The organism is Brevibacillus soli (genome assembly GCF_044759095.2).
Taxonomy (GTDB): domain Bacteria; phylum Bacillota; class Bacilli; order Brevibacillales; family Brevibacillaceae; genus JBIYSM02.
The window spans coordinates 1-56,284 of sequence record NZ_JBIYSM020000015.1 but is presented as its reverse complement, the minus strand read 5'-3'; the positions used below and the strand labels follow the sequence as shown (position 1 = coordinate 56,284).

Sequence of the window (56,284 nt, the reverse complement as noted above, 5' to 3'; positions counted from 1 at the left end):
TCATCACCGGGCTGCACCAGTTTGTCGTGGATCCAAGTGACGCGCTGTCAGAAGGCTTTTTGCTCCGTTAAACCAGGCAATCCCCCCAGTTACGGAGGCTGTAACGCGTCAAAACACCAATCACTGTATAAAAGCCGATGCAGATGCAGGCATTTGTCCTGATTTCTGCTCGGCTTTCTTGCTGATTGGAAGCCGAAATCCCTTGCAGAACAAGGGGGGAGGGTTGATTGACCACTCCCCTTCCGCAAAAGTTTAAAACGGCAACGTTTGAAATAGCTTTTCCACATCTACCGTATCAGCGCTATTGTCAAACTGTACGATATCAATACCTTCCCATAAACACTGCTTTTCTTGAATACTTTGCACAAACGTATCCCAATTGCGGAATTTCCAGGCGTCTCGATCAAGCGCGCGGGCGGACAATCTTTCTTTCAATACGGAAAAATCAACCGTGACTTGCAGAACGAACGGTTTGACGTTTTGCCAGCCATATTTTTCCTGTAGCTCTTGAATATAGTTCCGGTTTGAAAAGTAGCCAAGGAAAGGCGCATCCAATATGACGGACGTGCCGAGCTTGAGGTTGTCATTGGCGATATCCAGCAAGGTTTGGTATTCAAGATCCATAATGACATCGCTGTAAAACGTGCAACCATCCCGCTCATGAGGGGAATACCCGTTTGATTCCAGTAAGAGACCGGTAAATTTGTTGCAAACCATATCTTTGTCGAGGTAACAAAAATGATACTTGGAAGCGATCAGTTTCCCGATCGTAGATTTTCCCGATCCAGCGGGACCAATCAAAAAAATGACGACAGGCTTCATGTTGCGTTCCCCCTAGAATGAAGCGGTGCCAATAAGTGCCGTTTCTTTTTTTGTTCGCATATGTGAACTGTATTCATATTTACGAATTTTCTTTATCTAGCGTATAACGATTCCAAAAGTATTTCAATCCTGTTTTTACAAATAGCGTTTATACAAAATGTGCATGATTTGCCAGAAGAAATATTTTAAAAATTTTATCTGAGGGATATTGAATTTGAGCGGCATTTATTTTTATAATGATTTTGAAATTCTAAATAGCGAAATTAGTTCGCATATGTGAACTTCAGTTGAGGGTGAATTTGAAAAGGAGATTTTATGGAAAAATTTCGTATGAATAAATCGGCCGAGAGGGTCGTAGATCTTTTGTTTTTACTTGCCAAGAGCAGTTCTTCCTTAACACTGAATGAGATCTGTACCGGGTTAGGCCTCCCGAAAAGCAGTGGTTTTGAATTGGTGCAGACCTTGCTCCATAAAGGTTTTATCGAGATGGATGACGCTCGATTAAAAACGTATCGGATCGGATTGGGTGTCTTTGAAGTAGGCAGTGCGTATCTTTCCAACTTGGGAATTCCGCAGCTGGCAAGGCCTTATCTGGAAGATCTAAATAGACAGACCGGCAGTACAGCTTTTCTGGGGATCGAAGACAAAGGCAAAATTGTTTACTTGGATAAAGCGGAGAATTACTCTGTCATGCGCCCGACAGCCAAACTGGGCTCTCGAAGATTTATGCATACCACCGGTCTTGGGAAAGCATTGTTGGCAGCGTTTCCAACGGACAAGATCCTGCACATCTTAGGTGACGGTGAAATTGTAGGGAAAACACCTTATTCCAAAGTAACTTTGCCAGATATCTTGCAGGATATGAAGGAAATACGCGAACGGGGTTACTCGATTGATAATCGCGAAGATAATGTGGAGATGTATTGTATCGGTTCCGCAATATTTGACCAGTCGAATCATCCGGTTGCCTCGATTAGTGTTGCCAGCATGTATTCCAGTATGACACCCGAGCGCGAAGAGCTAATCGTCAAATTAGTCAAAGAAGCGGCGTTGAAGCTTTCTCGTCAACTCGGATACAGTGGCGACCGGTTATATATGGATCATAAGTAATGTCAATGGTGGTGAACGGCAAGTCTTTACCAGAGAGAAAACAGCGTGGAGGACTTACTATGTGGAGAAAACTGGAGAATCTTAACAAAATTTATGAAAGCGGAATCGTTCTCATTATTCGTTCCGACAGCGAGCAGGAAGCCCTGGCGGTTGCGGAAGCTGCGATAGAGGGCGGAATTAACGTACTGGAGATCACGATGAGCGTCCCGAATGCTCTACAGGTGATCCATACATTAGCTCAAAAATATCGCGATGTTTTAATTGGCGCAGGTACGATTTTGGATGGTGAAACCGCCAGAGCGGCTATTTTGGCCGGTGCCGAACTTTTGGTAAGTCCGCAGCTAAATCCGGACATGATTAAGATGGCGAACCGCTACCAAGCCATTACCATAAGCGGTGCTTTCACTCCAAAAGAGATTATCGAAAGTTTGGAAGCGGGTGCAGACATTGTGAAGTTGTTCCCGGCTGAAGTGGTGGGACCGCAGTATGTAAAAGCCATCAACGCTCCCATATCACAAGCCCCGATTGCACCTACAGGCGGAGTTACCCCCCAGAATGTTCATGAATGGCTGCAAGCCGGGTGTGTAGCCGTTGGGGTAGGCAGCTATATTAGTAAAGCGGCGCAAAAGGATGGCGATTATCGAAAGGTTACGGATGCTGCAAAAGAGTTTGTTCAGGCGGTTGCCGCAGCACGCTAGTCTCCCGACGCGACATCCATCCTGTATGAGCTTGAGAACAACAAGAAGCGGGTGAATTACGTGGATAACGGTAAAGGACGCGATTTGGCAAGAAATGCCGGTTTATGGGCTGGAATTGCGCTGCTTATTTACGCTTCGGTCATTTTTTGGCAGTCCTTCTCTTTGAAATATTACACGGCTTTTGGCCCCGGTCCCGGCATGTTTCCCAGATGGCTGAGTGCCATTCTCATGATGATTTCTGTCATATATATTTGGCAGTCGGTTACAAAAGAGGTTTTCCAAGTTGAAGACATTTTCCCCAAGGGGCGAGAATTCGGAAATATTTTGTCTGTTCTGGTGTCGGTGATTGTGTTCATGCTCATTGTGAATGTTACCGGCTTTACGATCGCAAGCACCGTACTGCTCTTTATCCTGCTTGTCCGGGAATATACATGGTATTCGGGGCTGGCCATCTCTGCAGCAACATCCATCGTCTTGTTTGTGGTGTTCAAAGTATTTTTTGATATTCCGCTTCCAGTGAACGGGTTTGGATGGTAATAGGAGGTAGGAAATGGAATCTCTTGCACAACTAGTTTCAGGCTTCGAGACAGCGCTTACATGGTGGAATTTGCTGTATTGTTTGATTGGCGTTACGGTAGGGATGTTTGTAGGCGTATTGCCCGGTCTTGGTCCTACAACGGCTACTGCCCTGCTGATTCCGGTAACTTTTGGAATGGAACCGGTTTCCGCTATTATTATGCTGGCCGGGATTTATTACGGAGGCATGTATGGAGGAACCGTCACTTCCGTTTTAATCAACACGCCCGGCGAGGCAGCATCCGTTATTACTTGCCTGGACGGCCATCCTTTGGCCAAGCAGGGAAGGGCAGGCGTAGCCCTGGGTGTGGCGGGGATCGGATCCTTCATCGGGGGGACCCTATCCATCATCGGTCTGGCATTAATCGGTCCTGTCCTGGCGGAATTTGCATTGCGGTTCGGTCCGCCGGAATTTTTCGCCCTGATGGTATTCGGGCTCGTCATGGTCATCGGTTTAATGGGCAAGTCGCTCGTACGGGGCATGATTGCCGCTTTCATCGGGTTAACGTTATCTCTGGTCGGGATGGACCCTGTTTCCGGAGCGGTTCGATTCACTTTCGGCGAACCGTATTTAATGAACGGATTTGATTTGGTCACCATTGCGATGGGGTTGTTCGGACTCTCGGAAATCCTGATCGGCATGGAGAACCTGTCAAAATCGGAGAAACCGGCCAAAGTGAAAGGTCTTTTGCCAAGACGCGAGGAATGGAAACCGACGATGAACGCCATAGGCCGAGGAACCGTGCTTGGATTTCTAACAGGTTTGATACCCGGCACGAACTCTGTCATTCCAGCTCTTCTTTCCTACTCATTGGAAAAGAAGATTGCCAAGGATCCTTCGCGCTTCGGGAAAGGCGCGATCGAAGGCGTCGCCGGACCTGAGACAGCCAACAACGCGTATTGCGGAGCAGCGCTTATTCCATTGTTCACGCTCGGAATTCCGAGTTCCCCGACGATTGCGATACTTTTGGGGGCGTTCATCATGCATGGACTGACTCCGGGGCCGGTGCTGTTCCAAAATAACCCTGATTTCGTCTGGGCGATTATTGCAAGTATGTTTATCGGCAATCTCTTTTTGCTGATTATGAATTTGCCGTTGGCGGGTATGTGGGCCAAAATTACAATGGTTCCTGCCAAGCTCCTGTATCCGATTATCCTGATCATTTCTGTATTAGGGGCGTATACCGTCAATAACAGCCTCTGGGATGTCGGCGTCATGTTTGTTTTCGGGATCATCGGCTACGTCATGAAAAAAATCGACATTCCCATGGCGCCCATCGTCCTGACGTTTGTATTAAGCAGGATGATGGAAAGCTCCTTGCTGCAGTCGTATAAAATGTTTCAGGGCAACCTGCTGGAGTTGTTTCAGCGGCCGCTATCCGGTTCCTTGTTAGGAATGGCTCTTATTGTACTGGTTTTTAGCGTCATCGCTGAAATCAAGAAAAAGAAAACGGGTTTTGCCGCGGATATCGAGATGTAACAATTTTAAAACCATAAAAAATTCATCATGGAGGTACAATCACAATGAAAAAAGTTGCTGTAGTTGTAAGCTTGTTAATGGGACTGCTGGTTGGTTGCGGCTCACAAGGCACACAGGGAACACAGGGTGGACAAGCCCCGAAAGCAGCGTTCCCGGAAAAAGAAATTACGTTAGTCGTTCCATTCGCTGCAGGCGGCGCATCAGATGCGACTTCCCGCATCATTGCCAAGGGCATGGAGGAGAAATTGAAGAAGCCTGTTGTGGTCGTGAATAAACCAGGCGGAACAGGCGGCGTAGGGATGTCCTTTGTTCAGGCCAGCCCGAATGACGGATACACAATGGGATATGTTCCTGCGGAATTCGCCATGCATAAAGCATTGGGACTCTCCGATTTGGAGCCAAGCAAGTTTGATCTCATTGGGCAAGCAACGATGGTTCCTGCAGCCGTTACGGTTGCAGCAAACGCTCCATATAACACAATTGAAGAGTTTATTGAATTCGCCAAGAAAAATCCGGGGAAAGTCAAAGTGGGCAACTCCGGATCAGGATCCATCTGGCACGTGGCCGCCAGCGCATTTGCCAATAAAGTGGGCGTTACCTTCACCGATATTCCTTTTGAAGGCGCTGCTCCGGCAGTAACCGCATTGATGGGAGGCCATGTCGATGCAGTTATGGTCGGCATCGGGGAAGTGAAAAGCGGGGTAGAGGCCAAGAAACTGAAGGTTCTCGCCGTTATGACTGCTGAACGGGATAAAAACTTCCCGGATGTCCCAACGCTGAAGGAAAAAGGGATTGATGTTCAGTTTGCAGGCTGGGGCGGCTTCGTCGTGCCAAAAGGTACTCCGAATGAAGTGAAAACCGTACTGGCCGACGCTTTGAAACATGCCGTGAATTCGGATTCATTTAAAAAGTTTGCGGACGAACGGAGTATGATCGCTGCTTACAAAGGTCCTGAAGATTTTGCCGCGTTTGCAGATGAACAATTCAAGTATTTTAACGAATTGATTCCTACGATGAAGCTCAAGTAATTTTCCTGAACCCCCTTTCCATTCAATTGGAAGGGGGTTCTTTACGTTTTCCCAGTAGGTTGCCCGAGCCGTCGTAAACAAGTATGGTTCACTCTCAGGTAACCGTTCACTGCAGTCTTAATCTGTCTCTGTGAAGTGGCATCATTTTACCCAGCAAGAGTGGTATTTTGCCGATTGTGGCTGCTTTGACCTAATTGAAAAAATGGGTAGGCGAAAAAGGTGAGGCACATCAGGATTCCAAAAATGAGTGGTCCTTGTCCCAGGCCAAAAGAGCTTAACAGGTACCCGCCTATCCATGCTCCAAAGCTTTGACCAAGAAATGAAAACCCACTGGCTCCATAATAGGTGCCGCGTAATTGTTCTGGGGCTATTTCACCAATCACCACGTCTCCGATCACCATGCAAAGGATTTCACCGATCGTGAAGATAACCATAGAAACGATGAGACCTGGCAGCTCAGTAAAGTATCCAAAGCCAAATAAGCCAAGACCGAACAAAATGCTTCCAATCTTGAGAGCAGTTAGGGCGGTTACCCGCTTAGCCAATGCAATAATCGGATACTGAAGGAGCAGAACGGAAGCTGCGTTTATGAAAAACAAGTACGAATACGTGCCGATTCGGTTCCCTCCCAGATACTGAGAGAGTGTGGTCTCAAGGTGAGAAAAACCTGCCATAACAAACAGGTTGCCGATAAGAAAATATCGAAAAACTTTATCAGAAAAGATAACCTTCATGGAGCTTTTTAAGTCAACGCTTGTTTTGGAACCTGCTCTTGAATTTCTTCCGTAACGAAGCATCAGTGCTATAATGGCCACCCCATATAGAGCGTATATAGACGCACAGATATGAAACGGCAATTCTGAGACAGAACTCCCCAGCTGTAAACCTAGTAGCGGCCCCGCAGCTCCCCCAATGTTGATCGCGAAGTAACGTGCGTTAAAAACGGAAACACGTTCTTCTTCACGTGTGACATCTGTCAGCAAGGCACGGGCAGTGGGCTCAAATACATTGCGACAGAATCCGTTTACAGCATTTAGGATCAGAAATGACCAAGCAGAGTCTGCTAGTGTAAACGCCAGAAACACGAGACTCCATAAAAATATGGAGAAGATCATTACCGGATACCGACCAATCCGGTCAGACAATGCCCCTCCAAAAAAACTGCTAAAGGTCCCGACTAAGAAGCTGACACCCAAGATGGCTCCGATTGTGGTCGGGTCAAGTCCTTTCACCTCACCAAGGTATATTCCCAAAAAAGGAATCGTCATGAAAAAGCCCGTTCGCGAAAGTAATGTCCCCATAATGACTCCCCACGACACGGGGTGAAATGGAGGAAGCCATTTGCGATGAATCACACTTGTTTTCAACATGTCCTGTTCCCTTTCTTTCATGGCTTGTGTTTCGAAAAATTTGATTGTTAAAGAAAAGGATAACGAAACGATCGCAAAATACTTTTCACTTATTGCCACAAACTCAGGTCAATTTATGAAAAGTCACCCAATATTCGTGAGGTTCTACATTTTTTTCTGTATTCAGCCGGATTTATTCCAAATTTCTTTTTAAACAGTCGCTCAAACGTGTTTAAGCTGCCAAAACCGACTTCAAAGGCGATATCCGTTACGTCATAGGAGGAGCTCCGCAGGAATTGCTCCGCTTTTTTTAGCCGAATCTCTTGGACATAATGACTTGGTGTCTGTCCCATATACTCCCGAAAAAGCCTGATCAGATAGTATTTACTCATTCCCGAAACCTGGGCCAATGTATCCAAGTTAAGTTCAGTGGAGGTATCGTCATGAATGTAATCAAGGGCTTTTTTCAGAGAAGGATGGACTTTTTTAGGCGAAAGACCAAGCCAGGCTTCAGAATGTGCTCCCTTGCTCTGTGCAAATAGCAGAGAGGCCATTTCATATTCAAGCTCTTGCAGTTCAATGAAATCGAGGGAACTCTCGATGGATTGTTTCATAACACGATCGGCAATTTTTTTGAAACCTTCCGTGGACCCTTCCACCCAAGGGTTGATGTCCAGCATGATTTTCTCCTGAAGACGCTCCATTAATACCTTTTCAAGGAATGTCTGATTGAAATTGATCAGCAGCAATCTTGAACCGTTTTCATTGGAATAGTGATAATGCTGCTCTCCTGGAGCAGTAATACACCATTCCTTATCGTGAAATCTCCTGGTCTGGTGATTGAATTGGATATACGGGGAACCGATCAGCGGGATACTCAACTGGTAATCCATTCCGTGACCATGGCGTTTGGGGTCAGCGGTTTTCGGGGCAAATTGAACCATCATCAGCTTACTATTTTCTAAATTCAGTTCAAAGAACTTCATACGGCTTACCCCTTTCACACCCGGTACGTACAACGTTTTCCTATATGCCTATAGAAAAATCCGGCGCCCCCTCAATTGTTGCGAATGAACGACATGCAATTATCGGCGAGTCTTATAACCGAAAGCAATATATTTTCATTTTAACAAAGAAATGGAGGGGGTTCCATGTTTACCCTGAAAAGACTTGATCGTTGGCTACATTCACATTAAAAGGACAACCGTTCATGTGCATCGATAATACAAATGGGGATCATCATGCCTTTACTCCTGCCATGTCACTGTTTGTAACATGTGATACTGCAGAGGAAATTGATAGAGTTTTCGAGAAGTTATCTCAAGATGGCAAAGTTTTAATGCCGCTGGCTCCTTCTCCATTTAGCGAAAAGTTCGGTTGGGTTGAAGATAAATAGGGTGTTTCGTGGCAGCTGAATTTGTAGCAGGCAAACCGTTCACACAACAAGGATTTTTTCTTTGGAGGAATTTGGCAGGGCATTATAGAAGGTTTTTCATGGAAATGAAGAAAAGAGGTCGATCAATATGAAAAAAAGAACGTTAGGCAGCGGTTTAGAGGTTTCTGCATTGGGGCTGGGCTGTATGGGAATGTCCGATTTTTATAGTGGAAGGAATGAGGAGGAATCCATCCAAACGATTCAAAGTGCGATTGAATTAGGCGTGAATTTTTTGGATACGGCAGACATGTATGGGGTTGGAGAAAATGAAAGACTCATCGGTCGAGCCATTAAGGGAAGGCGAGACCAAGTCGTTCTGGCCACCAAATTCGGGAATGTCAGGGGAGAGAACGGGGAATTTCTTGGAGTGAACGGACGTCCAGAGTATGTGAGAGCAGCATGTGAAGCAAGCTTACGCCGGTTAGGTGTCGATCATATTGATCTATATTACCAACATCGGGTAGACCCCAAGACTCCCATCGAAGAAACAATCGGGGCCATGGCGGATCTGGTCCGTGAAGGGAAGGTACGCTATATCGGGATGTCTGAAGCAGCGCCTGATACCATACGCCGAGCTCATGCCGTTCATCCGATTACCGCATTACAGACGGAGTATTCTCTTTGGAGTCGGGATGTCGAGGATCAAATTCTTCCCACCTGCCGTGAGCTGGGGATTGGTTTTGTACCGTACAGTCCGCTTGGAAGGGGCTTCCTAACAGGGCAGATTCGGCGGTTTGAAGATCTGGCAGAAGATGATTATCGGCGGTTCTCCCCTCGATTCCAAGGTGAAAACTTTCAAAAAAATCTTGACCTTGTTCAGAAGATTCAGGAAATCGCAAAAGAAAAAGGCTGTCAACCATCCCAATTGGCATTGGCTTGGCTGCTTGCTCAAGGAGAAGATATTGTACCCATTCCGGGAACAAAGAGAAAAACGTATCTGGAAGAGAATCTGGGAGCGTTACAGGTCGAACTGTCAGATTCCGACCTGGCACGTATTCATGAAGTAGCACCAAAAGGAATTGCCGCAGGCGCCCGTTATCCGGAAGCAGGCATGAAAGCCGTTAATTTGTAGGCGGAGACGGAATGCCTTATGAGCGAGGAATGCAAGAGACCGACAGTTTTCCTTTACAGGGAAGCGGTTGGTTTTTTTGTTCCTTGACTCTGGCATTGGCGATACGCGGTAGGTGAACATCCCGTTTCTTTGTGAAAGACAGCGGAAAAATGGGAACTGCTTTGAAAACCTACTTGCAAAGCAATCGTCGTAATGCTTTCCTGCGTGTTTCCCAGCAGGTGTTGCGCGGCTTTCAATCGTTTGCGCAGCAGGAACTTTGCCGGGGATACTCCCATTACTTTCTGAAAGCACCGCTGCAGATGATACGGGCTGACGAACAGCTCGGCAGCGATCTGTTGCAGCGAAAGCGGCTGATGGCAATGTTGTGTGAGAAAGGCAGCCGCTTTTTGGGCCAGTTCTTCTTCAGAGGTAAGCCGGAACGGTTCCTCAGGCCGACACCGTTTGCATGGACGGAGCCCGGCTTTTTTGGCATCGCCTGTTGTCAAAAAGATTCTCACGTTTTCGGGGTTGGGCGTTTTGGACCTGCAGGACGGCTTGCAGAAGATCCCGGTGGTTTGTAGACCGTAATAGAACTGCCCGTCGTACGCAGGGTCGCAATCCACAATCGCTCTCCACATCTGCTCGTTCATGTGCATTCTCCTTCCTTCCTCTCTATGTGTAAGTATATCCGTTCCCCTCCTGTGTTGGAACGGGGGTGGAATGGGAAAGCAAGAATCAAAAAAAATGTAAGCGGGTAGAAAATCAAAATTCTTCTTTCTAAACATTTGTTCATATGATAAACTTTTGTTTGGAAAGATAAGTTCGAGGAAAGGAGGCTGATTCAGTGGATAAGGAAACACAAATTCTCTCCTACATCCGGCAGAACCCGTTTATCACCCAGCAGGAGTTGGCCGACAAGATGGGGATATCCCGATCAGCGGTCGCGGGCTATATCGCTAGTTTAACCAAGCGGGGCGAAATTAAGGGACGCGCCTACATTTTGCCCGATGAGGGGCTGCTCACGTGCATTGGCGGCGCCAATCTGGACCGGAAGGCGCGGGGCAAGCAAAAAGTGCGTTTGCATTCGTCCAATCCCGTGACCATAACGGAATCCTGCGGCGGTGTGGCGCGAAACATCGCCGAAAACCTGGGGCGCCTCGGCTGCAATACCTCTCTGATCAGCTGCGTCGGTGACGACAAGGAGGGCAGCTGGATCTTGCAGGAGACCAAAAAACACGGAGTCGATATCAGTCAGGTGTGGGTGCTTCCCGCACAGCGGACGGGGACCTATACCGCATTGCTTGACATCGACGGAGAAATGGTCGTCTCTCTGGCCAACATGGATATCTACGACCAGCTTGCCCCGGAGATGTTTGCGGAAAAGTGGTCTCATATCGCTGCTTCGCAAGCCGTTTTTTTGGACACCAACATTCCCGCGGAGTGTCTTCACTACGTCATTCAGCGCTGCAGAGACGAAAGAATCCCGCTTTTCATCGACCCGGTTTCCTCGGCCAAGGCAAAGAAGCTGCCCGAGCGGCTTGACGGCGTGGAAGCCATTTTGCCCAATCGGGAAGAAGCGGAACTGCTCGCCGGCATGAGCATAAACTCACTGGAAGACTGTGCGGCTGCCTGCCGAAAAATCCGGGAGCGGGGCGTCAAACACGTTGTGGTCACGCTGGGTGAGGACGGTGTCTTCTGCTCGTCGGAGGGAGCGGAAGAGCACGTGCCCTCCTATCAAACAAGCGTCGTAGATGTAACCGGGGCGGGGGATGCCTTTGCTGCCGGTTTGCTGTTCGGTATCGTCAGCGGCAAGACGTTTTCGGAGGCGTGCCGGTTGGGGCTGGCCGCCGCTGCGCTTACCCTGCAGACGGAGCATTCCGTCTCGCCGCTGCTTCATCCGGATCGGCTTACTACTTTTGTAAAGGAGCGAACATCATGAAACAATACCTGACTTATACGGACGAAGTGCGCCATGCCCTGGAAAACCGTTTGCCGGTAGTCGCCCTGGAAACGACGATTATTTCTCACGGGATGCCGTACCCGCAAAACGTTGCAATGGCAAAAGAAGTAGAGCAGATTATTCGTGAAAACGGCGCGGTTCCAGCCACGATCGGGATCATGGACGGCAAAATCAAAATCGGCTTGACCGAAAGCGAACTGGAAGAGTTTGCGACGAACAAATCCGTGGAAAAAGTAAGCCGACGCGACCTCCCGTACGTCCTGGCAACGGGCAGGATTGGGGCGACAACCGTAGCGGGAACCATGATCGGAGCACAGATGGCGGGCATCCATGTATTCGCCACAGGGGGAATCGGGGGCGTCCACCGCGAAGGGGAGATAACCTGGGACGTTTCCGCTGATTTGACAGAACTGGCCCGGACCAATGTTGCCGTGGTGTGTGCCGGTGCAAAATCCATTCTGGACCTTGGCAGAACGCTTGAGTATCTGGAGACGCAGGGTGTGCCTGTCATCGGATACAAGGCGGACGAGTTCCCTTCTTTCTACGCCCGTGAGAGCGGCTACGGTGTCGACTATCGCCTGGATACGCCGGAAGCGGTGGCGACGATGATGGACACCAAGTGGAAGCTGGGCCTGAACGGCGGACTGGTCATTGCCAATCCGGTGCCAGAGGCGGATGCGCTTGATCATCGGGAGATTGAAGCGGCTATCGTAACGGCGCTCAAGGAGGCAAAAGAACAAGGAATTGCCGGAAAGAACGTGACACCGTTCCTTCTCGACAAGGTAAAACAGCTGACGGCAGGCAAAAGTCTGCAGACCAATATTGCACTGGTAAAACACAACGCCGAGGTAGCGGCGAAGATCGCCGTTGCTTTTGCAGCACTGCAACCATAACCATAAAAGAAGACGGTCCCATACTCATGTGCAAATGCCTGTGACAGGCAGAGCAAATGAATATGGGACTTTTTTCAAAAAAGGACTTTACATACCCTTCTGGGGTATTGTATATTATAGATGGATAGGAAAGGATTTCTGGGGAAAACTACTCTGAAATATACCCCATGTGGGTATTTGGGTGCGGGGAGGATCAATACATGAGCGTTACCATGAAGGAGACAACGGTACAGATTTCGGGAATGACCTGTGCCGCCTGTGCAATCCGAATCGAAAAAGGTCTGAAAAAACTGGAAGGTGTGCAGGACGCTGCGGTAAACCTTGCCTTGGAAAGATCAACCGTTGTCTACGACCCTACCAAGACCAATCTTGCGGATATCGAGAAAAAGATCGAATCGCTTGGATACGGCGTCGTAAGGGAAAAAGCTGAGTTTACCATCGGAGGCATGACCTGTGCCGCCTGTGCCACCCGTATCGAAAAAGGGCTCAACAAACTGCCCGGCGTTCTGAACGCAAACGTCAACCTGGCGCTGGAAACGGCGGTTGTGGAATACGACCCGGCGCAGGTGTCGGTGGCTGACATGATCAAACAGGTGGAGAAAATCGGATATCAGGCGATTCGGAAAGAAGACCTGAACGAATCGGCTGCCACGGACCACCGCGAACAGGAAATGATGCGGCAGACAGGCAAGTTTCTCTTTTCTCTGATTCTCACGCTGCCGTTACTGTGGGCCATGGTCGGTCACTTCTCTTTTACCTCGTTTATCTGGTTGCCGGAGATGTTCATGAATCCGTGGGTGCAGCTCGCGCTGGCGACGCCGGTACAGTTTGTTGTAGGAAAGCAGTTTTACGTCGGCGCCTACAAAGCGCTTCGCAACAAAAGCGCCAACATGGACGTCCTTGTCGCGCTCGGCACTTCTGCCGCCTACTTCTACAGCCTCTACCTGTCCATTCGCTCTCTCAGCTCGGATGCACATATGCCGGAGCTGTACTTTGAGACGAGCGCGGTGCTCATTACCTTGATATTACTGGGAAAACTGTTTGAAGCAAAAGCAAAAGGACGTTCCTCGGAAGCGATCAAAAAGCTGATGGGCCTTCAGGCCAAAACGGCAACGGTCGTACGGGACGGCAAAGAACAAGTGATTCCGGTGGAAGAGGTATTGGCAGGAGACATCGTTTACGTGAAACCGGGGGAAAAGGTTCCTGTCGACGGCGTAATCGTGGAAGGTCGATCCGCTCTGGATGAATCCATGCTGACCGGTGAAAGTCTGCCGGTCGACAAGACCGTAGGGGATGCCGTCATCGGCGCTACCCTCAACAAGAACGGGTTTTTAAAAGTTCGCGCGACGAAAGTGGGGCGGGATACCGCCCTGGCGCAGATTATCAAGGTAGTGGAGGCGGCGCAAGGGTCAAAAGCTCCCATTCAGCGGTTGGCCGACAGCATTTCAGGCATATTCGTCCCGATTGTCGTGGGCATCGCGCTGGTTACTTTCCTGGTCTGGTTCTTCTTCGTCACTCCGGGCGATTTTGCCTCCGCCTTGGAAAAGTGCATTGCCGTCCTGGTTATCGCTTGCCCGTGCGCCTTGGGATTGGCCACGCCGACCTCGATCATGGCCGGTTCCGGCAGGGCTGCGGAGCTGGGAATCCTGTTCAAAGGCGGCGAACACCTGGAGACGACACATCAGCTCGACACGATTGTGCTGGACAAAACAGGGACGGTAACGAACGGCACGCCGGAGCTGACCGATGTGATCGCGGTTTCCCTTTCGGAAGAGGAACTCCTGTCCCTGGTGGGAGCTGCGGAGAAAAACTCCGAGCATCCTCTGGCGCAGGCTATCGTCAAAGGAATTGCCGAACGCGGTATTGTGCCGGGGGAAGCGGCCGAGTTTGAAGCGATTCCGGGCTACGGCATCAAGGCCCTTGTCAATGGCAAGCAGGTATTGATCGGAACCCGCCGACTGCTCGCAGAGCATCAGGTGAATGCGGAACCGGCCTTTCACACGATGGAACAACTGGAGCAGGCGGGGAAAACGGCGATGCTTGTCGCTGTTGACGGAACATTCGCAGGGCTGATTGCAGTGGCAGACACGATCAAGGCCACGTCCAAACAGGCCATCCGACGGTTGAAAGAGCTGGGACTGGAAGTCGTCATGATCACCGGTGACAATCGGAGAACGGCGGAAGCAATCGCCAGAGAAGCGGGCATCGACCGCGTAATCGCCGAAGTGCTGCCGGAAGGAAAGGCAGAAGAAGTGAAAAAGCTGCAACAGCAAGGGAAAAAGGTGGCGATGGTGGGCGACGGCATCAACGACGCCCCAGCCCTGGCGACAGCCGACATTGGCATGGCGATCGGAACCGGAACGGACGTCGCCATGGAAGCTGCCGACATCACGCTCATGCGCGGAGATCTCAACAGCATTGCAGACGCAATCATCATGAGCAAGAAAACGATTCAAAACATCAAACAAAATCTGTTTTGGGCATTTGCCTACAACGTACTGGGCATCCCGGTTGCCGCCCTTGGTTTCCTGGCTCCTTGGCTTGCCGGAGCGGCAATGGCGTTCAGCTCGGTTTCCGTGGTGCTGAATGCGCTGCGTCTGCAGAAAGTAAAACTCTAGAAAGGAGATGGTGAACCATGAACAAAACAGCTAGGTGGGCATTGTCCGGTGCGGTTTATCTGGCTCTGGTAGTGGGAGGGTATTCCCTTTACCAGGGAGTGTGGGCCCAACCGGAGCCGGCACATCCAGCGGAACCGCAAGCGGCCCAACCTCACGAGGATGCCGCCCACGGAAATGACACTCACGGAGAAGCCGCCCACGGCGGGCATGAACCGGGAACCGCTGCAGACACGCAAGCGTCCCTGTCATACGAAAACGGTCAATTTAGCATTGCGATTCGGGATGCGTCGGGTAAACCGGTTGAGGATTTTCAGGTGAATCACGAGAAGCTGAACCACCTGATTGTGGTCAGTGAAGATTTGCAAGAGTACTACCATCTGCATCCCGAGTATCAGGGAAAAGGGACGTTTACCTTGTCCTATCCGCTGAAGGAAGGAGCGTACAAGGCGTTTGTTGACGTGAAGCCGGTGAACGCCAGCTACGCGGTGACGCCGCTCTCCCTGCAAGTGGGGGAGGCACATTCACACGAACAGCACGAGCCTCTCCGTCCTGACAACCAGCTGACCAAAACGGTGGAAGGCCGCAAGGTGACGATGGAGATGGAGCCGAGCAGTTTGCAGGCTGGAGTACCAGTCACGCTTCGGTTCACGATCCATGACGGGACACCGGAGAAATATCTGGGTGCCCTTGGGCATGTCGTGATTCTCAACGAGACTGCCGATCAATACGTACACGTCCATCCGGTGTCGGAGACCGAGACGGCGTTCGAGACGCAGTTCAGCCAGCCGGGCAAGTACAAGATCTGGGCAGAGTTTAAGCTGAACGGCAAAGTTCATACCTATCCGTTTGTCGTGGAAGTAAAATAAAACGAGACAAGAGCAAAAGGAGAGATTGAGAATGAAACAAGTAACCCTGCGTGTAGAAGGAATGTCCTGCGGTCACTGTGTCAAGGCCATCGAAGGAGTACTGAAGGAACTGGGGGCATCTGGAAAGGTGGACCTGGCAGGCAAAACCGTCGAAGTAACGTACGATGAAGGCAAGCTGCAGCTTGAAGCGATCAAGGAAGCCATTGAAGATCAGGGGTATGATGTGGTGTAACAGCAATAAACCGAGGGGAATGATCTCCTCGGTTTTTATCGTTCTTTGACTAAGTAGTATGTAATGCGAAGCACAAATGGATTCAACATTGTTGAAGATGTCGATAAATTGTAAAATGTGGAAATAACATAAAAAAACAAAGCAGGAGGACCATCCCTCGTATGAACCTATCGTTGATCGGCATTCCCATATTCTCTGGAGCGTACGTCTCCGGCACCGAGCTTGCCCCGGAAGCGCTCCGTGCCGCCGGACTGGTATCACGGCTTCAGGAAAAAGAGATGTACGTCACAGATCACGGAAACGTCAAGCTTCCGGACTATCTCCCGCGGCACAACATTCCGCCGGTACGTAATTGGCCCGCTCCGCGCATGGTGTGGGATCTGCTGCGGACGGAGGCACAGGGCTGGTTTCGCGGGAATGAATTTACCTTGCTGCTGGGCGGAGATTGCAGTTTGGTCGTTGGAACAGCGGCAGGATTGAAGCGGGTATTTCCCGAGCAGGCGTACCTGCTTGTGATAGACGGGCATCTGGATACCATGAAGCCGTCCTCTTCCCGCTGTATCGGCGCTGCCGGCATGGGTCTCTGGTTTCTGCTGCACGGCACAGAGATGTGGGTAGAGCCAAGCGGCTGGACTCCGGAGCAGATCAGCGTCGCGGGAGTTCAAAAAATGCCGGACGAAACGTACGGGATCCCCATTACAACCCTGCAGCAGCTGCGTGAGACTGGCATCGCTGAAAGTGCGGACAGCCTGCTGCGCAGCATTCCGGCCGACGCGAAAATTCTCGTCCACTTTGACGTCGATGTGATGCACAAGGAGGCCATGCCTGCCGCGTACTCTCCAAGCAAAACGGGTCTCGGCATGGAAGAGGCAGAGGAGCTGCTTGGCCGCATCCTGTCTGATGAGCGCGTCGTCGGACTGGAAGTGACCGAGTTTTCCGCTTTGCGTGATACGACGGGAGAGCAGGGGGCGCGACTGGCCAGTCTGTTGGCTGATTGCCTGAAATATCGAAAAGTCGTCTCTAGATAAGCGATTTCGTTTCGGGTGAACAATGGAAAAGCATCCCACGTATATTTATAGGCAATGGGAAAAGAGGTGATTGTGGTGAGCGGATGGCTTTCGCTCTTTCTCGTCTCCCTTGCCATCAGCATGGACAGCGCCAGCGTCGGGATGACCTATGGCTTGCGAAAAATGCGGATTCCACTGGGCTCGCTGCTTGTTATCGCCGGCTGTTCGTTCACCGTCGTGTACACCGTCATGACAGTAGGCAATACATTGTCTGCCTGGTTGACGCCGGAACTGAGCAAGCGGATCGGAGCCGGGGTCCTCGTGGCAATCGGCGTCATTACCCTGTGGCGAATGTGGCTGCCGCGCCGCCATGCTGCCGTGTCTCACAGAGAGGCGGACCATGCAGCCGAAACCGTCGAGGAAAAATTGATCTCCCAGTTTCGCGCATTTGGGTTAATCATTCAGATTCTCCGCGATCCGGCTCAGGCCGATGCGGATTGCTCCGGTCACATCATCGGCTGGGAAGCGGTCATGCTGGGATTGGCCTTGTCACTTGACGCTTTTGGAGCGGGGATCAGCCTGACTTTTCTCGGCTACCCTCCCCTGGTGGTGTCCGGTTCTGTTGCCTTGATGAGCGGCATGCTGCTATTTGCAGGCATTACCATAGGTGGCAAAGTAGGAAAGAATCGTTGGCTCTCGAGACTAACCTGGCTTCCTCCGCTCATGCTCATCTGCATCGGCCTGATCAAAAGCTTCTCATAACTTTCGAAAACGACCCGCTCTCCACTATTGGAGGACGGGTTGTTTTTGATGACGGAGCCCCGAAAAGGACTCGGAATGAACTTCGAAGCCCCACGTCACTTTTTGGGGTTTTTCCGAGCCTGTCTGCATAGATATGGAGAAGAACGGAAGGGAATGGAGGAGATGCAGGTGAGCACACAGACAAGCAAAAAATGGTACACCCTGACGTCTGATCAGGCAGTGAATCGATTGGGCAGCGACGGGGAACGGGGCCTGACGAAAAAGGAGGCGGAGCAGAGAATCAGGCAATGCGGTGCCAACCAACTGGCGGAAGCGAAACGCGCCCCGCTGTTTGCTGTGTTTTTGGAGCAGTTTAAGGACTTTATGGTCCTCATTTTGTTCATTGCGACGCTCATTTCGTTTTTTCTTGGCGAGTATCTGGACGCCATCACGATTGTTGCGATCATCTTTATCAACGGGGTGCTGGGCTTTATCCAGGAGGCGAAGGCGGAGAGGTCATTGCAGGCACTGAAGGAGTTGGCCTCCCCGATGGCACGAGTGGTGCGGGAGGGAAGACAGGAGATGGTTCCTGCCTCTCAACTGGTACCGGGTGACCTGGTGATGCTGGAAGCCGGCGACCGCGTTCCCGCCGATCTGCGCATTCTCGCGGCCAGCCGGCTCGAGATCGAAGAGTCGGCGCTTACCGGAGAGTCGGTTCCGGTAGCCAAGACGGACAAGATCATCGCCAGGCAGGAGACGGAGATGGTGCCGCTTGGCGACCAGAAAAATCTCGCGTTCATGGGTACCATGGTGACCGGAGGAACAGGACGTGGGATCGTTGTGGCGACGGGAATGAACACGGAGATCGGAAAAATTGCCCACCTGATCAATGCCGCGGAAGCGACAGAAACACCGCTGCAGGTTCGTCTGGAGCAGATGGGCAAAATCCTGGTCGTCGTGGCAATCGTGCTGACATTGGTTGTGATCATGGCAGGGATATGGCATGGACACGATCTGTTCACCATGTTTTTGGCCGGGGTCAGTCTGGCGGTAGCGGCCATACCGGAGGGGCTGCCAGCCATCGTGACGGTTGCACTGGCTCTTGGGGTTCAACGGATGATCAAGCGTAACGCGATCGTGCGGAAGCTGCCTTCCGTGGAGACGCTTGGCTGCGCGTCGGTGATCTGCTCGGATAAAACCGGAACCCTGACACAGAACAAGATGACGGTGACACACGTATGGCACAGCGACATGACTTTGGAAGTGACGGGCAAAGGCTATGAGCCGCAGGGGACGTTTACCCTGTCCGGCAGACCGATTCAGACGGCGCAGGACAAGACGCTGCGCCAATTGCTGTGGATTGCCGAGCGTTGCAACAACGCCAGACTGGTTTGCGACGAGCAGACGGAGCGGAAGCTGCTGGGGCTCGGAAAAACGCCGCAGGGCTGGCAGGTGCTGGGCGACCCTACGGAAGGGGCGCTGCTGGTGCTGGCTCTCAAAGGCGTCGGTGCGGCTCCCGATCGAAAAAAGGCAGGGCAAGACGGCGTTCGAATGGACGAGATTCCGTTTGATTCCGACCGGAAGATGATGTCCGTGGTCGAAAGAGGCACCGACGGCCAGTATACGCTGTTGACCAAAGGAGCGGTGGAAGCCGTCTTGCATCGCTGCAACCAGATTTTGTGGAAAGGAGAGGTGCAGCCGCTGAACAACCCACTCCGCCAGCAGATCCTGCAGCAGACGGAAGGGATGGCTGCACGAGCGCTGCGCGTCCTAGGCTTTGCCTATAAACAACTGACTGATTATCGGGAAGGGCTGCCGCCTCATGCGGTGGAAACCGGGCTTGTGTTTGTCGGTCTCGCGGGAATGATCGATCCTCCACGGCAGGAAGTGCGGCAGGCAATCGGCCTCTGCCATCAGGCGGGAATCAAGACCGTGATGATTACTGGTGACCATGTAGTCACTGCGGAAGCAATCGCTCGGCAGATCGGGCTGTTGCGGGGGGGCGGCGAGGTAATGGAGGGCAGGGACCTCAACCAGCTGACGGATGAGGAGCTGACGCCCTGCGTCGATCGTGTCGCCGTCTACGCGCGGGTATCGCCGGAGCACAAGCTGCGGATTGTACGTGCGCTGCGTGGCAGGGGGCACGTGGTCGCGATGACCGGAGACGGTGTCAACGACGCTCCTGCGATCAAACAGGCCGACATCGGCATCGCTATGGGCATCACTGGGACGGATGTAACCAAGGAAGCGGCTGATCTGGTGCTTCGGGACGACAACTTCGCCACCATCGTCGCAGCAGTGGAAGAGGGACGCAATATCTACGAAAACATTCGCAAGTTTATTCGCTACCTGCTGGCCTCCAATGTCGGAGAGATTCTCGTCATGTTTTTTGCCATGCTGATGGGCCTGCCGCTGCCGCTGGTGCCGATCCAGATCCTCTGGGTCAACCTCGTGACAGACGGTCTGCCGGCAATGGCGCTGGGCGTCGATCCGGCAGAAGCGGACACCATGCACCAGGCGCCGCGAAACAAGCATGAGAATATTTTCGGTCGCGGACTCGGCTGGAAAATTGTCAGCCGCGGCTTTCTGATCGGGGCGATGACACTGGCAGCATTTTGGCTGACGCTTCGGGAAAATCCGTCCGATCTGGTGCATGCCCAGACTGTGGCGTTTGTGACGTTGGTTATGGCCCAACTGATTCACGTATTTGACTGCCGCAGTCAGTACTCCGTCTTCCACCGCAACGTCTTCGAGAACAAGTACCTCGTCTGGGCGGTGCTCTCTTCTCTCGTGCTGGTGCTGGGCGTCGTCTACATCGAACAGCTGCAGCCGATCTTTAAAACCACCAACCTGTCCATGCGTGATTGGGCGCTGATTCTGGTGGCATCCGGCATCCCTACGTTTGTCGCCGGGATAGGAGGAGCGCTGCGTACCGGTCGAGCGGGAGCGCCGCGAAAACAGCCGCTGGGTGCCGGACGGGTGCATCGCGCGAGATAAGCCATGTGATCCGAACAGAAAAAATTGGTCGTCCACTTTATGGGTACACATAAGACCCAAATTACGGCGGTGGACGGCAGTAAATTGTCCGCTGAAGATCTGACCCTGGGAATGGAGATCGAAGCCACACACGAGCCGAGAATGACGAGGAGTTTGCCGCCGCAAACGGTCGCCAAGCAGATCGTCGTGAGAAAAAGTCTGCCGTCTACGGAAGTGCTGGGCACTGCAGGCAGTGTGGAAAGCGTCGCTCCGAATCCTGACGGGTCGCTTCGAATCCTCGTAGAAGGAGAGAAGCTGACAGATTTGTCCCCAGCCACTGTTGCCCTCATCGTCAACAAGGAGACGGTGATCGTCAACGCAAAGGATAATCGCAGGTTGTCGCCCGCTGATCTGAAGCCGGGTATGCTGGTGTTCGCCTTTTACGGTCCCAAATTGACAAGAAGTATCCCTCCCATCGGGGTAGCTGAAAAGATCGTAGTGGAATAGAAAAACAACAAACTCCCTGTCAACCCGACAGGGAGTTAGTTTTGGGTGACTTTGCCGACTGGCCGACGCGGCTGTACAAAGCGAAGAAACAGAGGGACAGAAGGGTGAATGCCACCATCATCGTCAACATGCCCTGGGCCGACAGCTTCTCGTAAAAAAAGCTGCCGACGAGCGGCCCCGCCATTCGCCCTGCTGATTGTCCGCCGGTGACCAGCCCCTGAAAAAAGCCCTGACGATCCGGCGGCGCCAGTTCAGCGGCAATCGCCGGAACGCCTGGCCAAACCAGCATTTCGCCCAGCGTGATGATCACCATACCGAGGATAAATCCGCTGTACGAAGTCGTAAAGGAAATGGTCAGCATCGACAGGCTAAACAAGGCGGCTCCCCACATTATCTGCCCTTGCAGTCGGAGCGAGAAGCGGTCGATCAGCCAGGAGAGCAGCGGCTGGCACAGAACAATAACGAGACCGTTTACTGCCCAAATGATGCTGTAGGAGGACAGGGAAATACCCAGAGAAGAGATATAGGTAGGAATGGTTGTCGACCACTGTATATAAGTGATGACCAACAGCGCAAGTCCGATGCTGAGCAGGCCCAGAGACATCCATGTGGACAGATCGATCTGGAAACGGGCTGAATTCGGTTGGACGGCGGCAGTATCCCCTGCGTTGATTCGCACCTTTTTCAGATGCTGTTCCTTGATGGAGAGCAGGAAAACGACAAGGAAGCAGCTATAGGCGAATGCGTTGCCGAAAAATGCCCACTGAAAGGACAGGCTGGCAACCAATCCACCCAGAGCGGCACCAATGGCTACGCCGACGTTATTGGCCACATAGATCAGATTGATCGCGCTTCGACCGCCCTCTGGCCAAAGCTTCACGGCCAGGGCCCGTGTGCCTGGCCAGAACGTTCCGTTGCAGAAGCCCAGCAGGATCAGCAGGCATACATACAGCGGAAAGGACTTGCAAAAGCCCATCGCCAAAAGGACGCTGATCGAGCAGATGATGGCGCTGACGATCGTTTTCCGTGCGCTCCATTTATCGAACAACATGCCACCAACGACGTTCCCGATCAGTCCTCCGGTGTACTGCAGCAGCAGTACGCTGGCGGCAAGCGTCAGCGGTTTGTCAAACACCTGCACGATGTACAGCGTGGTGAGCGGCCAAAGAAACGCCTCGCCGATCGCGCTGATTACCATCCCCAGCGACAGCATCCACATGACACGGGGATACCTCCGCAATGCATCTATCATCATGTTCACTCGCTTTCTGCTATAGAAGCCCGAAGCTAACTATAGCAGAAAACGGCGTGCCCCTGCTATTGGAAATAGTAAAGCCTGGAGTGCTATCCGTCATGCCGATGCTTCTATAGTTATATGAGGCGGCAGGCGTTTGTCTATTGATCGCCGCCGGTAAGTTTTCGAGCCATGCAGATCACACGCCCCAGCTTTTCGCTCTGCTTTACTTCGTAAGTGAAAAATCCGAGCCGCTCATAAAACGGTACGACTTTTCGGTTTTTTTCCAGAACTCCCAGCCGAAGCTCCTCGTATCCGTTCTCCCGGTACCATTCGATCAGGGTCTCCATGAATTCCCGGGCGTAACCGTGCTGCTGCCTGGCGCTGTGAAGCATGATCAGACCGAGCCACGGGAAGCCGTCGTTCGGATTGCGCAGGATAAATTGGCTGATGCCGATGATGTCTGCACTGCCCTGTTCCCGGATGGCGACGCTGAACGAGTCAGGCAGCTCAAGATTCTCCCGATGGTCCTTTTCCACTGTTTCCAGGGAGACGATACGGGTTCCCTCCGACATTTCCATGTAATCGGGATTGGAACTGTACACCGTGAGCAATGCGGGGAAGTCGGCTTCCGTGACGGGAGAAAAGGTCAAGCGTCGGCTTGCAGCAGGAAATGGGCTAAGCATAGGGAAAGGTCCCTCCTTTTATGGCTCTTTTATTAAATAATTATCTAATTAGATATTATTCTAATTTATCAGGCTGTCAAGATTGCATAAAGGGTAGGCATGTTTCGTGGCATAGTAAGGAATAAAACGCTGTTTCAAGAGAATGAGGGAATTCCCTGATACACTTTCCTTCGCGAAATCACTACAATAGCGATAAGTACGAAGAGTGAGGAGGATACCATGTACGCTTGGATTGAAGAACTGGGTACGTCCAGTGAAGCCTTCTCGTTGTTTCAATCGATTTTTGCGAATACAAGCGATGCCATACTGGTTATCGATAAGGACGGACTGATTGTAACAGCGAACGCTGCCGTGGAAAAAATGACCGGTTGGAGCAAGGAAGAACTGATTGGACATCGTCACATTTGCGAGGTCTGCGTCGGCATGGCGACATGCAAGGAAGACACGACCTGTTCGGATTGCTTTTTCAAACAGGTGCAGATACCGTCGTTCGAGATGCGGCTTCGGACAAAAGACGGCCGGCAATACCCGGTGGCCGCCAGCTCATCGCAGCTGCCGCAGGGATCTACGGCCAAACTGGTGCTGATCCTGCGCGACATGTCCGCCCAGCAGCAGGCAGAAAAGGAGCGGTACCAACACAAGCTGACCCATTACGTCATCCAGGCCCAGGAGGAGGAGCGCAAACGAATTTCCCGTGAGCTGCACGACGGTGTGGGACAGGCGCTTTACAGCATTCTGGTCGGACTGAATGTCATCGGACAAAGCAGAATAAATGCACAGCTGAAACAACATGTGGCGGAAATTCAGCAGATGGCGGCCAAGGCGATGGAAGAAGTCAAACGGATGGCTCTGGAGCTTCGTCCATCCGCATTGGACGACCTGGGTCTTCTGCCTGCCATCCGTTCGCTGATCAAGCGGGTGGAACAAAGCTTCGGCATCCAGGTCGCTCTGGATGTACGCGGAGACCGGCGCCGCTACGGGCCTGCAATTGAAACGGCCTTGTACCGAATCGTGCAGGAGGCCATGACCAATGCGGCCAAATACGCGCAAACGGACCGGCTGTGCATCGTCTTTGAGGACAAAGGCGGCGAAATTGTGCTGACCATTGTGGACGACGGGATCGGCTTTGATCCCAAACAAGTTGAGACCAACGGTACGGGGTTAGGGCTTTTCGGCATGAAAGAGCGGGCCCAGCTGCTGGGTGGCAGCGTTGACATTCGTTCAGCGGAAGGCGAGGGTACGTCGATTTTTGTACGAATACCGCTTGGGAAGGGGGATGTTGAAGATGACCATTCGCGTCCTGATCGCTGACGATCACGCCATTGTCCGCTCCGGCCTGGGTCTTTTGATCAACGCCCAGCCGGATATGGAAGTGGTGGGGTACGCGGCTGACGGAAAAGAGGCCTTCCAAAAGGCAATGGAGGTCAAACCCGACGTCATCCTGATGGATTTGAGCATGCCGCCCGGAGAAAACGGGCTGACCGCCACTGAACGGATCAAGGCGGCCGCTCCCGATATTCACGTACTCGTGCTGACGATGCATGACGACGAGGAATACCTGTTTCGTGTATTGCAGGCCGGCGCTTCCGGCTACATTTTGAAAAGCGCGCCCGACCTTGACCTGATCGCCGCCATCCGCACCGTTTCCAAAGGGATGGCGTATCTCTATCCGTCTGCGACGAAATCGCTCATCGAAGAGTTTTTGCAGATGGTGAAAAACGGCGAGGAGCAGGCGAAATACGAAATCCTGACCGACCGGGAGAAGGAAGTGCTGATCCTGATCGCCAAGGGCTTCAGCAACAAGGAGATCGCCGAACAGCTTACCGTCTCGGTGAAAACAGTGGAATCGCACAAGGCCCACATCATGGAGAAGCTGCATCTGAAAACGAGGCCTGATCTGGTGCGCTATGCGATTAAAAAGGGCTGGCTCGACTTTGAATAAACACGCTGGGAAGACGGTGGAGCAAGCCGTCTTTTTTTCGTGTATAAGAATTTATAAATTTGGACATCCCATCCTGCGCCGGGTGGGTTATTTTCGTCTGAATTGTGACAGGAATCGAGGAAAATCAGGGGGTTCCCCTACCGTTTTAGGGGATTTCCCTGACTTACACAGCGGATGACGGAGAGTAGAATGAAGCGTGTAAAGAAACATCGCCGACTGAAGCACCGGCGTAGTATCGCCACTAAGTTTGTAAGGAGGAAACAAAAGTGGAAACTCGGATCAATCCACCGCAGAAGGTATCCAAGGGGAAGCAAACCCAGCCGGAAACAGACTCCTTGAAAGGGACGTTTGCAGCCGTTTTGATGATCGGCGCGTTCATTCTCCTGAGCTGGTTTGGCGCGTTTGGTCTGTTCCTCGATCGAGGCTGATAGAGAGTTGGTAAAGGAGGAAACGCACATGCATTTGCACCGGTTTGAAAAAATCTGGCTGATACTGGGCGGAGCGGGACTTGCGCTGTTTATCGCGCTGCTTTGCGTCAACGCTTTCGCCATGGGCATGCAGCCGCCCAGCGACATGACGATGATCGACCCCCAGAAAGTGGCCGAGACGCCTCCGTTTGATAAACCGGGTTTGAAAAAAGTAGGGGAAAACGAATACGACGCCTACATGACGGCGTTTGCCTTCGGATTTGGGCCGAACAAGATGGAAGTGCCTGTCGGAGCCAAGGTGAATTTCCACGTTACCAGTCCCGACGTCATCCACGGCTTTGAAATCCCCGGAACCAATGTGAACTTTATGGTGCTGCCCGGGCATGTCAACTCCGCTTCCTATACCTTTGACAAGCCGGGTGAGTATCTGATTCTCTGCAATGAATACTGCGGAGCGGGTCACCAGGTGATGGCGACGACGATTATCGTGAAGTAAAAACCCTCAGGCAGGTGAATGTAGATGAAAGGAATTCGAAATGGTTCCGCTGCAGAAGTGGATCGTCCCACTGCGCGCTTGAGTATGGCCTACATCATCGTGGCGTATGTCGCCTTTGGTTTGGCGGCGCTCGCAGGGATGGTGCAGGGGATGGTGCGCGGCGGCATCATGGAACTGCCAAGCTGGACGAATTACTATCAAATTTTGACTGCGCACGGTGTCTTGATGGCACTCATTTTTACCACGTTCTTCATCATCGGTTTTCTCTTTTCGGGTGTAGCCCGCACGACCGGCGGCTCCCTGCATGGCACGGCACTTCGCTTCGGCTGGAGCGGATTTGTGCTGATGGTGATCGGTACCGCGATGGGTGTCGTGACCATCCTGATGAACGAAGCGTCGGTGCTGTACACGTTTTACGCACCGCTTAAAGCATCGCCGTACTTCTACATCGGAACGGCCCTGCTGGTTGTGGGCAGCTGGCTGGGCGGATTCGGAATCATCAGCAGCTATCGCAAATGGAAACGGGAAAACCCCGGCAAGATGTCTCCCTTGTTTGTCTTTATGTCGGTAACCACATTTGTCCTGTGGATCGTTTGTACCATCCCTGTAGCAATCGAGGTACTGTTCCAACTGATTCCGTGGTCGTTTGGCTGGACACCGACCATCAACGTCATGCTGAGCCGTACGTTGTTCTGGTTTTTCGGGCACCCGCTGGTTTACTTCTGGCTGATGCCGGCCTATATCGCCTGGTACGTGAACATCCCGCGCATCATTGGCGGCCACGTCTTCAGTGATTCGCTCGCTCGCCTTGCCTTTATTCTGCTTTTGCTCTTCTCGATTCCGGTCGGTTTCCACCATCAGTTGATGGAACCGGGTATCTCCCCCGGCTGGAAAATGATTCACGTGATCTTGACCCTGATCGTCGTTTTGCCATCGTTGATGACTGCGTTCTCCATGTTTGCGGTGTTTGAGACGACGGGCCGCAAAAAAGGCGGCTTGGGACTGTTTGGCTGGCTGAAAAAGCTGCCGTGGACGGACGTGCGCTTCTTCGCACCGTTTGTCGGTATGCTGTTCTTTATCCCTGCCGGAACGGGCGGTATCATCAACGCGTCCAACCAGATGAATGCCGTCGTGCACAACACCATCTGGGTAACCGGACACTTCCACATCACGGTAGGTACGGCTGTGGCTCTTACCTTCTTCGGTGTCAGCTACTGGTTGATTCCCGTACTGACCGGACGCACCCTGACGCCGACCGCGAACCGGATGGGAATGGTCCAAACCGTGTTCTGGGCAGTAGGGATGTTCCTGATGTCCGGTGCGATGCACGGGCTGGGATTGGCAGGTACGCCGCGTCGGACCGACTACACGACGTACATGGATCATCCGACAGCGTTAAGCTGGATGCCGTACCAACAAGTAATGGCGTTTGGCGGAGGGCTGCTCTTCACTGCTGCAATCCTGCTGATCCTCATTCTGGGTTATCTGGCCTTCTTTGCTCCGAAAGGAAATGCGGAATATCCGATCGGGGAAACGGACGGGGAGCAACACACTCCGGGCATTCTCGAGCGTTGGCCCGTGTGGGTGGGGGTGTTGGCCTTCCTGGTTGTGATGGCCTACGGCTATCCGATTATGGAACAAATCACCCATCATGCTCCAGGATCTCCTCCGATCCGGACGTGGTAAACGGAACAAGGGCAACAAACAAAAAGCTGTCGGCTTCAAAGCCGACAGCTTTTGTATATGAATACAGCCGCAAGGAAAGGGATGGGGCCCATTTTCTATTGACATCATACAAGGAGTAGATTACGATAAAGATACAAGTTTGTTTATTTTCCGAACAAACAAACTAATTCGAAGGGTAGAGACAATGGAGAAAAACACCATATCGAAGCTGATTAAAAACACCAATCACTCACTTGTATTGGAATTGATCCGTTCTGAACAACCGATTAGCAGAGCATCAATTTCAAAGAAGCTGGGTCTTAGTCGTTCTACCGTATCTTCTATTGTTGACGACCTTCTGCACAGGAAAATCATCATCGAGTTAGGGTTTGGCAACTCTACGAAGGAAGGCGGCAGACCAGGGATACAATTGGGGTTCAACCCCAAATCAGCCTATGGTGTAGGAGTAGATATAGGTGGAACCAAAGTTTTGATTATCATTACGGACTGGGATGGTGAGGTTGTTTACAAGAGAAAATTGAAAACGTCTTCAAACATTGACGATCTTGTCGCCATGATCAAAGACAGCATTCAGGAATCCGGAATCCAAGAACAATTGATTATTGCGATGGGGGTAGGCGTACCAGCCATCACCAATACCAAACAGGGAATCGTGATTGATTCTCCCGCGCTGGGATGGCAGAACCTCCCCCTGCGGGATATCATGCAGGGGCACTTTTCCTTTCCCGTATTTATCAATAACGATGTGCGGTGTGCAGCCTTGGGGGAAAAGTGGTTAGGTTCCGGCAACCAATCCCGGCACATGGCGTTCATCGCCTTTGGTACCGGTGTGGGATGCGCCATCGTCTCGAATGGCGAGCTCATCGAAGGCCATCATTTTTCGGCCGGCGAGATCGGATATCTGATCGATGGGGAAGATGTCCGCAACGGTCTGGAAAATCGTGTTGGCCAATTTGGAACCTTTGAGAACAAAACTTCCGGAACAGCTCTCTCCGGCCACGGTTTTACCGGAGCAGAACTTTTTCAACAATATAAGAATGGCAATCCCCTGGCGATATCCGTGATTGAAAAATTCGTGCTGGATGTTTCGATTGCGATCGCCAATATTTGCAGCTTGCTCAACCCGGAGAAAGTGATCCTGGGTGGCGGCGTTTCCGAGTCTATGCATCTTGTCTTGGAAAAGATTATTGAAAATATCAAGAAGTTTACGCCGAATCATCCGGAAGTGGAGTTGGCTCGCTTGGGTACCGATGCGGGCGGGCTGGGAGCAATCGCGTTTGCCTTTCAAAAAATACAAGAAGTGAATGACAAGGGGGAACTTGTATGAAAAAGCTGTGGTCCATATTTTTATCTTCCGTTCTCGTGGCTGCAACGCTCGCTGGTTGCAGTACGAACAAAGAAAACGCCGATTCATCAAACAAAGGGCCGGTTACCTTGAATGCCATCTTCATGAAGCAGGCAGGGTATAGCGAGGAAGACATTACTTCCATTACGAAAGAGTTTATGAGCAAAAACCCCAATATTAAAGTAAATACCACTTTCGTACCCTATGAAGCCCTGGAGCAAAAAATCCTGACCGGCGCGCCAAGCGGAGGGTATGACGTCGTACTGATCGATGCCCCGTGGACAGCGAAGTTTGCCAAAGCGGGAATTGTTCAGGACGTTACCGATAAATTGTCGGAAGCGGACCGCAAAGATATTTTTGCGGGAGCCTTGGACGCTGTCTCGTATGAAGGCAAGCTCTACGGTCTTCCCTGGTTAAACGATACGAAGTTTCTTTTTTACAATAAAGAGATGCTGAACAAGGCCGGGTTTACCCATCCTCCCAAGACATGGGACGAACTTGTGCAGCAAGCGAAAGTGATCAAGGAGAAAGGGTTGGTAGAATACCCGATCGTGTGGAGCTGGAAGCAAGCAGAGGCGCTCTCTTGCGACTTTACGACCTTGTCTGAAACGTTTGGCGGAAAAATGGTTCGGGATGGAAAGCCGACATTGACCGATGAAGGAAACGAAAAAGCGCTGAACTTCATGGTCCAAAGCCTGAAAGATGGCATCAGCAATCCCAAATCCACCGAATTCCTGGAGGAAGATGTGCGCGGCGTATTCTCCAGCGGGAAAGCGGCATTCGCCTTGAACTGGACGTACATGTACAATCTCGCCAACGATAAATCCCAATCCCAGGTTGCGGGACAGGTGGGCATTGCTCCAAGCCCGGGGCAAGGCAGCGTGATTAGCGCTTCCGTCAATGGCGGCATGGGTGTCGCTCTTGCAAAAGGAAGCAAGCATCCGGATGAGGCTTGGAAATACATGGAGTACCTCTCTTCCAAGGAAGTCCAGAAGAAATATGCCAAAAATGCGCTTCCGATTTGGAAATCCCTTTATGAAGACAAAGATGTGATTTCCACCAACCCTGAAGTCGTCGCCGCTTCCAAGATTCAATATGACTATCTGGCAAACCGCCCTCAAGTTCCCTGGTATGGAAGCCTTTCTACCGAATTGCAGGTAGGTATCCAACAAGCATTGATGGGTCAAAAATCGGTCAAGGATACGTTAGCAGAGCTGCAACAAAAAGCAGAGGAGCTGGCTAATAAATAGGGAGGGGGATATTCTCCCCCTTTTCTTCTTCAAAGAAAGGGGTACAGCATGAAGAGGAAGGTAAGCGATGCTCAATTTGCATGGCTGATTATTGCTCCGTCCGTTTTTATCGTGTTCGGGATTGTCCTGTATCCGTTGATTGAAACGTTTTTATACAGTCTAAAAGACTTGGATTTATCGGCAGGAAGTCTTGGCGACTATGTCTGGCTGCAAAACTACATGGACGTTCTTTCGGATCGTGATTTCTGGGCTTCCGCAGGCCGGACGGCATACTTCGCTGTTGTTTCCATTTCCATTGAGCTCATACTTGGCACGTTGATCGCGCTGCTTCTGAATGAAGATATCAAAGGGAAAACGTTTTTGCGCTCGATCATCATCATCCCGTGGGCTGTACCTACCATCGTCAACGGGGCGATGTGGAAATGGATCTATCACAGCGAGTACGGGGCATTAAATGCACTGTTAACGCAGCTTCATGTCATCGATCAATACCAATCCTGGTTAAACAGTCCATGGATGGCCATGAATATGGTCATTATTGCGGACGTGTGGAAAATGACGCCGCTGGTGGCGATTTTTGTGTTGGCGGCCCTGCAATTGGTGAACAAGTCTGTGTACGAGGCAGCCATGGTAGACGGCGCGGGTATGATCAGAAGATTTTTTGCCTTGACGCTGCCATACCTGAAGCCTACGTTCCTGGTGATCATCGTGATGAGAACGATGGAGACGTTCAAGGTTTTTGACATCATTTATGCCATTACACAGGGCGGCCCGGCCAACGGAACGATGGTTCTGACTTACCAAGCCTATTTGAAAGCATTCAGCAACCTGCAATACTCCCAGGGAGCAACCATTTCCTATCTGATCGGGATGATGATTGCGCTCTTGACCTATGCGTACGTGAAGATGTTGAAGAAGGGGGAGACCGCATAAGATGAGAAGCAAACCATTCCGCCTGCTCCAGTACGGATTCGCGTTGTGTGTCGCTCTCTTTACATTGGCTCCCTTTGTGTGGCTGGTTATCTCCAGCATTTCCTATCAAAAAGACCTGACAACCACACCGCTCAAGTGGATACCGGACAACCTGACGTTTGAACGTTACAGGGATATCTTTGCCAATCCCAACAATGACATGGCGTACGCGTTTAAAATTTCCATGATCAACAGTTTTACGGTTGCATCCATTGTTACGGTCATTGCATTGTTTGTCGGCGGATTGGCTGCTTACGCCATTTCGCGGTATGAGTTTCCGTTCAGGAAGAATTTGGTATATGTATTCCTGTTTACCTACATGATTCCACCGGTTGTCATTGTGATTCCGTTGTATCTGCTTTTTAGCAGCATGCAGATGCTTGACTCCAAATGGACCTTGGTATTATTGGATCTGACGTTCGTGATCCCGTTTGTCATATGGGTCATGCAAAGTTATTTTACTTCCATTTCCAAAGAGTTTGATGAAGCGGCAGCGGTAGATGGCTGCAGCCGATTGCAAACACTGTGGTACGTGATCTTTCCGATTGTACGGCCCGGTATCATTGCAACGGGCATACTGGCGTTTCTGTTGGCCTGGGACGAATTTTTCTTCTCACTATTGTTCACGTCATCGCTTGAAGCAAAAACGATCTCTGTAGCCATCGCCGAATTCAGCGGCAAAAACGCGGTTGATTACGGCATGATCGCAACGGGCGGAGTCCTGGCAACGATTCCTCCCCTCGTCATTACGATCATTTTTCAACGCTTTTTGGTGCAAGGGATGGTTGCAGGCGGCATTAAAGAATAGTGGAGGCAACAGTGATGAATATCCATGTGTTTGCTAGTTACGACGAAATGTCGAAAAGCATTGCCCAAAGCATCATTGATTTCTTGCGGGAAAAGCCGAATGCGCTGATCTGTCTTCCTGGGGGCAACACACCGCTCGGAACCTATCGCGAGCTTGTAACAGCGGCGAAAGCGGGAAGGATTGATTTTAGCCGGGCGACCTTCGTGGGCCTGGATGAATGGGTAGGGCTCGGCATTGAAGATGAAGGCAGCTGCCAACATTTTCTTTATCATGAGCTTTTCCATCCGCTGGGGATCAAAGAGTCGCAGATTCACTTCTTTGATGCAAAGGCTGATGATTTGGCGGCTGAGTGCCGCCGAATCGATGAGGTGATCTTCCGGCATGGTTCGCTTGACCTGATTATGCTTGGATTAGGCGTAAACGGACATTTGGGATTTAACGAGCCGGGCGTCTCCTTCGAAAACTACTCCCATGTGATCGATCTGGATAACGTTACGAAGACAGTGGGACAAAAGTATTTCAAGGAACAAAAAGAGCTTACGCAAGGGATTACGCTGGGGATCAAGCATATCATGGAGGCCAAGAAGGTAATATTGGCTGCGGACGGTCCGAAAAAGGCAGAGGCTGTTCAAAGGGCCATTCAAGGGGAGGTCACCCCGTCCATGCCGGCCAGCGTTCTGCAGACCCACCCCAACGCCCATTTCTTTTTTGACAAACTTGCCTATGCCAAAGTGGAAGGAGCACGTTGACGCGTGTTCCTTTCGTTTTTTTAGATATAGATCATTTTGCGTGACATCCCGCCGTCGATCACCAGCTCCGCACCGGTGATGAAGTCATTTTCGGGGCTCGTCAGATAGAGGCAGGCGCGGGCGATGTCATCCGGCTTGCCGACGCGGCGGGAAGGGTGCTGTTCGTGGTCCTCCGGCCGCAGCATCGAATAGTCGCCGGTTTCAATCCATCCAGGGGAGACAGCATTTACCCTGATGCGGTCAGGTCCCAAGGAAACGGCAAGAGCATGGGTGAGAGCCAGAACACCGCCTTTGCTTGCAGCGTACGCCTCGGTATCGGGCTCCGACATGTGGGCGCGAGTGGAGGCGATGTTCACGATGGCACCTCCCCCTGTGCGGCGCATCAGTCTGGCGGCTTCCCGCGAGCAGAGGAATACACTGCGCAGATTGGTGTTTACCACGCGATCCCACTCCTCCAACGACAGCTCGTAAGGCGATTTCCACATGGTGATGCCCGCGTTGTTGATCAGGACGTCAAGCCGTCCCCACTGCTCGTCCACTCGCCGGAACAACTGCTCGATATCGGCAGGGACGCTGACGTCGGTTTGGATAAAGACGGCCTGTCCGCCTTGTTCCTGTATGGACTGTACGGCAGTTTCTCCGTCGCCGGCGTTCCGTTCCGCAATGACGACAACGGCGCCCTTGGATGCGTAAGTGGCGGCGACGGACCGACCGATGCCTCTGCCTGCACCGGTTACCAGCACTACTTGATTTTCCAGTAACATGTGAACCCTCCTTCAACAAATGGTAGCAATGAATGTACCTGATCCATTCATGATTTGCAACCGGGAGAGCAAAGCTAAGGTATGCGTCCGCTCCCCTACACTTCGCTTACAGCTGAGAGGTTGTCACTTTCAGCCTGATCAAATAAGATGTTCAACGTTCGCCATTACATTACACAATAGGAGTTGACGAACATGAACACAAACGTGAAGCAAGCGATGACGGCAGAGGAAGTCATGGAAGCGCGTCACAGCGTACGCAAATACCAGCCGGGAACAGCCATACCGCGCCAGGAGCTGAATGAAATCCTGCGTTTGGCGGCTACCGCGCCTTCCTCGTGGAACCTGCAGCACTGGCGTTTTCTGGTGGTCACAGACGCAGCGAAAAAAGAGCGCCTGCTGTCCATCGCCTATGGTCAGCGGCAGGTGGTGGACTCCTCGGCAACCATCATTGTGCTGGGAGATCTCGAAGCGGACAAGTCGGCACGTCCTGTTTACGATCATGCACTGGAAAAAGGGTATGTCAACGAACAGGTGCGCGACACGATGATCCAACAGATCGAAGGGGCGTATCGCGGCAATCCCCAGATCGCCCGCGACGAAGCCATTCTCAACGGATCTCTGGCAGCCATGCAGCTGATGCTGGCAGCAAAGGCAAAAGGGTACGATACCTGCCCGATGGGAGGCTTTGACAGGGACGCGCTGATCCGGGAGCTGAACATTCCAAAGCGATACATTCCGGTGATGATGATTACGGTGGGCAAAGCGGCCGCTCCTGCTTATCCGACGATGCGCTTTCCGTTGGAGCAGCTTGTGATTGAAAACAGTTTCGAATGATGTGGACAGGGGAACGATGCAGGGTGCGGCGTTCCCCTGCACTGTTTGACAGAAGGATGCCGATCATTTATTATATGTTTAAACAATTAAACATATAAACGGTCTGGTGATGATAGATGAAAAACGAGCGCGTTTTGATTACAGGCGCCTCCAGCGGTATCGGCTGGGAACTGGCAAAGCTGTTTGCCCGGGACGGCTACGATCTGATCGTAGTGGCCAGAAATGCGGAAAAGTTGAACCAATTGAAGCGGGAGTTGGAAACGGCCCACGGCGTGAACGTTGCGGTCGTCGTCAAGGATTTGACACGGCAGGATCACGTCACGGCGCTGTACGAGGAGCTTCGGGAAAACGGCCTGAGAGTTGACATGCTGGTCAACAACGCAGGGTATGGCCTTTACGGCAAATTCATCGAGACCGATCTGCAGGACGAGTTGAACATGATTGAACTGAACGTCGTCACGTTAACTCATTTAACCAAGCTGTTCCTGCCTGATATGGTAAAACGGAACAAGGGACGAATCATGAACGTTGCCTCTACCGCAGCCTTTCAACCGGGGCCGATGATGGCCGTCTACTATGCGACCAAGGCATACGTGCTTTCCTTTACGGAAGCGCTGGAAAACGAGCTGAAGGGGACGAACGTGACCGTGACTGCCCTCTGTCCGGGAGCGACGGCCACCGGCTTCGAATCCCGTGCCAACTTGCAGCAGTCGAAGCTGTTCAAGAGCGGCGTCATGGATGTGCAGACGGTGGCGCGGATCGGGTACGATGCCTTTTTGAACGGGAAGACCATCGTCATTCCAGGGTGGAAAAACCGCCTGCTGGCCAACTCCGTCCGATTCCTGCCGAGAAAGCTTGTGACGTCGGTGGTGCGCATGATACAGGAAAAAGCGTAGGAGGAAGGAGAAGAACCATGTCCCAGCCAGCCGTTGAGCTGTTCCGAGCCTGTATTCCGCTCTTTCAGGCACTGGCTGACCCGGCCCGCCAGGACATCATTTTGCTGCTGGCGGAAAAGGAAAAGCTGACCGTGAACGAGATTGCGGAGCACGCCACGCTGTCGCGGCCAGCCATCTCCCACCACCTGAAAATACTGCGGGACAACAAGCTCGTGGAGATTGAGCAGAAGGGGACGCAGCGGTATTACTCGCTTGCGTTGGAACACTCGCTTGATCTGTTGAAGCAGTTGATCCACACGGTGGAAACGACCTGTATGTAGCCTCTGGGAAAACTCAGAGGTTTTTTTGACGTATAAGAATAGATTGTGGAGATGTCGAACGGCTGCATCTGCTGTACGTTGCGGGAGGACTTGCTGCAGGAAGTGGAGCGGCTAGCCCGGGAAAACAAATACGACTATATCCTGATCGAGTCGACGGGCATTGGGGAACCGGTACCGGTGGCGCAAACCTTTACCTATGTAGACGAAGCCAACAGGATTGACCTCTCGGCGATTTGCCGTCTCGATACCATGGTAACGGTCGTCGACGCCTACCGCTTCTGGCATGACTTTTCCTCGGGAGAAAGCCTGCTGGAGCGCAATCAGGCGGCGAGCGAAGAGGACCAGAGGGAAGTAGTGGACCTGTTGATCAGCCAAATCGAGTTTTGTGACGTGCTGATCTTGAACAAGTGCGACATGGTGGCGGAAGACGATCTTCGCCAATTGGAAAGCGTGCTGCGCAAACTGCAGCCGTCTGCCCGATTCCTGCGATCCAGCCACGGCAAGGTAGATCCGCGCGAAATTCTCAACACCTGCCTGTTTGACTTTGAAAAGGCAAGCCAGTCTGCCGGATGGATTCAGGAGCTGCAGAAGCAGGAGCATACACCGGAGACCGATGAGTACGGAATTGCCTCTTTTGTTTACCGCCGCAACCGGCCGTTTCACCCGGAGCGGTTCCGCCAGTGGCTCGCCAATTGGCCGGAAGAGGTGGTGCGGGCCAAGGGATTTTTCTGGCTGGCTACGCGCAACGACCTGGCCATGACGCTCAGTCAGGCAGGTCCCTCCATTGAAATCGGTACCGCGGGATATTGGGTGGCTGCCCTGCCGGAAGAAGAGAAGCGCGCCGTGCTGGCTGAGGATCCGGAATGGGCGGATACATGGGACTCCGATTATGGAGATCGCGTGATTGAACTGGTCTTTATCGGAATCGACATGGATCGCGAAGAGCTGATCGAGTCACTGGACGCCTGCCTGCTGACAGCAGAAGAGATGGCTGCCGACTGGAGAGCGTTTGCCGACCCGCTGCCGACGACGAACACAGTTGTCGAAACCGTCATCTAACAGAGAAAGGAGCGATAGAAGATGAGAGTGAAAATTACCTTGCAGTGCACCGAGACAGGGGACCGCAACTACATTACCACCAAAAACAAGCGAACCAATCCGGAGCGTCTGGAGCTGAGGAAATACTCGCCGCGGTTGAAGCGATATACTCTGCATCGCGAGACCAAATAAGTATTTTACAAACATACTGACTTTTGTTATGATATAAGAGAAATTGCATATGTGCGAAATTTGGAGGAGCCTGTCACAAAACAGGCTCCTTTTTGCCGTTTTTTGGTACTTTTCGCCAAAAGCGGGTCATTTCTGTTGCATAATGCGATTTCGGGAGAGCACAACTAATAAGAAAATGGGGGAGATGAGATGGGAAACCAGGCTCTGCTTGCAATTGGACTGTTTGCCATTACGTACGCTTTTATCATTTCGGAAAAAATCCACCGTACGATCATTGCCATGATCGGCGGGATCCTGATGGTGCTGTTTGGCATCGTCAGCCAGGAAGAAGCGATTGAGCACATCGACTTTAACACGCTGGGACTGCTCATCGGGATGATGATTATTGTGACCATCACGTCCCAGACAGGCGTTTTCAAATACCTGGCGATCCGGGCAGCCAAGCAGGTGCGCGGGGAGCCGGTGAAAATTCTGGTGGCGCTCTGTACGATTACGGCATTGGCGTCCGCGCTGCTGGACAATGTGACGACTGTACTCTTGATGGTGCCGATTACCTTCAGTATCGCCCGACAGTTGAAGGTTACCCCGGTGCCGTACCTGATCAGTGAAATTCTCGCCTCCAACATCGGGGGGACAGCTACGCTGATCGGAGATCCGCCGAACATCATGATCGGCAGCGCCGTTCCTGAGCTGACCTTTATGGCGTTTGTCAACAACCTGGCTCCGGCGGCGTTGATTGTATTTGTTGTGACGGTTGCCATTCTGGTTCTCATTTATCGGAGGCAGTTGAAATCCTCTCCTGACTTGCAGGCCAATCTGATGGACCTGAACGAAAAAGACGAACTTACCGATCCCGTGCTGCTGAAGAAATCCCTCACCGTGCTGGGGCTGACCATCCTCGGGTTCATATTGCACGGTGCGCTGCATCTGGAGTCCGCTACCATCGCTCTGACCGGTGCGTTCCTGCTGCTCTTGTTGACGGGTGAACACTACCTGGAAGAGGCCTTGGAAAAAGTGGAGTGGAGCACCATCTTCTTCTTTGCCGGCCTGTTCATCCTCGTCTCCGGATTGGTGCACACCGGCGTAATTGCCATGGTGGCAGAGTGGGCGATTAACCTGACAGGGGGAGACACCCTCTTTACGTCCCTGATCATTCTCTGGTTGAGCGCCATAGCGTCCGCCTTCATCGACAACATTCCGTTCGTGGCGACGATGATTCCGATGATCAAGGAGATGGGCGTGCTGGGCATTCAAAATCTGGAGCCGCTCTGGTGGAGTTTGGCGCTCGGCGCCTGCCTGGGCGGAAACGGAACGATTATCGGGGCAAGCGCCAACGTAATCGTGGTCGGCATGGCGGCCAAGGAAAAATACCCGATTACGTTCCTCAAGTTTATGTACGTGGCCTTCCCTTTGATGCTGTTGAGCATTGTCATTTCTCATCTGTACATCTATCTTCGTTACTTCGTGTTTGCGTCGTAAGTGTCGCCCAGGCAAAACCCAACCTTTTCCGGTTGGGTTTTTTGCGCTATAATAATTAACTAATAAATAGTTAAGTGGTTAATTTAAAGGGGGAATCTCCATCTCAAGCTGGAATCCTTTCAAAAATCCTGTTCTGCCTGTGCAACTGTTCCTCACCCTCTACAAGACCAACGCCTTCTCCGTTCGCCGGCTGGAAGAACGGCTGCAGCCTTTCGGATTGACGCTTGGGCGGCTATGTCTCTTGGTATCCCTGCGACGTTTTGAAAAACCAGCGCTCCCTTCTGAGCTGGGGGACGATCTGGCTGTGACTCGGGCCAATGTGAGCGGGTTATTGAATGCACTGGAGAAAATGGGATTGGTTCACCGCGAGTTTGATCCTGAGGACCGACGCAGGGTACTGGTCCACCTTACGGAATCCGGTCGAAATACTTTGGAGCAGGCATGGCCCGTCTACGAGGAAACGGTCATGTCCGGATTTCAGCGACTCTCGGAGGAAGAGCAGGCCACCCTGTTGAAATTGCTGGAGAAAATCGAAGCCTGACATCCAATCCCGCAGCCCCGTTACCGTACCGTGACGGGGTCAAAAAACCCCAATTAGTTAATTACTTAACTATTAATAAACTAATTATTTAGAGGTGAATGAACATGAGGAATGCGAATAGGCTGCTCCCCTTACTGGCAGCAAGCTCCTTTTTTGTCGGGTTGGACGCTATTATTACCGCACCGTTGCTGCCGCTCTTGGTTGATTCCGTCCAGGTGTCGAAGGAGTGGGGGGCTCTCTTGGTCAGCGCCTATGCTTTTATGTACATGATTTGTGCGCCGATTTTTGGGGCCCTGTCCGATCACCGGGGACGTCGGCGGTTTATCCTGTTGGGCTTGCTGGTGCTTTCTTTGGGAACTTTTCTAACCGGAACAGGGGAGACCTTTTGGCAGCTGCTGCTGTTTCGCGCCGTGACCGGTTTGGGTGCTGGAATGCTGCAACCTGCAAGTATGGCGATGGCGGGCGACGCTGTTCCGTATGAGCAGCGGGGCAGGGCAATGGGCCTCATCCTCGGAGCGCTGACTGGCTCCACCTTGTTCGGCGTACCGCTGGGAACGTATCTTGCCTACCTCAGCACATGGCGGTGGACGTTTTATGGAATGGGCTTCTTCATCCTGCTGCTCCTTGTGATCGCCTGGCTGCGCCTCCCTTCCGGCTCGGCGCGAGCTTCAGCCTCCGCTGGTACGTCGATGGCAGCGCTCGCAACTCAGCTTCGTGCCGCCAAATCCAATCCGTCCATTTGTTTCGCCTTGATTGCCACGTTTCTCTGGTTTGGAGGATTGCAGGGAATGATGGCGAACATCGGACTTTACTACCAGCAGTTTGCACTGAACGTAAGCCAGATCGGGCTGGTGTTGATGGTGGCAGGAGCGGGCAGCGTCGTTGGAAGTGTGACTGGCGGAAAGCTGGCAGACCGTTTTGGCAAAAAGCAGGTTGTCCTGCTGGCCAGCCTGCTTACCGCCGCCGGTGTGTTCGGAGTGTCAATGGTCAGCCAGAATGTTGTGCTGGCCGTGACGCTGCACATCTTCTGGGCGACAGCATTCGGATTGGGTCACGCGGCACTTACCGCACTGTTTTCCGAATTGAATCCGCGCATCCGCGGAACGATACTCTCCTTGAACAGCTCTGCCATGTACGCAGGCATGATGGCGTCCACGGCGATATCCCCCCTTTTTTTGCAGAGCGGCGATTTCTGCGGCATCGGTGCCGTCTCAGCGGCGGCTTGCCTGCTGGTCTTCCCCATTGTCCGGTATCGCATTAAAGTCTTGACCGGGTCCGAACAAGCGGTATAATACAAAAAATGGGAATGCGGTAGAGGAGGCAAATCATTGAAAATCAGCAAACACAACGCGGAGCACTACGTGTGGGGCGAGCAATGCGACGGCTGGCATCTGGTCAAGAACGGAGAATTGAGCGTAATTCATGAACGGATGCCGGCGGGAACAAGCGAGGTGCGCCACTATCATGAACGGTCCAGGCAGTTCTTTTTCGTATTGTCCGGCACGACGGTACTGGAGGTGAACGGGGAGCGCTTGGAGCTGGGTCCACAGGAGGGTGTCGAGGTAGCGCCCGGTGTGCCGCACCAGATGAGAAACGAAAGTGATCAGGAGACGGAGTTTTTGGTCATATCACAACCGACTACGCGAGGCGACCGCATACACGTGGAATAGGTACTTGCAAAAAAGCCTGATCGGGCATTCCGATCAGGCTTTGCTCATTTATTTCCACTGCGTGTACTGTGAGATCAACGCCCACACGTCCGCCAGTGCGTGAATCCCTTCCAAAGTCTGATAGGCAAACAGCGGCAAACTGACCAAAAAGATCAAGCTTTCCCCAATGTACTTGGCAACCATATTCCCATTCCTCCTCTTCTCTTATCGTACGTTACAGAGTGACGAGAAGAACGGAGAGCGGTTCCGCTTCATCGGTCTGGGGGTGCCGTGCCCGTCTGGCAAGGATGCGGAAAAGGGCCTGCCTTGCTGCTGCGGGATATGTTTCAACCATGCGGGGATTGATGTTGTTTTCGTCAACTTGAGTGTTGGTCGGGAGAACTCGAAAGGTTCGTGGACGGGAAACCAATGCGATGGAGAAGACCGACCCGAGGAACCCGGCGAAAACGACCAGGAAGGTGGAAAGATCATCCATCGAAAGCAGCATCAGCAATTCATCCACAGATGATTCCCCCCTTTTTGGTTACTCCCTATTATTGTAAATGTCCCAAATTAAGAAAAGCAATAGGAAATGGGAGGAGGCCTTGGTCAACACACATAACCGTTAAATTTTACATTTACAGGTTAAATTGCAAATGGTAAAATCTAACTATAAAAACAATTCAACAGAAGTTATAGTTGCGAGGGGGCGGTTCCGGATGATTCTGCAACGATTGCCGTGGGCGGGTGTGATAGTGAAAACGCCACGGACAGCTGTGGCAATTGACCCGTTGTACAACGTCAACACCGGTTTTTTTGGCGAGCCGTGTCAACCCTTTTTTCCGCTGGACGAATTGGGTCCGGTAGATGCCGTGCTGATTACCCATCTTCACTCCGATCACTTTGATCCGAAAGCGATTGCTGCTTTTTACGGAGCTGACATCCCTGTGTACGTGCCAGCCGCATCGGCGGAATCTGCCCGAATTGCATCCCTGACCCATGTTATCGGCGTATCCATAGAGGAGACGTTTGCCGTTGGGGATCTGGAGATAGCGGCAGCCTATTCCGCAGACGGACTGGGCGATCCGCAAATGGCCTGGGTGGTGCAGGGGGAAGGAAAACGAATCATTCACTGCGGCGACACGTTATGGCACGGTCACTGGTGGAGCATCGCAGACAAATTCGGCGCTTTTGACGCCGCCTGCCTGCCGATCAACGCCGCCGTCATTCAGGACCCGGATCTGACTCCGAGCGGGGAGCCGATTTGCCTCTCTCCCGAACAGGCCGTTTCGGCGAGTGTCGTCCTGGGAGCGGAACAACTTGTGCCGATTCACTACGGAGCCTTTCACAATCCGCCGACCTACTTCCACGCTTCTCAAGTAGAGGAAAGGCTTGCCGCCGCAGCTGAGGCGCGAGGAGTAAAGGTGACACGGCTCGAGCCGAAAGAGTGGCTGGAGATGTAGCGGAACACAAGTCCGATCAATATGAAAAAAATTTTCTTCGCCGAGGGTGACTTCTCCCCTCGGCTTTTCTATAATGTGAAACAAATACAGTTAAAGTGGGCGTTTAAAAAGGAGGACAAACAGAGCCAAGCAGATCGAGGCGCGGAAGTCGCGAGCAGCGGAGCGTAGGTACGACTACGTGAGCAGCGGAGCGACGACGCAACGAAGAGATGCGACGGCAATGTTTCCCGGACTTTTTAAACATCCACTTAAAGGGAGCAATTTGTCTATGACCAAATCAACCGCGAATGTACCGCAGAGCGTCTTTGTTCGGATTCGCGCCATGTACCCGCAGTTAAGCGCCAAAGAGCAGCAAATCGCGGATTACATTCTCGATCACCCCGCGGAAATCATTCATCTGTCCATCACCGCCCTCTCCGACTTGTGCGAATGTGCGGAAGCCACGATCTTCCGCTTGTGCCGGAGGCTTAATTTTCAAGGCTACCAGGCCTTCAAAATCGCGCTGGCCAGCGAAGTGGTCAATCCTCTGCAAAACATCCACCAGGAAATCACACCGAACGATGACGCCGTTTCACTGGCGGACAAAATCTTCAAGGCCGACATCGAGACGATCAACGACACCCTGCAGCTGACCAAAGCCAACGCGGATCAGCTTGAAAAGGTGATTGAAACGCTGGTAAAAGCCCGCCGCATCGAGTTTTACGGCAACGGCGGTTCCGGCATCATCGCGCAGGACGCCTACCACAAGTTCATGCGCACGGGGATTCCCTGCCAGTATCACGCCGACTCTCACTACCAGGTGATGTCCGCCTCGCTTCTGCAAAAAGGGGATGTGGTCGTCGGCATCTCCCACTCCGGTTCCAACAAGGATATATTGGAGGCGCTGAAGGTTGCCAAGGAAGCGGGAGCTACGACGATCTGCATCACCGGGTACGGCAAGTCGCCGTTGGTGAAGCTGGCCGATCTCTGCCTGTTTACGACGTCGCGCGAGACCGCATTTCGCACGGAGGCGCTTTCTTCCCGACTGGCGCAGCTCAGCCTGATTGATTTGCTCTACATCGCCGTTTCCTTCCGCAGGCAGGAAGAAACAGTGGCCAACATCGAGAAGATTCGCAAGTCCATTTCACTGAAACGCTTGTAGAGTTTGGGCGCATACAGAATTTGAATAAGGGAATGATGTACGTATGAAGGGGACTTTTGTCATTGGCCTGGACATCGGTACAACCAGCACAAAAGCAGTCGTGTACGGGACTGACGGCGTGATGAAAGGCATCGGCAGCATCAACTATTCGCTTCACGTCCCGCGTCCCTCCTGGGCGGAGCAGGACCCGGAAGCGATTTTCGCCGCGGTCATTGCCGCGCTGCGGGAGGCGATCCAGGCTGCCGGCGTGCAAGCGGATGAAATAGCTGCCATCGGGTTCAGCACGGCCATGCACAGCCTGATCGCAGTCGATGCGAATGGAGCGCCGCTGACCAACAGCATCACCTGGGCAGACAGCCGCAGCTTCAATCAAGCGGAGCGGTTGAAAAGGGAGGGCGCCGGGATCGAGATTTACCGCCACACCGGTACACCGATACACCCCATGTCTCCCTTGCCGAAGCTGATGTGGGTGAGGGAAGAGGACCCGGACACGTTCCGCCGGGCGGCCAAATTCGTCTCCATCAAGGAATATGTGCTGTACCGCCTGTTTGGAGAGTACGTAGTCGACCATTCGATCGCGTCCGCCACCGGCCTGTTTGACGTTAAGCAGTTGGATTGGCATGAGCCGGCCTTGCAGACTGCAGGGGTTACCCGTGATCAGCTGAGCACTCCTGTTCCTACCACGCACGTGCTGCGCGGCATCAAGGCACCGTACGCGGAAGAGATCGGGATCCATCCTGACACTCCGTTTGTCGTCGGGGCGAGCGACGGTGTCCTGGCCAACCTGGGAGTCGGCGCAATCGAGCGAGGGCAGATCGCCGTGACAATCGGTACCAGCGGCGCGGTTAGAGGCGTCGTGGACGAGCCCTTGACGGATGAGAAAGGGCGCACCTTTTGCTACGTATTGACGGAAAACCGCTGGGTCATCGGCGGGCCGACCAACAATGGAGGGATCGCGCTGCGCTGGTTCCGCGACCAGTTCGGCGGCGAGGAGGCGGAAGCGGCGAAACGGCGCGGCGTAGAGGCCTACGACATCATGATGGAAGCGGCGGAACGCGTACCGGCGGGAGCCGAAGGATTGCTGTTCCTGCCGTATCTCAGCGGCGAGCGGGCGCCGCATTGGGACTCCAACGCGCGAGGCAGCTTTTTCGGCGCCGCTCTGCACCACAAGCGGGAGCATTTTATCCGCGCCGTTTTCGAAGGCATTCTGTTCAGCGTTTATCACGTCGAGCTGGCACTGCGTGAGCTGGCGGGTGAAGCGAGGGAGATTCTGGCATCGGGCGGGTTTGCCCGTGCTGCCGGGTGGCGGCAGATGATGGCCGACATGTTTGGGTATGAATTGCTCGTACCGCAGACTCATGAAAGCTCCAGCTTCGGGGCCGCAGTGCTGGCCATGCATGCGATCGGTCTCTTGGAGCGGCTGGAGGACGTGAAGCGGCTGGTGAATGTGGTTGGCCGCCATCAGCCAAATCAGGAAAACACGCTCGTGTATCAGGAGCTTTTTTCCGTATACGAACGCGTTTACGCCAATTGCGCTCGTGAATTTGCCGACCTGGCTGCGTTTCAACGGAAACACGTGAAGGCTTCCAGCGAAATCAAGTAAATCGTGTGGACAATTTATGCAAAAAATTTTCTTCAAAACTAGTTGTATTTGAAAAAAGTTTACAATAAAATGAATATTGTTAGCGCTATCATTACGGAATGATCCGAAAAATTTTTTCAGGAGAAAGGTGAAAAGGGGGCCACTTCACATGAAAAAACGTTTCAAGGGTCTGAAAACGACAGCGGGATACCTGGCATTGGTTGTCGGACTCAGTTCAGTACTGGCCGGTTGCGGAGGCGGCAAAGACCAAGCTGCGCCGAAACCGGACCAAGGAGGGCAAGCGCCGGCGAAAGGCGAGCAAACCATCCGTCTGGTTGCAGCCAACCATCCATGGACGGAGGGCATCAAGCCGCTTCTGCCTGAATTCGAAAAGCAAACCGGCATCAAGGTTAAGGTGGACAGCTACTTTGAAGATCAGCTGACCCAAAAAACGTCCGTTGAGTTTGCGGCGAACTCCAAGAGCATCGACGTAGTGATGTTCCGTCCGCTGCAGGACGGCAAGCAGTTCCACAAGAACGGTTATTTCGCTTCCTTGAATGATTACGTGTCCAAAGAGCAAGGTCTGACGGATGACTTCTTCGAGTCCTCTCTGGGCAGCGTGAAGGAAGGCGACAACCTGTACGGCTTGCCGCTCGTAACCGAAACCCAGGTGCTGTACTATCGCAAGGATCTTTTGGAAAAGGCGGGTCTGCAGCCGCCGAAAACGCTCGATGAGCTGAAGGAACAGGCTGCCAAGCTGACCGACAAGGCAAACGGCGTATACGGCTTCGTATCCCGCGGCAAACGTTCCCCGGCTGTTACCCAGTTCTCCAGCTACCTGTACAGCTTTGGCGGCGACTTCATGAAGGACGGCAAAGCGACGATCAATACGCCGGAAGCGCAGAAAGCGTTTGAATACTACGGCGGCATGCTGAAGGACTACGGTCCTCCGGGAACGCTGAACATGAGCTGGCCGGAAGCCTTTGGCGTATTTACGCAAGGAAAAGCGGTCTTCCTTACAGACGCTTCCTCCCTGTACACCAACGCAACCGACCCGTCCAAGTCCAGCGTAGCGGACAAAGTGGGCTTCGCTCCGTTCCCTGCTGGTCCTGCCGGTTCCAAGCCTTATAACGTTACATCCTGGGCAATCGGTATCGGCGCCAACTCCGAAAAGAAAGACGCCGCATGGCAATTTGTCAAATGGGTAACAAGCAAGGAGATCGTAGGCAAACTGCAAGCTACCGGTATCTCCGGGGCGCTGAAGTCCGTCTGGGATTCTCCGGAAGGCACAGCAAAATTCCCGAAAGATCTCGTAGAAGCGATCAAGGCAAACGGGGCCAATGCCGTACCTTACGACCGTCCGCTGATCGTCAACGTTGGGAAAGCCCGCGACGCAATCGGCGATGCCATCAATGCTGCAATCCAAGGCAAGGACGTAAAAGCGGCTGTAGAGAAATCCAATCAGGACTTCCAAGCCGTGTTGGATAAAGAATAGTGTTTTGAGAGCAAAGAGAGAGACGGCTTTCGGCCAGCAATCTGGGTTACGTTCTGGATGGCGAACCAAAGGTCGTCTTTTCTTCTATCGGAATGGAGGGAGAAAAGACTGCTATGACACACTGGATCGAAAAAAACATCAAGTGGATCTATACCATGCCTGCAGTGTTGTTTGTGGCTGTCATGATGGTGTTTCCGGTCGGCTACACGCTGTGGCTCAGTTTTCACGAATGGGATATGTCTGCCGTGACACCGCCGCTGTGGGTAGCTTTTGAAAACTACAAAACGCTGTTCCAGGATGAACTGTTCATGGAGGCCCTTTGGCTGACGTTTACCTTTACGGTCGTGGCGGTCGTCATTGAGACGATCCTCGGCATCCTGCTCGCTCTCTTGATGAATCAGCATATCGTCGGCAAGGGGCTGGTGAAAACGCTGTTCCTCCTGCCGATGGTGGCTACGCCGGTCGCTGTCGGTCTGGTCTGGATATTGATTTACGAGCCGAATATCGGAATTGCCAACGTCTTCCTGCAGGCGCTTGGTCTTCCGCCGCAGGAGTGGCTGGCCTCCCCCGATCTGGTTATGCCGTCCCTGATTTTCATTGACGTGTGGGAATGGACGCCGATGATCGCGCTGATCGTTCTGGCCGGTCTTGTCTCACTGCCGAAGGATCCGTACGAAGCGGCGATCGTGGACGGCGCCAACACGTTTCAGGTGTTCTGGAACATTACATTGCCGCTGTTGAAGCCTACGATCTACTCCGCCGTGCTGCTGCGTCTGATCGATGCGCTGAAAACGTTCGACATCATTTACGCCACCACGCAGGGCGGTCCGGGAACTTCTTCCCAAACCTTGAACATTTACGGGTACGTGCTGGGTTTCCAGTATTTCAAAATCGGGCAGGCTTCCGCGCTGCTGATGATTTTCTTTGCCATTGTTCTCGGTCTTAGCGTATTGATGATCGTGTTCCGTAAAAAGGCAGGTGTATCCATGTGAATCAGGAAAAACAACCTCTTGGCAAATCCATACTTACTCACGTGGGCGTCTATCTGTCCCTGTTCCTGTTCCTCATTCCGTTTCTTTGGATGGTGTTGGCCTCTTTCAAGACGCAGGAGCAGATTCTCGATACGAGCCAGTTGCTCAGCTTTACCCCAAGTCTCGACAACTATGTAAACGTGTTTACGCAGTACGCTTTTCTGGACTTTATCTGGAACAGCTTCCTGGTGGCGCTCGGCTCTACGCTGCTCGGACTGCTTCTCGGCCTTCCGGCGGCCTACGCCATCGCCAAGTACAAGCAGCAGGGGCTCGGTTTGTTGATTCTGGTGGCGCGGATTGTTCCGGGGATTTCGTTCCTCATTCCGTGGTTCATCATCTTCTCCCGTCTGGAACTGATTGACACCTATACGTCGCTCATTCTCAGCCACATGCTGGTGACGATGCCATTCATCATCTGGGTCATGATTCCGTTCTTTGAGGGTCTGCCCGGCGAACTGGAGGAGTCTGCGCGCGTGGACGGCTGCACCACGACCGGCGCGTTTATCCGCGTTCTGCTGCCGATTTCCTGGCCGGGCATTATCACGGCGTCCATTCTGGCGTTCATCTTCTCGTGGAACAACTTTATGTTCTCGTTGATTCTTGCTGGAGAAAAGACCAAAACGCTGCCGATTGCAGTATTCAACTTCCTGTCCTACTCCGAAATCAACTGGGGTGGCTTGATGGCGGCCTCCGTGATTATCACCTTGCCGGTCCTGATCATTGCTTTGGTGGCCCAGCGTTACATTATTGCGGGACTGACAGGCGGAGCGGTGAAGGGCTGACACCCGGATTTCGGTACCATTGAACTTGACAGGAGGAGACTTGGCAATGCATATCGGAGTAATCGGACTTGGAAAAATGGGCATCAATCTGGTGCAAAACATGAAGCGGCAGGAGTTTGATGTCTCCGCCTTTGACATCAGCGAGGAACGGCTTGCGGAAGCAAAAGGATACGGTGTTCCTGTCTATGAGGACGTCACGACGATGGTCAGGGAACTGCCGGCACCCCGCGCCTTTTGGTTGATGATTCCGGCCGGGCCGACGGTGGACGAGGTACTCGCCACGATGAAGCCGTTTTTGCAGCAAGGAGATATCGTGATTGACGGGGGCAATTCCCACTACAAGGATTCCATCCGCCGCGGCCAGGAGCTTGCAAAGCTGGGTGTCGACTTTCTCGACGTCGGCACAAGCGGCGGAACGAGCGGGGCCCTGAATGGACTGTGTTTGATGATCGGCGGACCGATCGAGGCTTATCGAAAGCTGGAAGAGCTGTTCGCCAATCTTTCCGTTCCGGACGGGTACCTCTACGCGGGCGAAAGCGGCAGCGGACACTTTTTAAAAATGGTCCACAACGGGATTGAATACGGCATGATGCAGGCCATTGCCGAAGGTTTTGAGGTTCTGGAAAAAGGTCCTTTCACCTACGATTACGAAGCGGTGGCCAAAGTCTGGAACAACGGCTCTGTGATTCGCAGCTGGCTGATGGAACTGACGGAAAACGCCTTCCGCAAAGACGAGCGTCTGGAAGGGATTCGCGGCATCATGCACTCGTCGGGCGAGGGCAAGTGGACCGTGGAAACGGCGTTGGACTATCAGGTGGCGACGCCGGTGATCGCCCTGTCGCTCTTGATGCGCTATCGCTCCCTGCAGGAAGATACCTTTGCCGGCAAAGTGGTGGCGGCGCTGCGCAACGAGTTCGGCGGCCATGCCGTGGTAAGCGCGGAGGGTAAGTAACATGGGCATTCTCCAAGACCTGGTCAAGGATATCCCGATCCCGCGAATGGTGCGGGTCAAGCAATCGTTTCCGAGCGACCGTCTGACGAATCTGGAGGAAGCGCTGGCGAACCAATGGCAAAAGGTGGAACATTTGATTCAACCCGGGATGGAAATCGCCATCGCAGTGGGCAGCCGCGGTGTCGATCGGATCGTCGACCTTACGCGCCTGACGGTGGAGATGGTGAAACGGCGCGGCGGTGTGCCGTTTATCGTTCCCAGCATGGGCAGCCACGGCGGTGCGACGGCGGAAGGACAGGTGGCAGTTCTGCGCCATCTCGGGGTGACGGAGGAGAGCGTCGGTGCTGAAATCCGTTCCTCCATGGAGGTGGTGCAGGTGGGTTCCTTGCCGAACGGACTTCCGGTCTACATGGATAAGTACGCCTCCCGGGCAGACGGTATTATCGTGATCAACCGTGTCAAGCCGCATACGGCGTTTCGCGGCAGGGTAGAGAGCGGTTTGTTGAAAATGATCAGCATTGGGCTCGGCAAGCAAAAAGGGGCGGAAGCCTGCCACCAGCTCGGCTTTGGACACATGGCGGAAAACGTGCCCGCCATGGCGAAGCTGCTGATGGAGAAGATGCCGATTCTGTTCGGGGTCGCCACGGTGGAAAACGCCTACGACAAGGTCGCCAAAGTGGCAGTCGTGCCGGCAGCGCAGATCGAGCAGGAGGAAGTGGAACTGCTGAAAGAGGCGAAGCGGCTGCTGCCGAAAATCATGTTTGACCGGATCGATGTGCTGGTCATCGACGAGATCGGCAAAAACATCAGCGGGGACGGGATGGACCCGAACATCACCGGCCGTTACCCGACGCCGTACGCGCACGGCGGTCCGGAAGTAAACAAGATGGTGGTGTTGGATTTGACCGATGAGACGGAAGGGAACGCCAACGGTGTCGGAACCGCCGATTTCACCACCCGGCGGCTGGTGGACAAGATGGATCTGGAGAAGACCTACGCCAACGGATTGACTTCTACAGTCGTCGCCCCGACGAAGATTGCCACGACAATGGCGAACGACCGGGAAGCCATTCAGGCGGCGATCAAGACCTGCAACATTTTGAATTTCCACGAAGTGAAGCTGGTGCGGATCAAAAACACGCTGGAGCTGGGCGAGATCGAGATCTCGGAAGCCTTGCTGGATGAGGCGAAGGCCAATCCGGATGTGGAGATACTGACAGAGCCGTTTCACTGGGAGTTTGACCGGAACGGCAATTTGTTTTGAGAAAAAGGGGAGTGGAGTGCGGTGAAAATTACCAAGTTGACCTTGTACAAGGTGCAGCCTCGCTGGCTTTTTCTGAAAATCGACACGGACGCGGGAATTGAAGGATGGGGCGAGCCGATCGTGGAGGGGCGCGCGAGCACGGTGGAAGCCTGCGTGAACGAGCTGACCGATTATCTGATCGGAAAAGACCCGCTGCGCATCGAGGATCACTTTCAGGTGCTGTATCGCGGCGGCTTTTATCGCGGCGGTCCCATTTTGACCAGCGCGTTGTCAGGGATTGAGCAGGCCCTCTGGGATATCAAAGGCAAGTACTACAATCTGCCTGTGTACGAGATGCTGGGAGGCGCTGCACGTGACCGGATCCGCATCTACTCCTGGATCGGCGGCGACCGTCCGAACGACGTGGCGCAGGCGGCGAAAGAAAAAGTGGAAGCCGGTTTCACGGCGGTGAAGATGAACGCGACAGAAGAGCTTGGGTACATCGACACCCACTCCAAGGTGGAAGCGGCGGTAAATCGCATCGCAGCCGTACGGGAAGCGGTCGGCCCTGACGTGGGTATCGGCATGGACTTTCACGGCCGCGTCCACAAGACGATGGCGAAAATTCTGGCGAAGGAGCTGGAGCCGTACCGTCCGATGTTTATTGAAGAGCCGGTGCTCCCGGAAAACAATGAGGCACTCCGGGAAATCGCGCGTCATACCACCACGCCGATTGCCACGGGCGAACGCCAGTACACGCGCTGGGGTTTCAAGCAGATTCTCATGGACGGCTACGTAGACATCATCCAGCCGGACCTTTCCCACGCAGGAGGCATCCTGGAAGTGAAGAAGATCGCCGCCATGGCGGAGGCGTTTGACGTCTCGGTCGCGCCGCACTGTCCGCTCGGGCCGATCGCCCTGGCCTCCTGCCTGCAGCTCGACGCCTGCACGCCAAATGCCATCATTCAGGAGCAAAGCCTGGGTATTCACTACAACCAGGGCAGCGACCTGCTGGATTACCTGGCCGATCCGACGGTGTTCCGTTACAAGGATGGATACGTGGACATTCCGAAAGGACCGGGACTGGGGATCACCATCAACGAAGAGGTCGTGAAGAAAGCCGCTGAAGAGGGGCACAACTGGAAAAACCCGGTGTGGCGCCATGAGGACGGCTCCGTGGCGGAGTGGTAGAGCGATGGACGTCGTAACCTTTGGAGAAACCATGGTGCTGTTCACGCCGCAGACAGCCGGTCCGCTGCGGTTTGTCAATCAATTTGCCAAGACGATCGCCGGGGCGGAGTCCAATGTGGCGATCGCCCTGGCCCGATTGGGTCATCAGGTGAGCTGGGTCAGCCGACTGGGAAACGACGAGTTCGGCTTGTACATCCGCAACTTCATCCGCGGGGAGGGGGTCGACACCTCCCGCGTCGTGTTTGATGACGAACATCCGACGGCTGTTTTTTTCAAGGAACAGCAGGTGGGCCAGGAAACCAAGGTGTACTATTACCGCAAGGGCTCAGCGGCCAGTTTCCTGACACCCGACGACCTGGATGAGCAGCATCTCGCCCAAGCCAAATTCCTGCATGTGACAGGGATTACCTCTGCGCTCAGCGATTCCTGCCTGGAAACGACGGAGCACGCCGTCCGGCTTGCGCGCAAGCACGATGTAACCGTTGTCTTTGACCCCAACATCCGGTTGAAGCTGTGGCCGAAAGAACGGGCGCGGCAGGTGCTGAACCGCATCGCAGCCCAGGTAGACGTGGTCATGCCGGGAATGGAGGAAGGAGCGCTGCTCACCGGCGCCGCGGCACCGGAGGACATCTCGCAACGGCTGCTTGCGCAAGGGGCCAAAGCGGTGGTGATCAAGCTGGGCGAGCGGGGAGCCTTTTATTCGACGGCGGGCGGCCTGCAGGAGTACGTGGACGGTTTTCCCGTCAAGCAGGTAGTGGATCCGATCGGAGCGGGTGACGGTTTTGCCGCCGGTTTTCTGTCAGGACTGATCCGCGGCTGGTCGTATCGGGAGGCGGTTCGTCTGGGCAACCGGGTGGGCGCTTTTGCTGTCACCGTATCCGGTGACGTGGAAGGCTACCCCTACTGGTCGCAGATCGCGCCGGATAAACAGGACGAGATCTACCGATAAGGAGTGGAGAGTACGTGCTTCCCAAAGTAGCAATGCTTCAGAAGATCGTGGAGGGGGGCGTCATCGCCATCCTGCGGCAGGTGCCACAGGAGCAGGCGGAGCGGCTGGCAGACAGCCTGGTTGAGGGCGGTGTGACAGCGCTGGAAGTGACGGTGCAGACGCCGGAGGCCTTTTCCATGATCCAGACACTGGCAAAAAGGCTGCAGGGTCGCGCCGTCGTCGGTGCCGGTACGGTCATTGACGGCGAGACGGCCCGTCTGGCGATTAACAGCGGGGCTGATTTTCTCTTCTCCCCCAGCCTGCATCAGGATGTGATTCGCACTGCCCTGCGCTATGGAAAAATTGCCATGCCGGGTGTGATGACACCCACGGAAATGATCACCGCGATGGAGTGGGGCGCCGATCTGGTAAAAGTGTTTCCGGCTGCCACCCTCGGTGTTTCCTATATCAAAGATGTGAAAGGACCGTTCCCCCACATCCCGCTCGTGCCCGTCGGCGGCATCCATCTGGAGAATGTCGCTTCCTTTATCCGGGCGGGAGCAGTGGCTGTAGGGGTCGGCAGCAATCTGGTCAACCGCCAGCTGATGGAACGCGGCGCGTATGACGAGATTACGCGCATTGCCGAACAGTACGTGCAGGCTATCAAGGCTGCGCGTGTGTGAACGAAAAAAAGATACGGCCCCCGCACCGTTTGAAGTTGTAGATAAAGAGGATCGCTTATGATGAGGCTGTTTTTTCCAGCCGAGCGACTTATGTAGCCCGTCTTAGTGCTGCGACGTGGACGCAGGGGAAACGCAGCGATACCCTGAAAAACGTCGCAGCGACGCTGCTTTAGCGCTGCCCCTGCGGATCGTCGCAAACGGACAGATTTACTGCCCTGCAGGGCGAAGTACGGAAGCGTAGGTGGAAAAACCGCCTCTTGTTATCATGATAATCACTTGCTCCCGCGCCGTATCTTTTTTCTGCTTAAAATTCGGCAGTGATGGGCAGGATGAAATAATCCTGCTCCACCACCAAATCTCCCCTGACCATCAGGTGATTCCCTCTGGCAAACACGACAGGCTCAATCGTTGTCAGGTCAAACAAATCCGGGCAGAAATAAAACTCGATTTGAGAAAAGGGCAGGGGGATATGCGAACAGATCTCATCCAACGTAGGAAGTGTTTCGCCGATCACATCGTACAGTTTCAGGGTTTCTCCTTTTACTTCCCACACGAGAATGATACCAAGCTCCTCGGAATAGGATAACTTTTCATGAAAATACGGGTGATACATATTCAAACAAAAAGACGACTGATGCGAGACGGGAGCAAACTGATGAGAAACCGGCGTGTGATTCAGAAAAAGGTCTTTTACGGTTTGGACATCATTCTCTTGAAAAAAGTCCAGCTTTCTGAAAGAGGGTTTGCCATCTGCAGGAACATGTTTCATCGGAGCCCGAAAATAATGTTCCTGAACCGGTCGAAATCCGAACGGCTTATATAAATCGGGCGTTTCCGTAAGCAGAAGCGCTGTTTCACATTCTCTGTCCAACTCCTGCAGCATCTCCGCAAAAAGATGCTTCATAAGCCCCTTCCCCCGATAATCAGGGTGTGTCATGACCGATTGGATTCCGGCTGCCATTCTGCGTTTCTGTTTGATCATGAGAGGCATTGAAAACATGGACACATTCGCCACTGCCAGATCTCCGTCGAAAAAAGTATAAGGACGATAGGTTGGATTCCAGAAACCCCGCCGATAAAAGTCCTGTAACAAAGGAACGTCGATTTTGAATACCGTCTCAAACAACGGATACAGTTTTTCGCGCATGCCGTCATGGGAAGCATACTTGCAATGCAGCTGGTAAGGTTTCATTTTATCTCTCCGATCGACAGGTTCACCCGGTAGTTTCCGTACGCCAGAATGGCATCGAGGAGCTCGTTAAGCGCCGCCTGGTCACGGACGCGCACTTTCAGCGAGTAGCAGCCCTCGCCGCTGACACGGTGGGCCTCCACGATTTCTGTGAGCTCACGGACGAACTGTTGAAACTGCTTGTGATCCGTCGTTTTCATGAAAATCGTAACGATAGCGGTCAGGGATGGGCCAAGCTTGGCAGAGTCCACTACGGCCGTGTATCCCTGGATGATGCCGAGCTCCTCCATACGCCGAATGCGGTTTCCCACGGCCTGTCCTGTCAGGTGAACGGCTTCGCCAATCTCTCTCCACTGCATACGGGCGTTTTGCTGCAGCATTTTCAAAATTTCCAAATCCGTTTGATCGAGCATGGGCACCCTTCCTTTCATGGCGAAAGCCGAACGTCCGCAATCGTTTCGCGGGGGGACGGCGGGACTGATTACAATCATGTAAGATGTGTTCCATTATAAATCAGAGGAGAGGTTTCATGAATATCCAGCTTGTTCGCCACGCCACCCTGCGGTTGCAGTACATGAATCGAAAATTCCTGATTGACCCGATGCTAAGCCCTGCCGGCACACTTGCAACTACGCCCAATACACCGAACCCGGTGCCCAATCCGTTGGTCGATTTGCCGATGAAGGCAAGTGAATTGCTTGATGCCCAAGCCCTGATCGTTACCCATATGCACCGCGATCATTTTGACGACGCGGATCATTTACTGCCCAGGGAGCTGCCCCTCTTCTGCCAGCCGGTAGATCGACAAAGATTGGAGCAGCACGGGTTTTCCGACATTCGGCCGGTAGATGGTGAACTTTACTGGGACGGAATTGGGGTCAGCCGCACCGGCGGGCAGCACGGGAGAGGGGAGATCGGCAAGCTGATGGCTCCCGTATCCGGCTTTGTCCTTCGCGCAAGCGGGGAGCCGACGCTTTATGTGGTGGGCGACAGCATCTGGTGTGAAGAGGTGGAGCAGGCGCTGGAGACGCATCGTCCTGAGGTGGCAGTGGTTTTTGCCGGAGCGGCGCAGTTCCTCACCGGCGGCCCCATCACCATGACGGGGAAAGACATTGAGCTTTTTGCCAAAAAGTCGCCGCATACGAAAATCGTCGTTGCTCATATGGAAGCGTGGAACCATTGTTTGCTCTCCCGCGCTGACCTTCGCCGGTATTTGCAGGAACGTCAGCTGGACAATCAGGTGCATGTGCCGGAAAACGGCGAGTGGATGGAGTTTGAATGACTTCTTCATTGCTCCCATATGTACATCAAAACGCGATTGGCCACAACGATCATCCCGAAGGCTATGGCTAATTCATGCTTCCCTGCAGCGTACAGAGCGACAGCCGCCAAACCGAATACTGCCAACTCGAGAAGCAGATGCAACGGTGCTGACAACGGAACGGGTGCGCCAGGGGAACCGAACACAGCCCAAACAGCCGCAACGAACAAAGGCGCTCCCATCCCCAACCCGATCTTCATCAGGAGTCCCTTGCTCGTCTGAAACCCCCAATAACCAAGCGAAGCGAGGACACACAACTCCAAGAGGAACCGTACAGCCAAATTTGCCATTTTCATCATGGAAATCCACTCCTAAAAAGCCTCCAGAAAATGGAGGCGATTTTTGATTTTTAGTGTATAAGAATTTATAAATTTGGACATCCCATACAGCCGCTAGAAAAGTGTTCGGGGCCCCACCCGGCGAAGAAAGGGACCCCACTCGGCACAGCGATAGCTACCGCCGAGTGGGGTGAGGATAGCTAGTTTCCCCTGAAAAATTCCTGGGGTAAGTCAAAAACAAAAGGAATTCAGCTCTCTAAATGGAAGTAGTGTTGTCGAGGCAATACATCCAAAAAGAGGGACTGAATTCCTTTCTTCTTAAAGAAATTCAACAGTGCTCCTCGAAA

The 56,284-nt window shown here is 52.9% G+C and carries 58 protein-coding genes and 2 pseudogenes (1 of these 60 cut by a window edge); 48 read left to right on the top strand and 12 right to left on the bottom strand.

Features of this window, described 5'->3' with window-relative positions; genetic code table 11:
- Positions 1–71, top strand: partial view of a proline racemase family protein gene (locus ACE99V_RS08395; RefSeq protein ID WP_400490621.1) — the 3' end only. It extends 934 nt beyond the left edge of the window; the window shows 71 of its 1,005 coding nt (coding positions 935–1,005); its start codon lies off the left edge, out of view; its stop codon occupies positions 69–71.
- Positions 72–252: 181 nt separating this feature from the next.
- Here the strand turns inward: ACE99V_RS08395 and ACE99V_RS08390 are convergent, their stop codons facing one another.
- Complete coding sequence (locus tag ACE99V_RS08390; protein ID WP_400490620.1) at positions 253–822, bottom strand: P-loop nucleotide/nucleoside kinase family protein; 570 nt, start codon at positions 820–822, stop codon at positions 253–255.
- 315 nt (positions 823–1,137) lie between these two features.
- Here ACE99V_RS08390 and ACE99V_RS08385 point away from each other — a divergent pair, with 315 nt between their 5' ends.
- The 5 genes from ACE99V_RS08385 to ACE99V_RS08365 are packed head-to-tail and all read left to right on the top strand — an operon-like array spanning position 1,138 to position 5,714.
- Complete coding sequence (locus tag ACE99V_RS08385; protein ID WP_400490619.1) at positions 1,138–1,932, top strand: IclR family transcriptional regulator; 795 nt, start codon at positions 1,138–1,140, stop codon at positions 1,930–1,932.
- A 59-nt stretch (positions 1,933–1,991) separates the two neighbouring features.
- Positions 1,992–2,630: a bifunctional 2-keto-4-hydroxyglutarate aldolase/2-keto-3-deoxy-6-phosphogluconate aldolase gene (locus ACE99V_RS08380; RefSeq protein WP_400490618.1), complete on the top strand. Its 639-nt coding sequence runs from the start codon at positions 1,992–1,994 to the stop codon at positions 2,628–2,630.
- A 60-nt stretch (positions 2,631–2,690) separates the two neighbouring features.
- Complete coding sequence (locus ACE99V_RS08375) at positions 2,691–3,167, top strand: tripartite tricarboxylate transporter TctB family protein (protein ID WP_400490617.1); 477 nt, start codon at positions 2,691–2,693, stop codon at positions 3,165–3,167.
- Positions 3,168–3,180: 13 nt separating this feature from the next.
- Positions 3,181–4,686, top strand: a complete 1,506-nt coding sequence (locus tag ACE99V_RS08370) for a tripartite tricarboxylate transporter permease (RefSeq protein WP_400490616.1) — start codon at positions 3,181–3,183, stop codon at positions 4,684–4,686.
- 44 nt (positions 4,687–4,730) lie between these two features.
- Positions 4,731–5,714 carry a tripartite tricarboxylate transporter substrate binding protein gene (locus tag ACE99V_RS08365; protein ID WP_400490615.1) on the top strand — a complete coding sequence of 328 codons (984 nt, stop codon included), beginning with the start codon at positions 4,731–4,733 and terminating at the stop codon, positions 5,712–5,714.
- 146 nt (positions 5,715–5,860) lie between these two features.
- On the opposite strand, the gene ACE99V_RS08360 is transcribed toward ACE99V_RS08365, so the two are convergent.
- Positions 5,861–7,084 carry an MDR family MFS transporter gene (locus tag ACE99V_RS08360; RefSeq protein ID WP_400490614.1) on the bottom strand — a complete coding sequence of 408 codons (1,224 nt, stop codon included), beginning with the start codon at positions 7,082–7,084 and terminating at the stop codon, positions 5,861–5,863.
- Between the two features lie 113 nt (positions 7,085–7,197).
- The gene (locus ACE99V_RS08355) at positions 7,198–8,049 is read right to left on the bottom strand and encodes an AraC family transcriptional regulator (RefSeq protein ID WP_400490613.1); all 852 of its coding nucleotides are present in this window, start codon (positions 8,047–8,049) and stop codon (positions 7,198–7,200) included.
- A gap of 194 nt (positions 8,050–8,243) precedes the next feature.
- Here ACE99V_RS08355 and ACE99V_RS08350 point away from each other — a divergent pair.
- Both ACE99V_RS08350 and ACE99V_RS08345 read left to right on the top strand, forming a co-directional pair.
- Positions 8,244–8,459 (top strand): annotated as a pseudogene (locus ACE99V_RS08350) (VOC family protein); the annotation flags it as partial.
- A gap of 127 nt (positions 8,460–8,586) precedes the next feature.
- The gene (locus tag ACE99V_RS08345; protein WP_400490612.1) at positions 8,587–9,570 is read left to right on the top strand and encodes an aldo/keto reductase; all 984 of its coding nucleotides are present in this window, start codon (positions 8,587–8,589) and stop codon (positions 9,568–9,570) included.
- Positions 9,571–9,623: 53 nt separating this feature from the next.
- Here ACE99V_RS08345 and ACE99V_RS08340 read toward each other — a convergent pair whose 3' ends face one another.
- On the bottom strand, positions 9,624–10,199 hold the full coding sequence (locus ACE99V_RS08340; RefSeq protein WP_400490611.1) for a bifunctional transcriptional activator/DNA repair enzyme AdaA: 576 nt from the start codon (positions 10,197–10,199) through the stop codon (positions 9,624–9,626).
- A gap of 194 nt (positions 10,200–10,393) precedes the next feature.
- Between ACE99V_RS08340 and ACE99V_RS08335 the strand changes: the two genes are divergently transcribed.
- The 9 genes from ACE99V_RS08335 to ACE99V_RS08295 all read left to right on the top strand — a co-directional run bounded on the left by ACE99V_RS08335 (position 10,394) and on the right by ACE99V_RS08295 (position 21,349).
- Positions 10,394–11,488, top strand: a complete 1,095-nt coding sequence (locus ACE99V_RS08335; protein ID WP_400490610.1) for a carbohydrate kinase — start codon at positions 10,394–10,396, stop codon at positions 11,486–11,488.
- Positions 11,485–12,402: a pseudouridine-5'-phosphate glycosidase gene (locus ACE99V_RS08330; protein WP_400490609.1), complete on the top strand. Its 918-nt coding sequence runs from the start codon at positions 11,485–11,487 to the stop codon at positions 12,400–12,402. The genes ACE99V_RS08335 and ACE99V_RS08330 overlap by 4 nt, the downstream gene beginning before the upstream one ends.
- A gap of 200 nt (positions 12,403–12,602) precedes the next feature.
- A complete protein-coding gene (locus ACE99V_RS08325; RefSeq protein WP_400490608.1) occupies positions 12,603–15,020 on the top strand; it encodes a heavy metal translocating P-type ATPase in 2,418 nt (805 codons plus the stop codon).
- Between the two features lie 17 nt (positions 15,021–15,037).
- Complete coding sequence (locus ACE99V_RS08320; protein WP_400490607.1) at positions 15,038–15,886, top strand: DUF8832 domain-containing protein; 849 nt, start codon at positions 15,038–15,040, stop codon at positions 15,884–15,886.
- 31 nt (positions 15,887–15,917) lie between these two features.
- Positions 15,918–16,118: a copper ion binding protein gene (locus ACE99V_RS08315; RefSeq protein WP_400490606.1), complete on the top strand. Its 201-nt coding sequence runs from the start codon at positions 15,918–15,920 to the stop codon at positions 16,116–16,118.
- A 161-nt stretch (positions 16,119–16,279) separates the two neighbouring features.
- Positions 16,280–17,146, top strand: coding sequence for an arginase family protein (locus tag ACE99V_RS08310; RefSeq protein WP_400490605.1), 867 nt, complete (start codon positions 16,280–16,282; stop codon positions 17,144–17,146).
- A gap of 75 nt (positions 17,147–17,221) precedes the next feature.
- The gene (gene ytaF, locus ACE99V_RS08305; protein ID WP_400490604.1) at positions 17,222–17,887 is read left to right on the top strand and encodes a sporulation membrane protein YtaF; all 666 of its coding nucleotides are present in this window, start codon (positions 17,222–17,224) and stop codon (positions 17,885–17,887) included.
- 162 nt (positions 17,888–18,049) lie between these two features.
- Positions 18,050–20,863 carry a calcium-transporting P-type ATPase, PMR1-type gene (locus tag ACE99V_RS08300; RefSeq protein ID WP_400490645.1) on the top strand — a complete coding sequence of 938 codons (2,814 nt, stop codon included), beginning with the start codon at positions 18,050–18,052 and terminating at the stop codon, positions 20,861–20,863.
- 39 nt (positions 20,864–20,902) lie between these two features.
- Positions 20,903–21,349 (top strand): hypothetical protein, encoded by a 447-nt coding sequence (locus ACE99V_RS08295; RefSeq protein ID WP_400490603.1) that lies wholly within the window; start codon positions 20,903–20,905, stop codon positions 21,347–21,349.
- A gap of 19 nt (positions 21,350–21,368) precedes the next feature.
- Here ACE99V_RS08295 and ACE99V_RS08290 read toward each other — a convergent pair whose 3' ends face one another.
- Both ACE99V_RS08290 and ACE99V_RS08285 read right to left on the bottom strand, forming a co-directional pair.
- Positions 21,369–22,604 carry an MFS transporter gene (locus tag ACE99V_RS08290; RefSeq protein WP_400490602.1) on the bottom strand — a complete coding sequence of 412 codons (1,236 nt, stop codon included), beginning with the start codon at positions 22,602–22,604 and terminating at the stop codon, positions 21,369–21,371.
- A gap of 140 nt (positions 22,605–22,744) precedes the next feature.
- The gene (locus ACE99V_RS08285) at positions 22,745–23,269 is read right to left on the bottom strand and encodes a GNAT family N-acetyltransferase (protein ID WP_400490601.1); all 525 of its coding nucleotides are present in this window, start codon (positions 23,267–23,269) and stop codon (positions 22,745–22,747) included.
- A 219-nt stretch (positions 23,270–23,488) separates the two neighbouring features.
- Here ACE99V_RS08285 and ACE99V_RS08280 point away from each other — a divergent pair, with 219 nt between their 5' ends.
- The 10 genes from ACE99V_RS08280 (at position 23,489) to ACE99V_RS08235 (ending at position 32,945) form a co-directional block, all read left to right on the top strand.
- Positions 23,489–24,580 carry a PAS domain-containing sensor histidine kinase gene (locus ACE99V_RS08280; RefSeq protein WP_400490600.1) on the top strand — a complete coding sequence of 364 codons (1,092 nt, stop codon included), beginning with the start codon at positions 23,489–23,491 and terminating at the stop codon, positions 24,578–24,580.
- Entirely contained in the window at positions 24,555–25,211 is a 657-nt protein-coding gene (locus tag ACE99V_RS08275; protein ID WP_400490599.1) for a response regulator, read from the top strand. Before ACE99V_RS08280 ends, ACE99V_RS08275 begins: the two co-directional genes overlap by 26 nt.
- Before the next feature lie 266 nt (positions 25,212–25,477).
- Positions 25,478–25,639, top strand: coding sequence for a cytochrome c oxidase subunit 2A (locus ACE99V_RS08270; RefSeq protein ID WP_400490598.1), 162 nt, complete (start codon positions 25,478–25,480; stop codon positions 25,637–25,639).
- A gap of 28 nt (positions 25,640–25,667) precedes the next feature.
- Complete coding sequence (locus ACE99V_RS08265) at positions 25,668–26,135, top strand: cytochrome c oxidase subunit II (RefSeq protein ID WP_400490597.1); 468 nt, start codon at positions 25,668–25,670, stop codon at positions 26,133–26,135.
- A 24-nt stretch (positions 26,136–26,159) separates the two neighbouring features.
- Positions 26,160–27,821, top strand: a complete 1,662-nt coding sequence (locus ACE99V_RS08260) for a b(o/a)3-type cytochrome-c oxidase subunit 1 (RefSeq protein WP_400490596.1) — start codon at positions 26,160–26,162, stop codon at positions 27,819–27,821.
- Positions 27,822–28,005: 184 nt separating this feature from the next.
- On the top strand, positions 28,006–29,148 hold the full coding sequence (locus ACE99V_RS08255; RefSeq protein ID WP_400490595.1) for an ROK family transcriptional regulator: 1,143 nt from the start codon (positions 28,006–28,008) through the stop codon (positions 29,146–29,148).
- Positions 29,145–30,416 (top strand): ABC transporter substrate-binding protein, encoded by a 1,272-nt coding sequence (locus ACE99V_RS08250; protein WP_400490594.1) that lies wholly within the window; start codon positions 29,145–29,147, stop codon positions 30,414–30,416. Before ACE99V_RS08255 ends, ACE99V_RS08250 begins: the two co-directional genes overlap by 4 nt.
- Before the next feature lie 48 nt (positions 30,417–30,464).
- Positions 30,465–31,349, top strand: a complete 885-nt coding sequence (locus tag ACE99V_RS08245) for a carbohydrate ABC transporter permease (RefSeq protein WP_400490593.1) — start codon at positions 30,465–30,467, stop codon at positions 31,347–31,349.
- A 1-nt stretch (position 31,350) separates the two neighbouring features.
- Positions 31,351–32,196: a carbohydrate ABC transporter permease gene (locus ACE99V_RS08240; protein WP_400490592.1), complete on the top strand. Its 846-nt coding sequence runs from the start codon at positions 31,351–31,353 to the stop codon at positions 32,194–32,196.
- Positions 32,197–32,210: 14 nt separating this feature from the next.
- Entirely contained in the window at positions 32,211–32,945 is a 735-nt protein-coding gene (locus ACE99V_RS08235) for a glucosamine-6-phosphate deaminase (RefSeq protein ID WP_400490591.1), read from the top strand.
- Positions 32,946–32,965: 20 nt separating this feature from the next.
- Here the strand turns inward: ACE99V_RS08235 and ACE99V_RS08230 are convergent, their stop codons facing one another.
- A complete protein-coding gene (locus tag ACE99V_RS08230; RefSeq protein ID WP_400490590.1) occupies positions 32,966–33,709 on the bottom strand; it encodes an SDR family NAD(P)-dependent oxidoreductase in 744 nt (247 codons plus the stop codon).
- A gap of 192 nt (positions 33,710–33,901) precedes the next feature.
- Between ACE99V_RS08230 and ACE99V_RS08225 the strand changes: the two genes are divergently transcribed.
- The 9 genes and pseudogenes from ACE99V_RS08225 to ACE99V_RS08185 all read left to right on the top strand — a co-directional run bounded on the left by ACE99V_RS08225 (position 33,902) and on the right by ACE99V_RS08185 (position 40,679).
- Entirely contained in the window at positions 33,902–34,543 is a 642-nt protein-coding gene (locus ACE99V_RS08225; protein WP_400490589.1) for a nitroreductase family protein, read from the top strand.
- Between the two features lie 116 nt (positions 34,544–34,659).
- Positions 34,660–35,439: an SDR family NAD(P)-dependent oxidoreductase gene (locus tag ACE99V_RS08220; RefSeq protein WP_400490588.1), complete on the top strand. Its 780-nt coding sequence runs from the start codon at positions 34,660–34,662 to the stop codon at positions 35,437–35,439.
- Between the two features lie 17 nt (positions 35,440–35,456).
- Positions 35,457–35,759 carry an ArsR/SmtB family transcription factor gene (locus ACE99V_RS08215; RefSeq protein ID WP_400490587.1) on the top strand — a complete coding sequence of 101 codons (303 nt, stop codon included), beginning with the start codon at positions 35,457–35,459 and terminating at the stop codon, positions 35,757–35,759.
- Between the two features lie 42 nt (positions 35,760–35,801).
- A pseudogene (locus ACE99V_RS08210) lies at positions 35,802–36,818 on the top strand (GTP-binding protein); the annotation flags it as partial.
- Positions 36,819–36,839: 21 nt separating this feature from the next.
- Complete coding sequence (gene rpmG / locus ACE99V_RS08205; RefSeq protein WP_400490586.1) at positions 36,840–36,989, top strand: 50S ribosomal protein L33; 150 nt, start codon at positions 36,840–36,842, stop codon at positions 36,987–36,989.
- A 189-nt stretch (positions 36,990–37,178) separates the two neighbouring features.
- A complete protein-coding gene (locus ACE99V_RS08200; protein WP_400490585.1) occupies positions 37,179–38,468 on the top strand; it encodes an ArsB/NhaD family transporter in 1,290 nt (429 codons plus the stop codon).
- A 139-nt stretch (positions 38,469–38,607) separates the two neighbouring features.
- On the top strand, positions 38,608–39,009 hold the full coding sequence (locus tag ACE99V_RS08195) for a MarR family winged helix-turn-helix transcriptional regulator (RefSeq protein ID WP_400490584.1): 402 nt from the start codon (positions 38,608–38,610) through the stop codon (positions 39,007–39,009).
- A gap of 104 nt (positions 39,010–39,113) precedes the next feature.
- Positions 39,114–40,301: an MFS transporter gene (locus ACE99V_RS08190; RefSeq protein ID WP_400490583.1), complete on the top strand. Its 1,188-nt coding sequence runs from the start codon at positions 39,114–39,116 to the stop codon at positions 40,299–40,301.
- Positions 40,302–40,337: 36 nt separating this feature from the next.
- Positions 40,338–40,679: a cupin domain-containing protein gene (locus tag ACE99V_RS08185; RefSeq protein ID WP_400490582.1), complete on the top strand. Its 342-nt coding sequence runs from the start codon at positions 40,338–40,340 to the stop codon at positions 40,677–40,679.
- Positions 40,680–40,727: 48 nt separating this feature from the next.
- Here ACE99V_RS08185 and ACE99V_RS08180 read toward each other — a convergent pair whose 3' ends face one another.
- Positions 40,728–40,862 (bottom strand): hypothetical protein, encoded by a 135-nt coding sequence (locus ACE99V_RS08180; RefSeq protein ID WP_400490581.1) that lies wholly within the window; start codon positions 40,860–40,862, stop codon positions 40,728–40,730.
- 31 nt (positions 40,863–40,893) lie between these two features.
- Positions 40,894–41,181 carry a hypothetical protein gene (locus ACE99V_RS08175; protein ID WP_400490580.1) on the bottom strand — a complete coding sequence of 96 codons (288 nt, stop codon included), beginning with the start codon at positions 41,179–41,181 and terminating at the stop codon, positions 40,894–40,896.
- A 196-nt stretch (positions 41,182–41,377) separates the two neighbouring features.
- Here ACE99V_RS08175 and ACE99V_RS08170 point away from each other — a divergent pair, with 196 nt between their 5' ends.
- The 11 genes from ACE99V_RS08170 (at position 41,378) to ACE99V_RS08120 (ending at position 53,149) form a co-directional block, all read left to right on the top strand.
- Positions 41,378–42,121 carry an MBL fold metallo-hydrolase gene (locus ACE99V_RS08170; protein ID WP_400490579.1) on the top strand — a complete coding sequence of 248 codons (744 nt, stop codon included), beginning with the start codon at positions 41,378–41,380 and terminating at the stop codon, positions 42,119–42,121.
- Between the two features lie 268 nt (positions 42,122–42,389).
- Positions 42,390–43,262, top strand: coding sequence for a MurR/RpiR family transcriptional regulator (locus ACE99V_RS08165; protein WP_400490578.1), 873 nt, complete (start codon positions 42,390–42,392; stop codon positions 43,260–43,262).
- Positions 43,263–43,305: 43 nt separating this feature from the next.
- Positions 43,306–44,865 carry a gluconokinase gene (locus ACE99V_RS08160; RefSeq protein WP_400490577.1) on the top strand — a complete coding sequence of 520 codons (1,560 nt, stop codon included), beginning with the start codon at positions 43,306–43,308 and terminating at the stop codon, positions 44,863–44,865.
- A 148-nt stretch (positions 44,866–45,013) separates the two neighbouring features.
- Positions 45,014–46,339, top strand: coding sequence for an ABC transporter substrate-binding protein (locus ACE99V_RS08155; protein WP_400490576.1), 1,326 nt, complete (start codon positions 45,014–45,016; stop codon positions 46,337–46,339).
- A gap of 113 nt (positions 46,340–46,452) precedes the next feature.
- Positions 46,453–47,331: a carbohydrate ABC transporter permease gene (locus ACE99V_RS08150; RefSeq protein WP_400490575.1), complete on the top strand. Its 879-nt coding sequence runs from the start codon at positions 46,453–46,455 to the stop codon at positions 47,329–47,331.
- Positions 47,332–47,360: 29 nt separating this feature from the next.
- A complete protein-coding gene (locus ACE99V_RS08145) occupies positions 47,361–48,152 on the top strand; it encodes a carbohydrate ABC transporter permease (protein WP_400490644.1) in 792 nt (263 codons plus the stop codon).
- Between the two features lie 46 nt (positions 48,153–48,198).
- Positions 48,199–49,104 carry a phosphogluconate dehydrogenase (NAD(+)-dependent, decarboxylating) gene (gnd, locus tag ACE99V_RS08140; RefSeq protein WP_400490574.1) on the top strand — a complete coding sequence of 302 codons (906 nt, stop codon included), beginning with the start codon at positions 48,199–48,201 and terminating at the stop codon, positions 49,102–49,104.
- Position 49,105: 1 nt separating this feature from the next.
- Positions 49,106–50,368: a nickel pincer cofactor-dependent isomerase, group 22 gene (locus ACE99V_RS08135; RefSeq protein ID WP_400490573.1), complete on the top strand. Its 1,263-nt coding sequence runs from the start codon at positions 49,106–49,108 to the stop codon at positions 50,366–50,368.
- A 21-nt stretch (positions 50,369–50,389) separates the two neighbouring features.
- Positions 50,390–51,538: a galactonate dehydratase gene (dgoD, locus tag ACE99V_RS08130; protein WP_400490571.1), complete on the top strand. Its 1,149-nt coding sequence runs from the start codon at positions 50,390–50,392 to the stop codon at positions 51,536–51,538.
- 4 nt (positions 51,539–51,542) lie between these two features.
- On the top strand, positions 51,543–52,487 hold the full coding sequence (locus ACE99V_RS08125) for a sugar kinase (protein ID WP_400490570.1): 945 nt from the start codon (positions 51,543–51,545) through the stop codon (positions 52,485–52,487).
- 14 nt (positions 52,488–52,501) lie between these two features.
- Complete coding sequence (locus ACE99V_RS08120) at positions 52,502–53,149, top strand: bifunctional 4-hydroxy-2-oxoglutarate aldolase/2-dehydro-3-deoxy-phosphogluconate aldolase (protein ID WP_400490569.1); 648 nt, start codon at positions 52,502–52,504, stop codon at positions 53,147–53,149.
- A 304-nt stretch (positions 53,150–53,453) separates the two neighbouring features.
- Here the strand turns inward: ACE99V_RS08120 and ACE99V_RS08115 are convergent, their stop codons facing one another.
- On the bottom strand, positions 53,454–54,341 hold the full coding sequence (locus ACE99V_RS08115) for a GNAT family N-acetyltransferase (RefSeq protein WP_400490568.1): 888 nt from the start codon (positions 54,339–54,341) through the stop codon (positions 53,454–53,456).
- Positions 54,338–54,769, bottom strand: coding sequence for an Lrp/AsnC family transcriptional regulator (locus ACE99V_RS08110; RefSeq protein WP_400490643.1), 432 nt, complete (start codon positions 54,767–54,769; stop codon positions 54,338–54,340). The genes ACE99V_RS08115 and ACE99V_RS08110 overlap by 4 nt, the downstream gene beginning before the upstream one ends.
- A gap of 98 nt (positions 54,770–54,867) precedes the next feature.
- Here ACE99V_RS08110 and ACE99V_RS08105 point away from each other — a divergent pair, with 98 nt between their 5' ends.
- On the top strand, positions 54,868–55,620 hold the full coding sequence (locus tag ACE99V_RS08105) for an MBL fold metallo-hydrolase (protein WP_400490567.1): 753 nt from the start codon (positions 54,868–54,870) through the stop codon (positions 55,618–55,620).
- 5 nt (positions 55,621–55,625) lie between these two features.
- On the opposite strand, the gene ACE99V_RS08100 is transcribed toward ACE99V_RS08105, so the two are convergent.
- The gene (locus ACE99V_RS08100; protein ID WP_400490566.1) at positions 55,626–55,958 is read right to left on the bottom strand and encodes a YrdB family protein; all 333 of its coding nucleotides are present in this window, start codon (positions 55,956–55,958) and stop codon (positions 55,626–55,628) included.
- Between the last annotated feature and the right edge of the window lie 326 nt (positions 55,959–56,284).

Excerpts from the sequence above, each read along its gene's own strand:
- ACE99V_RS08390 (WP_400490620.1), bottom strand. The coding sequence starts at position 822 with ATGAAGCCTGTCGTCATTTTTTTGATTGGTCCCGCTGGATCGGGAAAA.
- ACE99V_RS08385 (WP_400490619.1), top strand. The coding sequence starts at position 1,138 with ATGGAAAAATTTCGTATGAATAAATCGGCCGAGAGGGTCGTAGATCTT.
- ACE99V_RS08380 (WP_400490618.1), top strand. The coding sequence starts at position 1,992 with ATGTGGAGAAAACTGGAGAATCTTAACAAAATTTATGAAAGCGGAATC.
- ACE99V_RS08370 (WP_400490616.1), top strand. The coding sequence starts at position 3,181 with ATGGAATCTCTTGCACAACTAGTTTCAGGCTTCGAGACAGCGCTTACA.
- ACE99V_RS08365 (WP_400490615.1), top strand. The coding sequence starts at position 4,731 with ATGAAAAAAGTTGCTGTAGTTGTAAGCTTGTTAATGGGACTGCTGGTT.
- ACE99V_RS08360 (WP_400490614.1), bottom strand. The coding sequence starts at position 7,084 with ATGTTGAAAACAAGTGTGATTCATCGCAAATGGCTTCCTCCATTTCAC.
- ACE99V_RS08355 (WP_400490613.1), bottom strand. The coding sequence starts at position 8,049 with ATGAAGTTCTTTGAACTGAATTTAGAAAATAGTAAGCTGATGATGGTT.
- ACE99V_RS08345 (WP_400490612.1), top strand. The coding sequence starts at position 8,587 with ATGAAAAAAAGAACGTTAGGCAGCGGTTTAGAGGTTTCTGCATTGGGG.
- ACE99V_RS08340 (WP_400490611.1), bottom strand. The coding sequence starts at position 10,199 with ATGAACGAGCAGATGTGGAGAGCGATTGTGGATTGCGACCCTGCGTAC.
- ACE99V_RS08330 (WP_400490609.1), top strand. The coding sequence starts at position 11,485 with ATGAAACAATACCTGACTTATACGGACGAAGTGCGCCATGCCCTGGAA.
- ACE99V_RS08325 (WP_400490608.1), top strand. The coding sequence starts at position 12,603 with ATGAGCGTTACCATGAAGGAGACAACGGTACAGATTTCGGGAATGACC.
- ACE99V_RS08320 (WP_400490607.1), top strand. The coding sequence starts at position 15,038 with ATGAACAAAACAGCTAGGTGGGCATTGTCCGGTGCGGTTTATCTGGCT.
- ACE99V_RS08315 (WP_400490606.1), top strand. The coding sequence starts at position 15,918 with ATGAAACAAGTAACCCTGCGTGTAGAAGGAATGTCCTGCGGTCACTGT.
- ACE99V_RS08310 (WP_400490605.1), top strand. The coding sequence starts at position 16,280 with ATGAACCTATCGTTGATCGGCATTCCCATATTCTCTGGAGCGTACGTC.
- ACE99V_RS08300 (WP_400490645.1), top strand. The coding sequence starts at position 18,050 with ATGCAGGTGAGCACACAGACAAGCAAAAAATGGTACACCCTGACGTCT.
- ACE99V_RS08295 (WP_400490603.1), top strand. The coding sequence starts at position 20,903 with ATGGGTACACATAAGACCCAAATTACGGCGGTGGACGGCAGTAAATTG.
- ACE99V_RS08290 (WP_400490602.1), bottom strand. The coding sequence starts at position 22,604 with ATGATGATAGATGCATTGCGGAGGTATCCCCGTGTCATGTGGATGCTG.
- ACE99V_RS08285 (WP_400490601.1), bottom strand. The coding sequence starts at position 23,269 with ATGCTTAGCCCATTTCCTGCTGCAAGCCGACGCTTGACCTTTTCTCCC.
- ACE99V_RS08280 (WP_400490600.1), top strand. The coding sequence starts at position 23,489 with ATGTACGCTTGGATTGAAGAACTGGGTACGTCCAGTGAAGCCTTCTCG.
- ACE99V_RS08275 (WP_400490599.1), top strand. The coding sequence starts at position 24,555 with ATGACCATTCGCGTCCTGATCGCTGACGATCACGCCATTGTCCGCTCC.
- ACE99V_RS08265 (WP_400490597.1), top strand. The coding sequence starts at position 25,668 with ATGCATTTGCACCGGTTTGAAAAAATCTGGCTGATACTGGGCGGAGCG.
- ACE99V_RS08260 (WP_400490596.1), top strand. The coding sequence starts at position 26,160 with ATGAAAGGAATTCGAAATGGTTCCGCTGCAGAAGTGGATCGTCCCACT.
- ACE99V_RS08255 (WP_400490595.1), top strand. The coding sequence starts at position 28,006 with ATGGAGAAAAACACCATATCGAAGCTGATTAAAAACACCAATCACTCA.
- ACE99V_RS08250 (WP_400490594.1), top strand. The coding sequence starts at position 29,145 with ATGAAAAAGCTGTGGTCCATATTTTTATCTTCCGTTCTCGTGGCTGCA.
- ACE99V_RS08245 (WP_400490593.1), top strand. The coding sequence starts at position 30,465 with ATGAAGAGGAAGGTAAGCGATGCTCAATTTGCATGGCTGATTATTGCT.
- ACE99V_RS08240 (WP_400490592.1), top strand. The coding sequence starts at position 31,351 with ATGAGAAGCAAACCATTCCGCCTGCTCCAGTACGGATTCGCGTTGTGT.
- ACE99V_RS08235 (WP_400490591.1), top strand. The coding sequence starts at position 32,211 with ATGAATATCCATGTGTTTGCTAGTTACGACGAAATGTCGAAAAGCATT.
- ACE99V_RS08230 (WP_400490590.1), bottom strand. The coding sequence starts at position 33,709 with ATGTTACTGGAAAATCAAGTAGTGCTGGTAACCGGTGCAGGCAGAGGC.
- ACE99V_RS08225 (WP_400490589.1), top strand. The coding sequence starts at position 33,902 with ATGAACACAAACGTGAAGCAAGCGATGACGGCAGAGGAAGTCATGGAA.
- ACE99V_RS08220 (WP_400490588.1), top strand. The coding sequence starts at position 34,660 with ATGAAAAACGAGCGCGTTTTGATTACAGGCGCCTCCAGCGGTATCGGC.
- ACE99V_RS08215 (WP_400490587.1), top strand. The coding sequence starts at position 35,457 with ATGTCCCAGCCAGCCGTTGAGCTGTTCCGAGCCTGTATTCCGCTCTTT.
- rpmG (WP_400490586.1), top strand. The coding sequence starts at position 36,840 with ATGAGAGTGAAAATTACCTTGCAGTGCACCGAGACAGGGGACCGCAAC.
- ACE99V_RS08200 (WP_400490585.1), top strand. The coding sequence starts at position 37,179 with ATGGGAAACCAGGCTCTGCTTGCAATTGGACTGTTTGCCATTACGTAC.
- ACE99V_RS08190 (WP_400490583.1), top strand. The coding sequence starts at position 39,114 with ATGAGGAATGCGAATAGGCTGCTCCCCTTACTGGCAGCAAGCTCCTTT.
- ACE99V_RS08180 (WP_400490581.1), bottom strand. The coding sequence starts at position 40,862 with ATGGTTGCCAAGTACATTGGGGAAAGCTTGATCTTTTTGGTCAGTTTG.
- ACE99V_RS08170 (WP_400490579.1), top strand. The coding sequence starts at position 41,378 with ATGATTCTGCAACGATTGCCGTGGGCGGGTGTGATAGTGAAAACGCCA.
- ACE99V_RS08165 (WP_400490578.1), top strand. The coding sequence starts at position 42,390 with ATGACCAAATCAACCGCGAATGTACCGCAGAGCGTCTTTGTTCGGATT.
- ACE99V_RS08160 (WP_400490577.1), top strand. The coding sequence starts at position 43,306 with ATGAAGGGGACTTTTGTCATTGGCCTGGACATCGGTACAACCAGCACA.
- ACE99V_RS08155 (WP_400490576.1), top strand. The coding sequence starts at position 45,014 with ATGAAAAAACGTTTCAAGGGTCTGAAAACGACAGCGGGATACCTGGCA.
- ACE99V_RS08150 (WP_400490575.1), top strand. The coding sequence starts at position 46,453 with ATGACACACTGGATCGAAAAAAACATCAAGTGGATCTATACCATGCCT.
- gnd (WP_400490574.1), top strand. The coding sequence starts at position 48,199 with ATGCATATCGGAGTAATCGGACTTGGAAAAATGGGCATCAATCTGGTG.
- ACE99V_RS08135 (WP_400490573.1), top strand. The coding sequence starts at position 49,106 with ATGGGCATTCTCCAAGACCTGGTCAAGGATATCCCGATCCCGCGAATG.
- ACE99V_RS08125 (WP_400490570.1), top strand. The coding sequence starts at position 51,543 with ATGGACGTCGTAACCTTTGGAGAAACCATGGTGCTGTTCACGCCGCAG.
- ACE99V_RS08115 (WP_400490568.1), bottom strand. The coding sequence starts at position 54,341 with ATGAAACCTTACCAGCTGCATTGCAAGTATGCTTCCCATGACGGCATG.
- ACE99V_RS08110 (WP_400490643.1), bottom strand. The coding sequence starts at position 54,769 with ATGAAAGGAAGGGTGCCCATGCTCGATCAAACGGATTTGGAAATTTTG.
- ACE99V_RS08105 (WP_400490567.1), top strand. The coding sequence starts at position 54,868 with ATGAATATCCAGCTTGTTCGCCACGCCACCCTGCGGTTGCAGTACATG.
- ACE99V_RS08100 (WP_400490566.1), bottom strand. The coding sequence starts at position 55,958 with ATGATGAAAATGGCAAATTTGGCTGTACGGTTCCTCTTGGAGTTGTGT.